The sequence below is a fragment of the Shewanella sp. ENK2 genome (assembly GCF_043568515.1).
Taxonomy (GTDB): domain Bacteria; phylum Pseudomonadota; class Gammaproteobacteria; order Enterobacterales; family Shewanellaceae; genus Shewanella; species Shewanella japonica.
Map to the genome: position 1 here is coordinate 4,375,285 of NZ_CP171406.1, position 57,671 is coordinate 4,432,955.

The 57,671-nt window shown below is 39.3% G+C and carries 46 protein-coding genes and 4 pseudogenes (1 of these 50 running past the window's edge); 14 read left to right on the forward strand and 36 right to left on the reverse strand.

Annotated elements, in window-relative coordinates:
- Positions 1-78: 78 nt before the first annotated feature.
- From ACGEDC_RS19100 to ACGEDC_RS19115, 4 genes and pseudogenes are all read right to left on the reverse strand, one after another.
- Complete coding sequence (locus ACGEDC_RS19100; protein ID WP_394495120.1) at positions 79-633, reverse strand: HEPN domain-containing protein; 555 nt, start codon at positions 631-633, stop codon at positions 79-81.
- A 59-nt stretch (positions 634-692) separates the two neighbouring features.
- Positions 693-1,013 (reverse strand): YkgJ family cysteine cluster protein, encoded by a 321-nt coding sequence (locus ACGEDC_RS19105; RefSeq protein WP_394495122.1) that lies wholly within the window; start codon positions 1,011-1,013, stop codon positions 693-695.
- Between the two features lie 109 nt (positions 1,014-1,122).
- A pseudogene (locus ACGEDC_RS19110) lies at positions 1,123-1,826 on the reverse strand (pseudouridine synthase).
- 96 nt (positions 1,827-1,922) lie between these two features.
- A complete protein-coding gene (locus ACGEDC_RS19115; protein WP_192022716.1) occupies positions 1,923-2,669 on the reverse strand; it encodes a hypothetical protein in 747 nt (248 codons plus the stop codon).
- 368 nt (positions 2,670-3,037) lie between these two features.
- Here ACGEDC_RS19115 and ACGEDC_RS19120 point away from each other — a divergent pair, with 368 nt between their 5' ends.
- On the forward strand, positions 3,038-3,466 hold the full coding sequence (locus tag ACGEDC_RS19120; protein ID WP_080915734.1) for a hypothetical protein: 429 nt from the start codon (positions 3,038-3,040) through the stop codon (positions 3,464-3,466).
- Between the two features lie 102 nt (positions 3,467-3,568).
- Here the strand turns inward: ACGEDC_RS19120 and ACGEDC_RS19125 are convergent, their stop codons facing one another.
- The 3 genes and pseudogenes from ACGEDC_RS19125 to ACGEDC_RS19135 form a co-directional block, all read right to left on the reverse strand.
- On the reverse strand, positions 3,569-4,327 hold the full coding sequence (locus tag ACGEDC_RS19125; RefSeq protein ID WP_394495125.1) for a SapC family protein: 759 nt from the start codon (positions 4,325-4,327) through the stop codon (positions 3,569-3,571).
- An 18-nt stretch (positions 4,328-4,345) separates the two neighbouring features.
- A pseudogene (locus tag ACGEDC_RS19130) lies at positions 4,346-5,946 on the reverse strand (tryptophan halogenase family protein).
- Positions 5,947-6,153: 207 nt separating this feature from the next.
- Entirely contained in the window at positions 6,154-8,928 is a 2,775-nt protein-coding gene (locus ACGEDC_RS19135; protein ID WP_055024536.1) for a TonB-dependent receptor, read from the reverse strand.
- Between the two features lie 465 nt (positions 8,929-9,393).
- Between ACGEDC_RS19135 and ACGEDC_RS19140 the strand changes: the two genes are divergently transcribed.
- Complete coding sequence (locus tag ACGEDC_RS19140; RefSeq protein ID WP_394495128.1) at positions 9,394-11,751, forward strand: CRTAC1 family protein; 2,358 nt, start codon at positions 9,394-9,396, stop codon at positions 11,749-11,751.
- Between the two features lie 84 nt (positions 11,752-11,835).
- Here the strand turns inward: ACGEDC_RS19140 and ACGEDC_RS19145 are convergent, their stop codons facing one another.
- The 6 genes from ACGEDC_RS19145 to ACGEDC_RS19170 form a co-directional block, all read right to left on the reverse strand.
- A complete protein-coding gene (locus ACGEDC_RS19145) occupies positions 11,836-12,471 on the reverse strand; it encodes an HAD family hydrolase (protein WP_394495130.1) in 636 nt (211 codons plus the stop codon).
- A gap of 331 nt (positions 12,472-12,802) precedes the next feature.
- The gene (gene aldA / locus ACGEDC_RS19150; protein ID WP_394495132.1) at positions 12,803-14,251 is read right to left on the reverse strand and encodes an aldehyde dehydrogenase; all 1,449 of its coding nucleotides are present in this window, start codon (positions 14,249-14,251) and stop codon (positions 12,803-12,805) included.
- 4 nt (positions 14,252-14,255) lie between these two features.
- Entirely contained in the window at positions 14,256-15,032 is a 777-nt protein-coding gene (locus ACGEDC_RS19155; protein ID WP_394495134.1) for an SDR family oxidoreductase, read from the reverse strand.
- 10 nt (positions 15,033-15,042) lie between these two features.
- Positions 15,043-16,065, reverse strand: coding sequence for a zinc-dependent alcohol dehydrogenase (locus tag ACGEDC_RS19160; RefSeq protein ID WP_394495136.1), 1,023 nt, complete (start codon positions 16,063-16,065; stop codon positions 15,043-15,045).
- Positions 16,066-16,075: 10 nt separating this feature from the next.
- Entirely contained in the window at positions 16,076-17,185 is a 1,110-nt protein-coding gene (locus ACGEDC_RS19165) for a mandelate racemase/muconate lactonizing enzyme family protein (RefSeq protein WP_055024542.1), read from the reverse strand.
- Positions 17,186-17,424: 239 nt separating this feature from the next.
- On the reverse strand, positions 17,425-18,294 hold the full coding sequence (locus tag ACGEDC_RS19170; RefSeq protein WP_394495139.1) for a helix-turn-helix domain-containing protein: 870 nt from the start codon (positions 18,292-18,294) through the stop codon (positions 17,425-17,427).
- Between the two features lie 151 nt (positions 18,295-18,445).
- Here ACGEDC_RS19170 and ACGEDC_RS19175 point away from each other — a divergent pair.
- Positions 18,446-19,527 (forward strand): annotated as a pseudogene (locus tag ACGEDC_RS19175) (6-bladed beta-propeller).
- Between the two features lie 178 nt (positions 19,528-19,705).
- Here the strand turns inward: ACGEDC_RS19175 and ACGEDC_RS19180 are convergent.
- Positions 19,706-20,620, reverse strand: coding sequence for a LysR family transcriptional regulator (locus ACGEDC_RS19180; protein ID WP_394495141.1), 915 nt, complete (start codon positions 20,618-20,620; stop codon positions 19,706-19,708).
- 268 nt (positions 20,621-20,888) lie between these two features.
- On the opposite strand from ACGEDC_RS19180, the gene ACGEDC_RS19185 reads away from it, so the two are divergent.
- Positions 20,889-21,737: an enoyl-CoA hydratase/isomerase family protein gene (locus tag ACGEDC_RS19185; RefSeq protein ID WP_065108054.1), complete on the forward strand. Its 849-nt coding sequence runs from the start codon at positions 20,889-20,891 to the stop codon at positions 21,735-21,737.
- 83 nt (positions 21,738-21,820) lie between these two features.
- Here ACGEDC_RS19185 and ACGEDC_RS19190 read toward each other — a convergent pair whose 3' ends face one another.
- Complete coding sequence (locus tag ACGEDC_RS19190) at positions 21,821-23,815, reverse strand: TonB-dependent copper receptor (RefSeq protein ID WP_394495144.1); 1,995 nt, start codon at positions 23,813-23,815, stop codon at positions 21,821-21,823.
- Positions 23,816-24,167: 352 nt separating this feature from the next.
- Between ACGEDC_RS19190 and ACGEDC_RS19195 the strand changes: the two genes are divergently transcribed.
- A complete protein-coding gene (locus ACGEDC_RS19195; protein WP_394495146.1) occupies positions 24,168-24,488 on the forward strand; it encodes a glutaredoxin family protein in 321 nt (106 codons plus the stop codon).
- Between the two features lie 125 nt (positions 24,489-24,613).
- On the opposite strand, the gene ACGEDC_RS19200 is transcribed toward ACGEDC_RS19195, so the two are convergent.
- Positions 24,614-25,033, reverse strand: a complete 420-nt coding sequence (locus ACGEDC_RS19200) for a hypothetical protein (protein ID WP_055024549.1) — start codon at positions 25,031-25,033, stop codon at positions 24,614-24,616.
- A gap of 432 nt (positions 25,034-25,465) precedes the next feature.
- Between ACGEDC_RS19200 and ACGEDC_RS19205 the strand changes: the two genes are divergently transcribed.
- The 3 genes from ACGEDC_RS19205 to ACGEDC_RS19215 all read left to right on the forward strand — a co-directional run bounded on the left by ACGEDC_RS19205 (position 25,466) and on the right by ACGEDC_RS19215 (position 27,999).
- A complete protein-coding gene (locus ACGEDC_RS19205; RefSeq protein ID WP_055024550.1) occupies positions 25,466-25,873 on the forward strand; it encodes a LexA family protein in 408 nt (135 codons plus the stop codon).
- 3 nt (positions 25,874-25,876) lie between these two features.
- On the forward strand, positions 25,877-27,133 hold the full coding sequence (locus ACGEDC_RS19210) for a Y-family DNA polymerase (protein WP_394495149.1): 1,257 nt from the start codon (positions 25,877-25,879) through the stop codon (positions 27,131-27,133).
- 284 nt (positions 27,134-27,417) lie between these two features.
- Positions 27,418-27,999 carry a YgjV family protein gene (locus ACGEDC_RS19215; RefSeq protein WP_394495151.1) on the forward strand — a complete coding sequence of 194 codons (582 nt, stop codon included), beginning with the start codon at positions 27,418-27,420 and terminating at the stop codon, positions 27,997-27,999.
- Between the two features lie 123 nt (positions 28,000-28,122).
- Here the strand turns inward: ACGEDC_RS19215 and ACGEDC_RS19220 are convergent, their stop codons facing one another.
- A complete protein-coding gene (locus ACGEDC_RS19220; protein WP_394495153.1) occupies positions 28,123-29,196 on the reverse strand; it encodes an HlyD family secretion protein in 1,074 nt (357 codons plus the stop codon).
- Positions 29,197-29,679 (reverse strand): magnesium transporter, encoded by a 483-nt coding sequence (locus ACGEDC_RS19225; RefSeq protein ID WP_394495155.1) that lies wholly within the window; start codon positions 29,677-29,679, stop codon positions 29,197-29,199.
- 167 nt (positions 29,680-29,846) lie between these two features.
- Between ACGEDC_RS19225 and ACGEDC_RS19230 the strand changes: the two genes are divergently transcribed.
- The gene (locus tag ACGEDC_RS19230) at positions 29,847-30,653 is read left to right on the forward strand and encodes a LysR family transcriptional regulator (protein ID WP_394495157.1); all 807 of its coding nucleotides are present in this window, start codon (positions 29,847-29,849) and stop codon (positions 30,651-30,653) included.
- Positions 30,654-30,713: 60 nt separating this feature from the next.
- Positions 30,714-33,422, forward strand: coding sequence for a bifunctional acetate--CoA ligase family protein/GNAT family N-acetyltransferase (locus tag ACGEDC_RS19235; RefSeq protein WP_394495159.1), 2,709 nt, complete (start codon positions 30,714-30,716; stop codon positions 33,420-33,422).
- A 175-nt stretch (positions 33,423-33,597) separates the two neighbouring features.
- Here the strand turns inward: ACGEDC_RS19235 and ACGEDC_RS19240 are convergent, their stop codons facing one another.
- Complete coding sequence (locus tag ACGEDC_RS19240; protein WP_394498408.1) at positions 33,598-34,572, reverse strand: GGDEF domain-containing protein; 975 nt, start codon at positions 34,570-34,572, stop codon at positions 33,598-33,600.
- A 349-nt stretch (positions 34,573-34,921) separates the two neighbouring features.
- Here ACGEDC_RS19240 and eco point away from each other — a divergent pair, with 349 nt between their 5' ends.
- Entirely contained in the window at positions 34,922-35,488 is a 567-nt protein-coding gene (eco, locus tag ACGEDC_RS19245) for a serine protease inhibitor ecotin (protein WP_394495162.1), read from the forward strand.
- A 92-nt stretch (positions 35,489-35,580) separates the two neighbouring features.
- Here the strand turns inward: eco and ACGEDC_RS19250 are convergent, their stop codons facing one another.
- The 5 genes from ACGEDC_RS19250 to pssA form a co-directional block, all read right to left on the reverse strand.
- Positions 35,581-35,859, reverse strand: a complete 279-nt coding sequence (locus tag ACGEDC_RS19250) for a hypothetical protein (RefSeq protein ID WP_192022725.1) — start codon at positions 35,857-35,859, stop codon at positions 35,581-35,583.
- Between the two features lie 17 nt (positions 35,860-35,876).
- Complete coding sequence (locus tag ACGEDC_RS19255) at positions 35,877-37,847, reverse strand: RecQ family ATP-dependent DNA helicase (RefSeq protein WP_394498410.1); 1,971 nt, start codon at positions 37,845-37,847, stop codon at positions 35,877-35,879.
- Between the two features lie 49 nt (positions 37,848-37,896).
- Complete coding sequence (locus tag ACGEDC_RS19260) at positions 37,897-38,220, reverse strand: hypothetical protein (protein ID WP_055024559.1); 324 nt, start codon at positions 38,218-38,220, stop codon at positions 37,897-37,899.
- Between the two features lie 68 nt (positions 38,221-38,288).
- The gene (locus tag ACGEDC_RS19265; RefSeq protein WP_394495165.1) at positions 38,289-39,104 is read right to left on the reverse strand and encodes a tRNA-uridine aminocarboxypropyltransferase; all 816 of its coding nucleotides are present in this window, start codon (positions 39,102-39,104) and stop codon (positions 38,289-38,291) included.
- A 171-nt stretch (positions 39,105-39,275) separates the two neighbouring features.
- On the reverse strand, positions 39,276-40,589 hold the full coding sequence (gene pssA, locus ACGEDC_RS19270) for a CDP-diacylglycerol--serine O-phosphatidyltransferase (RefSeq protein ID WP_394495167.1): 1,314 nt from the start codon (positions 40,587-40,589) through the stop codon (positions 39,276-39,278).
- 468 nt (positions 40,590-41,057) lie between these two features.
- Here pssA and dacB point away from each other — a divergent pair, with 468 nt between their 5' ends.
- Positions 41,058-42,482, forward strand: coding sequence for a D-alanyl-D-alanine carboxypeptidase/D-alanyl-D-alanine endopeptidase (dacB, locus tag ACGEDC_RS19275; RefSeq protein ID WP_394495169.1), 1,425 nt, complete (start codon positions 41,058-41,060; stop codon positions 42,480-42,482).
- Positions 42,483-42,618: 136 nt separating this feature from the next.
- On the opposite strand, the gene ACGEDC_RS19280 is transcribed toward dacB, so the two are convergent.
- The 11 genes and pseudogenes from ACGEDC_RS19280 to aroA form a co-directional block, all read right to left on the reverse strand.
- Entirely contained in the window at positions 42,619-44,376 is a 1,758-nt protein-coding gene (locus tag ACGEDC_RS19280; RefSeq protein ID WP_394495171.1) for an acyl-CoA dehydrogenase family protein, read from the reverse strand.
- 270 nt (positions 44,377-44,646) lie between these two features.
- Complete coding sequence (locus ACGEDC_RS19285) at positions 44,647-45,435, reverse strand: CLCA_X family protein (RefSeq protein WP_394495173.1); 789 nt, start codon at positions 45,433-45,435, stop codon at positions 44,647-44,649.
- 89 nt (positions 45,436-45,524) lie between these two features.
- Entirely contained in the window at positions 45,525-46,076 is a 552-nt protein-coding gene (locus ACGEDC_RS19290; RefSeq protein ID WP_065108039.1) for a DUF2058 domain-containing protein, read from the reverse strand.
- Between the two features lie 23 nt (positions 46,077-46,099).
- On the reverse strand, positions 46,100-46,927 hold the full coding sequence (locus tag ACGEDC_RS19295) for an SDR family oxidoreductase (protein ID WP_394495176.1): 828 nt from the start codon (positions 46,925-46,927) through the stop codon (positions 46,100-46,102).
- A 94-nt stretch (positions 46,928-47,021) separates the two neighbouring features.
- Entirely contained in the window at positions 47,022-47,717 is a 696-nt protein-coding gene (gene pyrF, locus ACGEDC_RS19300; RefSeq protein WP_065108037.1) for an orotidine-5'-phosphate decarboxylase, read from the reverse strand.
- A gap of 96 nt (positions 47,718-47,813) precedes the next feature.
- On the reverse strand, positions 47,814-48,974 hold the full coding sequence (lapB, locus tag ACGEDC_RS19305) for a lipopolysaccharide assembly protein LapB (protein WP_055024568.1): 1,161 nt from the start codon (positions 48,972-48,974) through the stop codon (positions 47,814-47,816).
- Between the two features lies 1 nt (position 48,975).
- Positions 48,976-49,275, reverse strand: coding sequence for a LapA family protein (locus tag ACGEDC_RS19310; protein WP_247663178.1), 300 nt, complete (start codon positions 49,273-49,275; stop codon positions 48,976-48,978).
- A 133-nt stretch (positions 49,276-49,408) separates the two neighbouring features.
- A pseudogene (gene ihfB, locus ACGEDC_RS19315) lies at positions 49,409-49,695 on the reverse strand (integration host factor subunit beta).
- A 78-nt stretch (positions 49,696-49,773) separates the two neighbouring features.
- Positions 49,774-51,462 carry a 30S ribosomal protein S1 gene (rpsA, locus tag ACGEDC_RS19320; protein WP_263863673.1) on the reverse strand — a complete coding sequence of 563 codons (1,689 nt, stop codon included), beginning with the start codon at positions 51,460-51,462 and terminating at the stop codon, positions 49,774-49,776.
- 92 nt (positions 51,463-51,554) lie between these two features.
- Positions 51,555-52,232 carry a (d)CMP kinase gene (gene cmk, locus ACGEDC_RS19325; RefSeq protein ID WP_055024572.1) on the reverse strand — a complete coding sequence of 226 codons (678 nt, stop codon included), beginning with the start codon at positions 52,230-52,232 and terminating at the stop codon, positions 51,555-51,557.
- Positions 52,233-52,411: 179 nt separating this feature from the next.
- A complete protein-coding gene (gene aroA / locus ACGEDC_RS19330) occupies positions 52,412-53,692 on the reverse strand; it encodes a 3-phosphoshikimate 1-carboxyvinyltransferase (protein WP_394495180.1) in 1,281 nt (426 codons plus the stop codon).
- Between the two features lie 393 nt (positions 53,693-54,085).
- Here aroA and ACGEDC_RS19335 point away from each other — a divergent pair, with 393 nt between their 5' ends.
- The gene (locus ACGEDC_RS19335) at positions 54,086-55,276 is read left to right on the forward strand and encodes an amino acid aminotransferase (RefSeq protein WP_394495182.1); all 1,191 of its coding nucleotides are present in this window, start codon (positions 54,086-54,088) and stop codon (positions 55,274-55,276) included.
- A 253-nt stretch (positions 55,277-55,529) separates the two neighbouring features.
- On the opposite strand, the gene serC is transcribed toward ACGEDC_RS19335, so the two are convergent.
- Positions 55,530-56,621, reverse strand: coding sequence for a 3-phosphoserine/phosphohydroxythreonine transaminase (gene serC / locus ACGEDC_RS19340; protein ID WP_394495184.1), 1,092 nt, complete (start codon positions 56,619-56,621; stop codon positions 55,530-55,532).
- Positions 56,622-56,997: 376 nt separating this feature from the next.
- Between serC and ACGEDC_RS19345 the strand changes: the two genes are divergently transcribed.
- Positions 56,998-57,671 carry the 5' portion of a serine hydrolase domain-containing protein gene (locus ACGEDC_RS19345; RefSeq protein WP_394495186.1) on the forward strand. Its footprint extends 478 nt past the window's final position, so 674 of the gene's 1,152 nt are visible here — the first part of the coding sequence; it begins with the start codon at positions 56,998-57,000; the stop codon falls past the right edge of the window.

Sequence of the window (57,671 nt, forward strand, 5' to 3'; positions counted from 1 at the left end):
TAGCGAAGTATGGGCGCTTTTAAATCATGAGTGTTAAGTGCCATTAATATAAAGTGTTTATTTAACATTATTATGAGCTCAGGATTCTTGGTTTAAAAGTTGATTAAAGTGATCAACCAATACAAAACACAGCTCGATATACTGTACCGCTTCTAACTTACCAACCTGATAATCTTTTGCATGGGCAACTTTGTTACGTAACTGGCGTAATTCATTAAATAGTTTAGCTTTTTTAGTATCAACTAAATGCTGTGAAATCAGGGTTTCTTCAATTAATTTGTAGCGAGTACTAGATTCAAGATCCACGTTATCTAGCTTTGCTACTATCAGGTTTTCAGCTGCATCATCAACCTCTCGCCAAGCTTCTAGAATTGAGGAGCTAGGTAAGTTATCTACAGAGGCAATCAAAATTGCTTTTTTATTTTGTTTAAGCTCAGGAAAAGCCCCTTGTGCATGTTTTGATACAGCCTTTAATTCTTGTCCAAATTCAACTTCAAAGTCTTTAAACTTTAGTTTTCTAGCCAAAGGGATTAAACGAACGATGGGTTTTTGTAACATCAAAACGCAAAATACAAACACTAATGGCCAAGCGAGTTTATCCAATAACTCTATAATAAATTGCATACCATTCATTAAGATACATATCCTTTGTTATTAAGTTTGGCGCAGCAAGAGAATAGCCTAAAACGCTTTTAATCTTCAACTGTTAACTGTTTTCGCTCTTCAACACATTCAAAAGAACCCATTTCAAATTCTCTGCATATCCAAGGCCTATTTTCATAAATCGTGCACATCAATGTGCCTCGATCAACAGCCGCGCACCAACCATCATCAAGACGCTTCATTACTTGCCCTCCCCAACTATCTTCACTGATGTAATCATCGGGTACGCCGGTATCAGAAATTATCATTACTTCTAATTTACAGCAGCAAGCCTTGCAAGTGATGCACGTTGCGTTAGGATCAATCTCATTTAGGGTTTGGCTCGGAATTTCGTTGATGTCTATTTTCATGTGCTCACTTGATATTGATTAGCATCAACACCTGGATAAGAAGAACACCATAATAACTGATTGGGTAGATATTAGATAACGGAGAGTTTAATAAACCCATATTGACGCATTATGCTTGTTGGCTATACATTCCGAAGGAACTAATTTCAGAGGCCGTTAAATGACGCCATTGCTTTGGTTCAAGATCCAATGATACGGCACCAATTTTTTCACGATGTAGTTGATTGACTCTGTTTCCTACAGCAAAAAACATTCGTTTAACTTGATGGTAGCGCCCTTCAGTAATCGTTAATAGCACGTGTAAGTTATCAATTTTAATTATCTTAGCGGGTCTTGTGCTAGTTGACTCCCCTGTAATAACAGTCCTTGTTCTAATTTAGTTATCGCATCTTCAGTGATCGGTTTTGCTAATGTAACCCGATACACTTTGGGGCAATCCATATCTGGACGAGTAATATTGAAGGACCAACGGCCATCGTCAGTAATTAATACCAAACCAGATGTGTCAGCATCCAAGCGACCCACAATGTGTAGCTCATCTTTATTTTCGATATCGATGTCATTAAATACAGACGGGTATTCACCATCAACATTTGAGCACAGTGTATCAGGGGTTTTGTGCAGTAAAAGATACCTAAAAGGCCGTGGCGTTAACCGTTTACCGTTGTAAGATATATGATTGTTTTCGTGTACTTGAATAGCACAGTCAGTAATGACTTGTTGATTAACCGAGACTAATCCCGACTCAATGAAATTTACTACCTGTTGTTTATTCAACTGTGTACTACGAAGCACAAACTTATCTAACCGCATCGGACTTATATAGCCTTATTTATTTTCGGGTATTGATGAAAATGAAAAACGGCCTTGCGGCCGCTTAAAATGATAAAAACAACTATGCTAACTAAGTTAATACCAAACTTGTTCAATTGCATCTGCAATTACTGGCGCGAAATTACCAAGTATATTCGAGTGACCACCAGTGTACATAGCGAAGCTAGTATCTTCCTCTTCGGTTTCACCATCAGCTGTTAACACATAGGTTAATGAAGGAAACTCTACGATACTGATATCATCCATAATCTCAGCACCAGCCACTAATTTATACTCATCATTACTTAACTCAGTATAGGCGATTTCTGATAGTTCAGAATTTGAGATGGCGTCGATTGTTGTCATGTTTGCTAACGCAATTGGATTCTCTGAATCACTACTGAGTACTAAGTTCGCTACGTCATAACCTTCAGGCTCTGACCAAGTGTAGCTGTAACCATCATCTTGTTTGTAAGTACGGCTATTTTCAAAAAAGACTTTCGAAGCACTGTCATCTGTTTCAAGGTGAAAAACAACACGACTGACATTATACGATTTAGCATTACCATTACTGATAACGGCTTCTTCCATGGTGTACTCAACTTTTACTTCTCTCACGTTATTCGCATTAACGACATTTATACAATGAGTTTCTATTTTTTTAGTTGCAGTACATAGGCGATTAATAACAGCTTCACTTAAACCGAGTTGTGCAGCTTGGTCTTTAAAGCCAGAATCAATTTTGGCTTCTGGATCTGTAGGCGATGGATGAACTAACTCTTCTAAAATATCACAACCGGATAAACTTAACCCAATGATACAAATAGCCACTGCTTTATACATTTAAACGCCCCACCCTTACAAAATAAGAGTACACCGTAGGCTAAATAAAAATCTTAGTCAATGGAGATTATTGGCTAATTATTAGGCCTTTGACCGTCGCTACATAATCATTAATCGGTAACTGTCAAATTAAAACCAGATACAAACCTATTTTTAAAAAACATGACTTTTATTGTAAAGTTGCTGTTCTCGTTTAACCTCGGTTAACAAATAAGACAACAGACGGCTAAACTATTTTAGTTGATTACATGTTGCTTTTTGATGGGTTCAATCCTACATAACCGATTCTGCTAAGCCCTTTATTGTTTGTAACATACCAGTATTCGAACTACAGCACTTTTGAAGCTGAATGACTAGGTATAAAAAAAATGATGAAGAAAACAATAATAGCGCTAACTATGATGACGTTAAGTGCAGGTGCGCAAGCAGAATCTAATCAAGTATCAACCGATAAACTTAATTCTGCTATGGAACAACTTACCGTTGTCGATGAGCAAACGGATATTTTTATTACGGTAGATGAAGATGCAAGTTTTGAAAGCGTTACTTATCAGGGATTTATTACTGACATCTACAGTGAAATCTACGTAACTAGCCACGAGGCCAAAGAACACGGTTTAGAAAAAGTTAAAAAATTCTATATCTATAATGAAGTAGATATTGATGCATTGAGTCATAAAATAGCGGCAAGGATAGATGCTGACAAACCAACCGCTTTTTCTGTTGATTTGTATCGTGATTATCGTAATGACTCTGGTAAATTTACCTTCATAGCCCGTGTTATAGAGTATAAATAATCATTACGCTTGTTAATGATAAGTTTGAATAGGAATTTACTACAGAGCTGACACAAGGTGTTCAGCTCTTTTTAATAGCCTTTTGTCAGCTGTTACTGAAAACTATCCTTCAGATTTAGCCTGTTGTAATTGTTGGTTTTTTAACTTTATCAACTTTTGTATATTTCCCATCGACGCAATCATTAAATAACATGCTTGCAAGTACCCTTGCTTAGTTAACTCAGTCAATGCTGCGGGTGTTAAGTTGATTAACTCAGTCTCATTAATGACATATAAGCCATTAAACGTATGCTGTTGTCCATCAATGAATGTTACAGAAACTTCAACAGCCTCAATTAAGTCGAGTTCAATCATGGTTGCAATAAACGCATCTGTTTTTATGATCCCTTGTGCCAATTGATACACTAGCTGATGCATGTCCTTTAAATAGGCACTGGCTGAACCATCATTTTCAAACAATCGCTTCGCATCGACATTAGAGTACGGTATTTCAACAACGCGTTTCGCGTTCATATCGATAGTTAATGCGGTATTGTCGGTGTTTAGTGACTCGTTGTCAGCGCCACGTAATCGGGCAAGCATGAAAGGCTGTCGTTTCACATGCATAGGGATCATAGTTGCATCCCAATTATCCTTAGTTAGAAACAGATTTTCACCTGGCTCAAACCCCAATAAAGCATGTAATCCAAATTGACCTGTTTGATTGTTTTTAAGTAAACAACAGGGGTATTCAATCACAAGCTTTCTTAATTCATCAGCAATAACTGGCACATAATGGACATTATCGCCAAATTGTTTGCCATATTGGGTTAGCACGGCGGTATTAAGATGTTGTTTAGGGTCGACTATTACATTATTCATTATGATCCCTCGGGTTTATTATATTTTTTGTAAACCATACTGATGAATTAAATTAAGCAGTGCCCGATTACTCGGTAATGTATTCATTAAGTGCTGCGTTTTTTGCTTTGTTAGGTTGAATTGAGTTCGCGCTAAGTCTTGTTGTTTTTCATTAAGTGCCCAGGGAGCACTGTGAGTATTAAAGCCCATTCCATAAAGCACATATTGATAACTCGCTGCAGGAAAAACCTCTGTAGCATGAATAAAATCATTATCAGACGGCACTTGTGTCTGCCATAACGTTAATAGGGTCTGTAAACTGTTTGGAATTGACGCAGCCTTTCGATTATCTATCCAAAAAGCACTGTCATTGCGCTGATTCAACATGTAATGCAATTTTAGAAAATCAATGATTCGTTCCCATCGATATAAAAATGTATCATTAAAACGTTGAGCAACAATTTCCATCGATTCACGGTTAGCAGGTAATTGTTCTGCAATCATTGCCGCTGATATTTCTACTAATAATAATGCTGACGCCTCTAACGGTTCTAAAAAACCAGCAGATAAACCCACAGCGACACAGTTTTTATGCCAGAACTTTTCCCTATGACCAGGGTTGATTGGAATTTTTCGAAACGATAATGACTCAACGTCATCTACTGAGTCAGCTAAATACCTTTTTAACTCATTTAAAGCTTCTTGCTCGCTAATGTACTGACTAGCATAAACATGGCCAACCCCCCGTCTATTTGACAGACCAATATCCCAAATCCAGCCACAAGACTGCGCAGTTGAAATCGTGTGTGAAGCAATAGACGATTGCTCACTTTCATAAGGAACTTGAACTGCTATAGCAGAATCCACAAACAAAATGTCTTTGCAGCTTTTAAATGGCACATCAAAATGCTTGCCCAGTAATAATGAGTTAAAACCTGTACAATCAATGAACAAATCACCATGAATATCACCTTCGTCTTCAGTGGTTAACGAATCAATATATCCATAATCATCATTATTTATGTCAACCACATCTGTTACGAGGTGACGTACATTCAGTTTATTCACACAATGGTTTTTTAAAAACTCAGAAAACCTACCAGCATCCAAATGATAGGCATAATTAGCTTCAGCATCATATTCAGCCGTTGTTATGTATTTAGGAGCAAGGCCGGCTTCGCACAGTGATTCTTGAGGACTCAAGGATGTAGAAAGTGAATGATTATAATCGGTAGTAAACCACTGACGAATCGAGGTTTCACTGTTATTCCCTTCTGGCAACATCAAGGGGTGATAATAATAGTCATCCTGTTTACCTGTCACCCATTTAGCAAACTTTGCTCCCTGTTTAAAAGATACATGACATTGTTTAATAAAGTCTGTTTCTCGGATCCCCATTTTTTTAACGTCGTTCTCATTGTTGGCCACGTTCCCTCGCCGACCCCAATTGGCGCAACGTTGGCAGATTCAACCAAGGTGACAGAGTACTGACCAGCAAAGGTATTGTTAAGTTTAGCTGCTATGGTTCCAGCGGTTATCCAACCAGCACTACCACCACCAACAACGACAATATGTTGAATATTTTTAGACTGTTCTTTGGCCGCATTCGCAGTGTTAACCGAGTCGATTGGATTAGGCATATTAACTCCAATTCTTGTTGTGAAAACTTTTAACTGTTATTTATAAATAAAAATGTGGTTACCATACATATGACAACCACATTAAGTTTTAGCGAACAATTTTAATCATCAGACTTAGAATATCAGCCCAAGTCAGCAAGATGTTATCTTGTTGATTTGGACTGATACCTTGCTTATATAAAATTGACATAAGCGTTGAGATACTGATTAAAACTTAGCACTGATGCCAACGGTATAACGTGGACCGTATTGCTCTGCAGCTAATAACTGCTCTTCAAAACGACCATAGCGTCTTACTGTTTCGTCAGTTAAGTTTAAGCCATCAAACGATACAGTGAATGTATCATTGATATCGTAGCTGAGACTTAAATCAAGTTGACCATACGCCTCAGTAAATGTTGGCTCATTACCCAAAGCGAGCAAGAACTCATCACGCCAGTTATAAGCGATACGTGCTTGGAAACTATCATTTTCATAAAATGCGACCAAGTTACCCGAGTCACTTAAACCTGTTAATGCAATGGTTTGATCAAAATTATAAGGGTCAAACGATTCATCACTGTTAACAATGGTGTAGTTAGCAACTGCGCCAAAACCACTATCCCAGAACATGTATTGAGCATTAAGCTCCCAACCGTCTACTTCACGATTTTGTAGGTTATCTGGTGTTGCCACTTCCCAAGTAATCACTGGATCGGTAGCCTGACCTAAACAGTTAGGGTTCGGCGTATCAGAGGCATCAGGACAACCCGCTCTTGGGTTAACACTTGGATCTGTTAACGCTTGACCGTTAACGTCATTGATCGATCTGTTTTCTGTGCCAGCACCGATGAAGTTTTCTACGTATTTTTTAAAGTAACCTGCAGAGGCAAAACTGCCATCATCAAAGTACCACTCCAACGACAAATCAAAGTTGTCAGAGGTAATTGGCAGCAAATTAGGGTTACCTTGTGAGGCATTAAATGGCCCACCAGGTCTTGCTGATACATTGGTCGCAGGGAACATTGCACTGATACCAGCACGAGATAAGGTTCGGCTATATGAGAAGCGTGTTACGAGTTCATCTGTGACTGACATATTAAAGTCAAAATTCGGCAAAATACGAGTATAGCTACCTGTTAGCTCTTCAGCCGTAGGCGTATCATCATATACAGGTCGCAACTCCTGTGCATGGCGATAATTCATTGCAATGATGCCATTTTGTACTGAGTACGCTGTAACGTCAGTATCTTCGTAACGTACACCCACATTCATTTTGACAGGCATATCATTAAATTCAGTATCAAAATCAAATGATAAATATGCTGCTAACGTTTCTTCATTAACCCCGTTTGTTTTGATATTCGGTTCAGCAAATAAACCTTCAGCTTTGACAATATCGATAAATTGGTGAACATCATATTGAGAGATATATGGGAAAAGGTTATTCGCCCCAGGGAATTGATCAGCAGTGTCACCTAAAGGAATGAAACCTAAATCAAGGTCGTCAAGAGGAACATCGACAAAAGAAAATACCTCACTTAAGCGTGTATCAATCGTATAGTCCGTATTCATGATACCAAAGTTGATTTTGGTTAACGCACTGTCAGACGCTTCGTTTTCCCATGTACCAGAAAAACGATATTGCTTAATGTTGTTATCCATTGAATAACCACGCTTTTGATATAAATCAGAGACAATATTGTCTTTGTTATATGCGCCGCCTGGTAAATTAGAATCATCAACAATGACTTCTGGAATATCACCAATGAAGTTTGCACCAATTAATGCAACTGAACCCGAAGGGTTTTTAAGGTTCGCAAGGGTTTCAGCTGTTTGACCATCAGGATTTGATTTAGATGTTGAATCATGAACATCAAGTTCAAACTTTAATGTATCTGTTGCTTGCCATTCTATGTTTAGACCTAACGAATCATTTTCTTTTTCTTCATAATATTCCCAAGCCCAGAAGTTTAATTCATCGTCTTGATCTCGAGGGTTCCAAAGTGTGCCATTTGCATTTGCTGCCCCACTTGGGTTATCAAACCAAAATGCTGAACGATTGGTATAACTGGTTTGCTCGAATCGAGAAATAGTGTAATCAACAGTCGCAATAACAGAATCTACAGGCTGAATTTGCAGCACAGCTTGTGCATTTTGGCGAGTTCGCTCTGTATCAAGTAATTCAGTTTTAGCTGTCCAAGGTGTCCAAATGGCTTGTTCTGGGTTTTTATTGGTATCAATTGCAGACAAATCAACATTATCTCTACTGCGGTTTCTTACCCAGCCATCTGTACCCACTATATCAGTATGACTGTCACGCTCAGCATGAGAGGCAGATAATAAAAAGCCAACCTTGTCATCTGCAAATGTTTGGCTAATCATGCCCGAAATTTCGGGCGTCACAGAATCACCAGTTTCAACACTAGTATCGTAAATACCTTTCGCACTCACAAATGCTTTAAAGCCATCATAATCAAACGGTCTTGCAGTGGTAATATCAATTGTTGCCCCAATACCACCTGACGTGATGTCAGCTTTACCTGTCTTATAAACATTCACTCCAGAAACGCTTTCAGCTGCGATTTCACGGAAGTTAAAGCTACGAGACACCCCTTCTGATTGTAATGCTGACGAGTTTGGCATTTGACGACCATTTAGCGTCACCAAATTAAATTCTGGACCAAAACCACGAACCGTAACCTTGTTACCTTCGTTGTTTGCTCGGTCAATAGATACACCCGCTATCCGTTGTAAAGATTCAGCTAAGTTAGTATCGGGTAACTTACCTATATCTTCTGCACTAATGGCATCTACAACACCATCTGAATAACGTTTAGTTGACGCGGATTTGGTCAACGAGCTTCTGATCCCTTTGACCTGAATGACTTCAGTTTCTTGTGCTTGTGTGTCAGCGGCTAGGTCATCAGCCTGTACGCCTGTACTGGTCGCAATGATCATTGCTGCAGATAACGCGTTGAGTTTGAACTTACACTGTTTCATCTTAAAACCTTCTTATTATTTGGTTTAAAAGGTGTCTTGCTCACAAGAACAATGTAAATGACATTGCCAACGGCATAGCGAAGCCTGACCCTGTTAACAATCTAGCTACTTTTTAAACATTGTGTCAACTGTTTTTTGGAGTTAGTTAATTGTTGACAATTGTCAATTGCGTGCAATATGGTGTTCGTAAGTGGTGAATTTACACACAAAAAAGTGAGTTGTTAATACAACGAATTATCTAATAACTTCTACTGAAATGAACTTTTTTAGACTTATATACAACTACTTACCAATGATTTTAGATGAAAAGGTTTAAATACCTGACAGTCAAGATAACAATTTTTTGTTTTTAAGTATTATTCTAATCAGAAAACTATCTTTAAGGTTTATTAGACTAATTGGTTACCTACTTTTTGCTGTGTTGAATCGTACTTTTTGATGACAAATAAACACTAAGGATGGAATATGTTTGCACAGAACAAAGAATACCTTATCGGTAATTCTTGGGAACAACTGAATATTATGAGCACGACAATTAAGCCTTATCTCTACCCTATGGCTTTAATTTTAATTACGGGATGTCAGCAAGTAACACAAACGGGTTCATTTAAAAACACTGATAATAATGTTGCACATCTTCCTGCTCAGACATCCTCCATCAATCAACTGGATAATCACTTAGGCATTATGAATAACAGAGACACTGACTTAGTCTCGGGCTTACCTGTTCCAATTACCTTAACCAAACCCAGATTCAGTAATGTCACCCAAGCAGTTAATTTACATACCACTGATGCTTGGAAATATGGCGGCCCCAGTATTGCTGATATCAATAACGATGGCTTTTACGACATGGTTTTGACTAACCATGATACGACGCCCATAGCAATTTTCACATCAAGCCTGACAACAACACCTGCTTATAAAGATCAGATGGCGCATGTTCAATATGCCAAACAGCCAAGTCCTTTTGCAAAAGCTGACGCCCATGGTGTTGCATTAGGTGATTATGATAATGATGGTGACAATGACCTGTTATTAGCTTTAGGGGGCGGTAATGGAACACAACCACAGCCGCAACGACTGCTTCGAAACGATAACGGCTTGTTTGTTGACGTCACTGAGCAATCAGGGTTAAGTAAAATGGGGGCTAGAGGCCGTTCAGTACGTTGGGTTGATCTGGATTTAGACGGTGATTTAGATTTTTTACAAATTAACGCGGCGCAAATGATGGGAGAAACTATCCCCAGAAACATTATTTTTGAAAACATTGGCAATGGCCAGTTTATCTATAAATCGAGCCCTACTTTTGAACAAGTTGATGCTGAACGAGTCATTGTTACTGACATCAACAAAGATCATATCGCTGATTTAATCGCATTTTCACCCTATTCTCCTGTAATAGTCCTTTTAGGACAAATAGATTTTTCGTTTAAAGATGTCACCAGCCAATACTTAGGGAAAGATCCAGATACAACACATGTAACGGCAATTGCACAAGCTGATATCGATAATGATGGCGATATGGATTACTACTTATCCAGAGGTAAAGTTCATTATCAAATTGCCAATAATGCGGTGTCTTTTAACGAACAAAAACAGCGATTAGATTTACGTGATGAAGGTAATAAAAGCCATGATGGATTTAGCTTTAAAGCAAGCAGTGATATCTTATTAACGGATTTTTATCACTTTCCCCGTGGCGCAGATAAAATCACTATTCCATTATTTTTAGGCGCAGATAAAACCCCATCAGAAAGACTCACAGCAGGGTTTCCTGACAAGAAAATTAGCGTTTCTCCTCAGCAAGCGTTAGGGTTTCCTTCATCTGTATCTCAAAGTGGCTGGTACTTAGGGTATTTAGGTGATGCTCAATGGCGACTAGAATGGTTATTAACTGATAATCTTGCTTGGGATTTACGAGCATCTATTATAGGTGTCGATAGTATTGAACTTGATTGGGTACCACAAGATTTAGGCGTCAGCGATATTTTACTTAGAAACGATGGCGATCACTTTACTTACCTAAGCCACCTCCTTCCTGCGCAGCACCATGACAACAATTGGGGCGTTATCACAGCTGATTTTAATAACGATAGCTACAATGATTTCTTTATTTATCGTTTTGGCGAGCTAACACAACGAGTCAATGATGTTATGTTGCTCAACACGCTTCATCTCAATGAACTGGATAACATCCCAAGCAGTAACCGTAGCGAAAACAATTTACCCACTCACCACAAGGCTCATATACAAGCTATAGACGATAACGCAACACCATCAAGGGGCTTTGTTGCTCACGAAAGTCACAACGCAACCATGGTAAACCGTCATGCTCATGGCGATATGGGGAGTGCATTTGATCACAATCAAGATGGTTATGTCGATATACTCAGTGGTGACGATGACAATGGCCGTTGGTACCTTTATCAAAACCGTTTAAAGGATCAACTCCTTACTGACAGCCACACCGAACAAACTACTCATTCTATTCATCATCAATATTTACTCATGCATGTTGGCTATTCAAAGTCTGGAATTGACCCGCATGCCGCTGAGGTAAGGATATTTACAAGCAACAAAGGCACGCCGCAGCGCTTTTCAAACAACAAAACCATGACGAACGCAAATACAGTTCAGTTTAAATGGATCGGTTCTGACAGTGCGAGTCATTCACAAAGTTTGAAAAATATTGTGCATTTTGGTTTAGGTAACCAAGATCGTATTGATAAGATACAAGTGCGCTGGCGAGATGGTTCGGAGCAAACAATGAATAACGTTAACGCAAACCAATTTATTACAATGGGTAAAATGAAACGTTAATGTGAAAGTTTAGGTTCAGGTGCAGTTTGGTTATATCAGTCCTGCTGCACACTCTATTTAAAAAATCTGTATGAATTATAAAAGCTATAAAATCAATTCTCTAAAGTCGCTTATCACTTTGCTTGCCACCAATAAATTATTGTTAATATTAAATTCATGTTGTATCGCGATAACATCACACCCACTGGCGATTCCAGCACTAATACCGGCGAATGAATCTTCAAATATCACGGTATTGTATGGCGACATTGATAATTTATTAAGGGCTAATAAATAAGCAGCTGGATCAGGTTTATGCTTGCTAACATCTTCTTTAGTAATAATAACTTCAAACATGGCAGTTAAATTGAGGGCTTGAAGAATATCATTAACCATCCACTTGGCAGCTGACGTCACTAGCCCACAAGTTCTACCTTGTAATTGTAGATAGGTTAAATATTGAAGTGCACCAGGAGTTAACTGCAACGCCTGCAGTAGCAAAGCTTGATAGTGTTTTTTAAATATCTGATTGAATTCATTAATATCTGGAGAAATATTCGCTTTATCGAAGAAGAACTGAGTCACAATCCCCCAGTTTTGTCCCATCACTTCTTGATAATGATGATAATCAACTTTTGCACCGTATACAGCACAGGCCTTCGCTATAGCTTGACCTTTGAGTGGCTCAGAGTTGACTAAGGTGCCATCCATATCAAATAGAAATAGTTGATAATCTTTCACGTTTTCTCCAGCGGTGACTGCTTTTGATTACTTTACTACGATTAATCCCTTATACGCACGTTGATATTGGGTTGATTTGGGGTTGATTTGGGCGCTAACTGTTGGTTTGATTTGATATTCAATAACTATTTAATCAGTTATTTTATTAATTATACTGCTTACGGTCTTAGGTTGCGGGTAAACACGACTAAATTTACGAAAACCAAGATAACGAGCTGTAACACCTTTACCTAGCCCCAAAAAAACCAACTGCTGGAGGGGATACAGTTGGCTTTGGTTAACACTATAATTTCTATTGAATTTAAATATTAGGACTGTGATATAGAAGATATTAGGCTTCGTTAAAATATACCGTCTTTTTCTCTACATATTGCTCAAGACCATATTTACCATCTTCACCGCCGACACCACTCATTTTCCAGCCATTGTGAAAACCCTGGTGCTGCTCACCCAAACCACGGTTTACATACACTTCGCCTACTTCCATTTCTGCAATAGATTGATGAATATAATCAAGGTTTTTGGTGTACAAGTAAGCTGATAATCCATACTCACTATCGTTAGTGTAGGTAATAGCATCTTCAATACTGTGAATTTTAATGATAGGAAGTACTGGTCCAAAGGTTTCTTCATGCACTAAAATGTTGTCTTGCTCTACATCCACTAACACAGTTGGCTCATACCAATTGCCACCTTCAAAACCTGCAACTGATGCGACTTGGCCACCTGTTACCAGTTTTGCTCCTTGTTCAATACTCTTCTCTACTAATGTATGAATATTTTTGATTTCACTCTGGTTAACTTTTGGGCCCATATCTGAATTTGAATCCATAGGATCACCAACTTTCAGCGCATTCACCTTTGGTACAAACTTTTCAATAAATGTATCGTACACATCCGCATGCACATATAAACGTTCAGCACACGTGCACACTTGACCACAATTAGCAAAGCGAGCAATTAGCGCATCATCTACCGCTTTATCTAAATCAGCATCTTCCATCACAATAAAGGGAGCTTTACCGCCGAGTTCTAACATCACTGGCGTTAAGTGCTTACCACTGGCTTGATAAATAATTTGCCCAGCTCGAGTACTGCCAGTCATTGTAATTAACTCTGTAATCGGGCTTTCACATAAATGCTGACCTACAATGGAACCACTCCCATTTATAATATTCAGTACGCCAGCGGGGATCCCTGCTTCGTTAGCAATACGGCCAAGTTCCATCGTAGCCAATGGTGTTTCTTGTGTAGGCTTAACAACAATGGCATTACCAGTTATTAATGCAGGACCGATTTTGCGACCCGCCAATGCTAACGGAAAATTCCACGCTGTAATTGCGACTACAACCCCTTTGGGAACTTTATGAATATAAATTTTTTCGTTTTCATTATCTGACGGTAAAATATCACCTTGTAGCGTCAAAGCATTATCGCAAGCATATTCAACGAATGTGGCTGTTGCTTCAACTTCCATGCGAGCAACATCAATTAATTTGCCTTGCTCTTTTACAAGCAACACCGCTAACGCTTCGGCACTTTGGCGAATACCACTGGCAAATTTTCTTAGGATGGTTGCCCGGGCTCTTGGCGTTTTTTTAGCCCAGCCTTTTTGTGCTTGCTGGGCAATTACTAATGCATCTTGTGCATCATCAACGCAGCCTTTGGGAATTACACCAACAAGCTCACCCGTACTCGGTGAAAACACTGAAATAGTGCCATCTGCTTTTGATGGCACATACTCACCGTTAATAAAGTTTACCTTATTTCTAATTTCCATTGGATTATCTCCCCATCCAACCGCCATCAACCAATAAAATACCGCCATTCATATAATCTGATGCAGCGGACGCTAAAAATACCGTTGGCCCTTTAAAGTCTTCAGGTGTACCCCAACGGCCTTGTGGAATACGCTCTAAGATTGATTTAGAACGAACGGGATCATCTCTGAGTGCTTCAGTATTATCAGTGGCAATATACCCAGGAGCTATTGCATTTACATTGACACCTTTGCCAGCCCATTCATTTGCAAGCGCCTTAGCCAGTTGCCCTATTGCGCCTTTACTCGCTGCGTAACCAGGAACAGTAATTCCACCCTGAAATGTGAGCAATGAAGCCGTGAAAATTATCTTCCCTGCACCACGTGCTACCATTTTTTTGCCGATTTCACGACTGAGGATAAACTGAGAGTTTAAGTTTATCTCCATGATTTTATCCCAGTATTCATCGCGATGTTCAATGGCTGGCTCACGCAATATCGAACCTGCATTATTCACAAGAATATCAATGGTGTCATGTTGGCCGTTAACGGTTTCTACAAATTGATACAGGCTTTTTCGGTCTGAAAAGTCACACTGGTAGGCATAGAATTGACGACCTAAAGCAGTAACTTCAGATTCAACTTCGGAACCTGACGCCGCTAAAGAAGCGGATACACCAATGATGTCAGCACCAGCTTCTGCTAAGGCTACCGCCATGGCTTTACCAATACCACGACTACAACCTGTCACTAAGGCCAGCTTGCCAGTTAAATCGAATTTACTTAGTACATTATTTTGCATGATGCTTCCTTTACTCTACTGCACATGACACAAGTGCTTTCATTCCTGTTGGGTTGTTATCCATATTCTCAAATGCATTACTGATATGGCTTAACTTGCTCACAGAGGTAATAAATGGCGCCAGATCTATGCTACCTGAAGCAACTAAATCAATTGCCATATCGAAATCTGCGTGTTCGTAAACTCTCGCACCGAGTAACTCGAGTTCTTTCCAGAAAAATTGAAACAAATCGACTTGTGGTTTTTGTGCATGTATTGCGACCATACATATACGGCCACGAACTGAGGCGATATCGACCATTGCATCAACTGCAGGTTGTACCCCAGAAACTTCAAACACCACATCAGCCCCTTTACCTTGCGTCCATGTATCTACAAAATCCTTAAGATCTTGCTCAATAGGGTTCACCGTTGGAATAGCAAACTTATTAGAAAAATCACGACGGCTTTCATTTGGCTCAGAAATAATCACTTCTGCCCCAACTGATTTTGCAACTAAAGCAACTAGCTGGCCAATTGGCCCGCCACCAATAACAACGGCTTTTTCACCCGCAGTTAAACGTGCACGTGCGACATCATGGCAGGCAACTGACAAAGGTTCTATCAAAGCACCTTGTTGTAAGCTAACGTTTGCGGGCAGTTTATGTAAAGTGCGAGACTTTACAGTCCACGAGTTTTGAAAGGCGCCTGGTGTATCAATCCCCATAAATTTAAGGTTTTGACAAACATGCGAATGCCCTGCATCACAGGCTGGACATTCTCCGCACCAGTCTAATGGTCTCACTACAACACGCTCGCCAACCTCATACCCCGTTACATTTTTGCCAATTTCAGCAATGGTGCCTGAAATTTCATGGCCTATCGTGTGCGGCGGATTCACTCGAGTGTCCATTACACCATGGTATATGTGCATATCTGTGCCACAAATACCAACATAGCCTACGTTTAAACGTACCTCATCATCACCAGGACTAATTGCTTGTGATTCAACAACTCTAAACGATTTATTACCTATATATTGAGCAGCTTGCATAATCTTGACCTTATGAGCTCATTTTTAAATGAGGAGTTAATAATGCATCATCAAAAACAACGCCAGTACCTGGAATATCAGGTGCGACCGCTTTGCCATTAATGATTTTTAAAGGGGTTGTGGTGTATTCATCAATTGGAAACGAATGTACTTCGAGGTAACCAGAATGTGGCTGCGAGGCAAGTAAACTAACGTGTAATTCATGCATACCATGGCTACACACTGGAATGTTATTAGCGTATGCCAGTTGCGCCACCATTAAAAAGCCCGTTATGCCGCCAATATTTGAGGCGTCAGGTTGCAAAAAACCTAACTTAGATTGCGAAATTGCATAGGTAAACTCATGAATGGTATGTAGGTTTTCACCCATAGCTAATGGAATATCAATAGCATCTGCGATATCTGCATAGCCTAAATAGTCATCTGGAATTGTTGGCTCTTCAAACCACTTAATATCGCAATGGGCAATAGCATTAGCAAAACGAATAGCTTGCTCTTTGGTCATCGAATAATTTGCATCAACCATGAAGATACGATCGGGTCCAATTAATTCCCGTACAGCTTCAACACGTCTGACGTCTTCTTTGTAATCGCTTTTACCGACTTTAATTTTTACCGCTTCAAAGCCACGATCTAAATAAGTTTGAATATTGCTCAGTAACTTTTGATGGTCAAAATTAAGATCAATGCCACCAGCGTAGCAATTAACTTGGTTACTCGCGCCACCAGCAACTTTCCAGAGAGGTAAACCTAGGTTTTTACATTTAATGTCCCACAGTGCAATATCTACAGCAGAAATAGCAAAGCTTAATAACCCACCTCGGCCAACATAATGAAAGTGCCATTGAAGCTCATCCCATATCGCCATAATATCTGACGCATCTTTACCTATGAGTAATGGCTTCATTTCATCATTTAGTAAAGAATAGATAGCTCTTCCGCCCTTGCCTCCTGTATAAGTGTATCCTACGCCCTCTATACCATTCGACGTTTTAATGCGTGTTAAAATCAACTCAAAATGAGTGTGATCACCATGCTTAGCATCAGACAAGACTTCAGCCAAAGGGACTTGATAGTACTCAACCTTAACCGACTCAATCTTATTGGCTTCCTTTGTCATTGACTCACCTTTAAATGAAGCTTACAAACAGTTTATTGTTAACAATCTACACAAGAGGTTTTTAAATGTAAAGTAATTGTTAGCGCTAATTTGATTATTGAGTCAAACTCAAGTTTGCAAAAATCGAGTGTTCTACCTGTTTAAATTATCTGACAATGACAGCGGTTACATGCCCTAATATCCAACACTTACCATTTAAGTGACAATTGACACTATGTTTAATTTTGTCTGTATCGCTGTTAACTAAGCTGTTTCCTGAGCGCTTTTCGATATTGATTTGGCGTCTTTGAGAAGTAGCGTTTAAACATAGAAATAAAATGAGATGGGTTTGAAAAGTTAAGATCGTAACTTATTTGGGTAATGCTTTTTTCACTTTGTCCTAACCAACGTGCGCTGGTATAAAGCTTATGCTGTACAACAAACTGTGAGTAGTTACAGTTAAAGGTGCGTTTAAACATTCTAGAAAAGTACGAGGTAGAAATGTGACACATTGCTGCGGCTTCAACTAAAGTAAGCTCTACCACATCTTGTTCTCTAAATAAGCTTAAAATAGGACTGAGTTTTTTGTACGAGGCGTCGGTCACTAAAGCACGCTCTGCATTGGGTAAGACCGCTTTACCTTGGGCGACAAGCCAAATAATGATTAATTTTAATAAAGTTGCACTTTTTACGCTGTGTGGGTCGTCTAAATAGCTTTGCTCTAGCCAATTAACTTGTTGTTGAATGCTTTGCCAATCTTGCTGACTAAACCGTAGTTGTAAACCACGCCTTAGTATCGCCTCTTCATACAACAGACCATTATCAATTAAAAATTGCGGCATAAACTGGATAATATACCAAGCTTTTGCATGTTCAGTTAACTCATAGTCATGGGTCTCGAGTGCTGGGGTAAATACCACATCACCTTTTTGGATCGCTGACTGGCCTTGTGAGTGATAGTACATTCCTTGTACATCTTCAAAAATAATAAATTCATGAACTTGATGAAAATGCATCATACATGCATACACTTCATTTCGTTGGTAAGCCACACGATGAACTTCAAATTGATATCCCGGTTTAATGGAAATTGGTTCGCAATGTATGCCTGCTTTATTACGCGTGTGCATTTGACTCCCTGTTTTATCTGGCTAAATAGATCGTACTATTCAACAAATGTCCTGCACACATAAGTGCAAATATCTAACAGTTTTTATCTTATACATATTTATCATTGTTAACAATTGACTAAAACTCGTTATGCAGATACAAGGATAAAATATGAATACAGCTATTCCAGCTTCCCGTGATAATGCAAGGTTTGACCCTCATGGGTTAATCATTGGACAAGGAGAGTTCACTTATCGAGTTAATAATCAATGGAATAAAATGACCGCTTCACAGTTACCTATTGAGAACTGCCATGACTTAGCGTTTGACTCACAAGGCAGAATTATTATGGTCAGCGATCATCCGCAAAATAATATTATTATTTACAATAAAGACGGCAAATTAATTGATGCTTGGGGCGGACAATTTCCGGGAGCTCATGCAATAAAGATAAACCATGAAAATGGTGAAGACTTTTTATATGTTGTTGATTGTGGCTGGGTCATTAACCGTCAATGGACGCCAACCAATGGTTTAGAAAGAGTGATCCCTCAGACTGGTTTTATTGCCAAACTGACGTTAACAGGCCAAGTCGTTTATACGATTAGCCATCCTCAAACCATTGGCGTTTATCAGCCTAACCAAGCCTTTCGTCCAACTGATATCGCGATCGCTGATAATGGCGATTTATATATTACTGACGGCTATGGCTCTGATTATGTACTGCAATATGACAGCAATGGTCAGTTTATTCGGTATTGGGGCGGACATGATAATCTTGATACACGTTTAAATTTACAAAACACCCATGGCATTGCCATTGATAAGCGGCTCGTATCAAGCTCTCCTACTGATGCTTATCCGACACTGCTGATAAGTTCTAGGGCTGAACATGCATTAAAACAATATTCTCTATCTGGAGATTACCTTAATACTATCAGTGTTCCAGGAGCCTATATAGGCGGACCCGTTTTTAAGGGAGAGCATTTTTTCGCGCCTGTATGTTGGTCACATATTAATGGTACAAATGCCGATAACTCAGGTTTCATCAGTGTATTTGATAAACACAATCAAGTCGTCGCTAATCTTGGGGGGCTCAGCCTGAGTATGTAAACGGTGAACTTCAACCTATGCATACCAGTTGGGATGTGTTTCGTCATTGTCATGGCTTATGTATCGACAATGATGACAATATTTATGTTGGACAATGGAATGCAAATCAAAGTTTTCCAATACAATTAGTCAGAATGTAATAACCGTTTTAAAGGTTTATTGAAAACATTTTTGATTTTATAAACACGATTAATGACACTTTCGTAAAAATAAGTCGGCACCGCTTTTACAAGCGGTGTACTGGTTTTGACTGAGTTTAACTGAGTTTAGGTTAGCGTTGACTTAGTCGCTAACATAATTGCAGAGATAGGATCTGTATTAACTATTATCCCAGTCCGCAGCTCCCAGTTTTTCAACTAAAAAGTCAATAAATACCCTCACCTTAGCGCTTAACGCATTGGCCTTAGGGTATACCAGCCATATAGCAGTATGATCATCGACGTTATAATCGGGCAATATTCTAATCAAGCTTCCTTGCTTTATATCTTCAGCCACGCTCCAATAAGAATTCATTGATATCCCAGCTCCTGCAACAGTCGCTAACCTCATGCTGGTACCGTCATCGCAATTCAATCTAATTCGGCCATTTACCGGCGGAAACACATATTCGTTCTGGTCGTCTTGTGCGGCACTAATCAGTTTACGGCCTTTAGCATCTTTAAATACAATTAATTGATGGTCTACTAAATCTTTGGGCGTGTCTAATGTGCCGTGCGCCACGATATAGTCGGGTGATGCACATAAAATACGTTGATCATCGGCTAATTTGCGTGCCCTTAAGCCACTGTCTTTCGCCTCTGTGTTTCTTAGCGCTAAGTCTATGCCATGCTGTATCAGGTTCACTTCAGTATCACTCAACCTCAGCTCTAAATCTAACTCCGGGTACTTAGCTAAAAACTCAGGTAGAACCGGTAAAATATACAATTGTGCAAAGGTATTTGATGCGGTAAATCTTAGTAGCCCTTTCACTTCATTAATTTCACTGCCAATGGCAGCCATGGCTGCATCTTGCTGTACTAAAATCTCTTTCGCATATGGCAAGAAGCCTTCGCCTTCTGTTGATAACGACACTTTCCTTGTAGAGCGATGTAATAGGTCTGTACCTAATTGATTCTCAAGTTTTGATAACCTTGCAGACGCAATGGCTGGGGATATTCCTAAGGTTCTGCCGGCAGCACTAATACTTAATGACTCTGCAACCTTAACAAATAGACGTAAGCTCTCTGTGTCCATATTTATTTGTTCCTATTTAACCTTCTTCTACAACTCGCCATATGACAGCTGCCCATCCCAAACTTTTATTCTTAAATGACCGATTAAGCAAATACAACACCAGATAGCCCTAATTTAGTTAATAGAAATACTAAATTCTCTTTATCAATAATTCGAATTCACTTAGCAGAGTCAATCGCCTACTTTTTATGAATGTGAACCAGATGATAACCAAGTGTTATTCAGCCACATAATTCATTCATGCTAGGACATTACAAGGACATCAACAATGGAATATAAGAACTTTACAACTTTTAATGTGAAAAAAGACAATGGAATTGCATGGGTTACTATCGATTTTCCCCCTGTGAATGTTCAAGGGCAAGAGATGCTAGCAGATTTAAACAGTTTAGCGCTGCGTCTTGAACGTGATAGAGAAATAAAAGTCGTGGTGTTTCAATCTGCTCATCCTGAAATTTGGGTATGTCATTACGATACCAACTTACTTAGAGATATGTCTAAGGATGCTGTATCGCGTGACGAAGCGAAATTACTCGATCTACAATCTGTATTAGAGCGTATCAGTCGTTTACCACAAGCAACCATCGCGAAATTAGAAGGCTTTGCTCGTGGTGGAGGACATGAGTTTGCATTAGCTTGTGATATGCGTTTTGCTGCCCGCGGCAAATACAAGTTTATGCAAATGGAAGTTGGCATGGGTATTTTGCCCTGTGGTGGTGGCGCTTCTCGAATGGCAAGACAAGCAGGACTTGGCAGAGCCCTTGAAATCATTCTTAGCGCACGTGATTTTACTGCAGATGAAGCAGAAGCATACGGCACTATCAATAAAGCGCTTGAGCCAGATGAGATAGGTGAATACGTAGAAAATCTTGCAAGACGTATTGCACAGTTTCCTGCTGAGTCTATCAATGCATGTAAGCAAACTGTGTATGAGTCTATTGATAAACCGATTGAAGACGCACTCAAGGCCGAAGCTTATTGGTTATATCAAGCAACCAGTAAAACTTCTGCAATTACACGATTTACTTGGGCTGATGAACAAGGCGCACAGTTTGACATTGATAACCAACGTAACTGGGAGCAACTTGTTATCAATGTCCAAGAAGTGAATGACTAAACAATGACTCAATAATAGATGTAGTAACAAAAAGGTTCAGCTTATGCTGAACCTTTTTTATCTTTGGTTAAGGCGACTTTCGTTTAAAAAATGTAATCCACTTTAACCCAAGCTGTCCGACCTGGTTCATTAACTTGAAACAATGGTTCACTGCCGGGAATATCATTGCCTGCACCTGAGCGACTAATATGTTCTGCGTAGGTTAGATCAAACAGGTTCTCAACACCAAAGCTGACTAATAGGTCATCATGCTTCCACGCTCCATTTACCGACAAGGTGCCAAAGCCACTACTTTCCCCCAAATCTTGGCCCGATATATTGCCTTGTCCTACTGCAACTCTATCTTGCGCTGCAACAAGACGCCAAAATAGTCCAGCAGTCCAATTATTCGATTCATAGTTAACTGATATACGCCCTTCTAATGGCGAGATTTGTCCAAGAGGTGTATCGGCGGTGTCATTGTCGCCATGGCTGTAGCTAACCGTCGTTTGTGCAGACCATTGTTCATTAAAGGGGTACATTACACCAAGTTCACCACCCCAAATGGTCGCATCAACATTGTAGGCAGATGTTTTAGCCCCATTTGAATCAATTAAAATATAATCGTCGACCTTGCCATAATAAAATGCCGTCGAGATTTCATAATCATTTTGATATATCCAACCGACATCAAGCTGGGTTGTTTTTTCAGGTTCTAAATCAAATGCCTTAATGGCCATATTGCTTTCATCAGCTTTCATAAACTCCCAGTAATCAGGAATGCGCTCAGCACGACCAACACCTGCATAGTACTGACTGTGACCAGACATGTGCTCGTAACGAATAAAACCACTGACAAGATCATCCTCTCGCTGACCTTTTTGTCCCACGTGTAACTCGGTATCCCATTGATCCAATCTTAACCCTGTTAAAATTTTCCCTTGGCTTGTCGCATAACTGATATGGTAATTGGCTTCAACAAACACGCCGATATTCTCATAGCTCATGTTTTTGTTAAAAGGCTTAGCCAATAGATCATCAAGGCCGTTATCCAACTCCTTGTCTATGCTTCTGCCTTCATGTGCACTGTCCATATAATCGATACCGATTTGGGTTTCCCACTTATCACTCAACGCTAGATCCAACCAAAGATGCCCTCCTGTAGTCTCACGGCGCACATTGGTACCAGCATTTACTCCTTGATCAAATTGATCCATGATGTGATCGTTTTCATTGGAATAAAATTGAAATTCGACGTTGTTTAACCATGATAAGTTAACGTCTCGTTTCGCTAAAAGTGTTAGGTTTTCATTGTCAATTTGGCGTGCTTTATTTGCTCTGTCTCCATATTCAGCTTCACCACTTGAACTGCCATAGGCCAATTCAACAACGGTATCTTCATCTGGTGTCCATCCAAGCGCCACATTGACATTACTGCGATCATAACTTGATTGTATTGTGTTTCCATCGCCATCTTCATAGTGATCGCTTTTGGATTTATTCATATCAAAGTCAATATAATGCGTCTCAGTGCCAGCTTTCATTTCAACCAAATAGTCTTCTCGGCCAAAGCTGCCGCCTGTCATACTCAATCGGCCTTCCATGTCTTTTTCTACAAAGCTATGGCGCTCTTTTTCAAATAAAACGGTTCCGGCTGAGCCCACTGGACCATATTTAACCGTTTGCGGTCCTTTAATGACAGTAATGGCGTCATAGGCTTCAGGATAAATATATGCGGTTGGAGGATCCATACGGCCACCGCAGGTACCGTAAACATGTTGGCCATCATCAACAATACTGACCCGTGAACCACCCATTCCTCGCAAAGAAGGGTCGCCACCAGCGCCGCCCTTACGACTAATGCTAAAGCCTGGTATCGTTTTCAAGAAACCTGCGCCATCGTATGCAGGTAAAGGTAAGCGAGGTTTTTTTGGATCGGTAGTAACCTTAGATGGCTCTTTCATTAATTCACCCGTGACAACGATATAATCATCGCATTGCTCACCATCACAGGTCTTTGTAGTATGATCTGCTATTGCCAAGTTTGGCGTTAAAGATGCCGCAATCAGCGCAGCTAAAATTGAAGTATTAAATTTCATTACAACGTCCATTTATTATTTATCTATGAACTTTTTCGCAGATTAATTCGCTTTGCTCAATCAGAAGCGTAGACAGTGCGACAATCTGTCACAGGCTAATTTGATGCGAATCACACTACTGATTTTAAAGTGCTTTTATTTGATATTGTTGCCGCAAAAAATATCCTTAAAAGAGATATGAATCTGGCATGATTTAATTGCTTACATTCACTAGATAAATACTGTCTTATCCCCACTTTATTCATTCGTAATCGCTTATTTAGTCATGTTGAAATAGCGGTTTAATTTTCATCCCGATATTTATATAATTACGATTATTTTTTAAGCCCATTGAGCCCATGGAAGGTATTCATTGAAAAAGCTATTTGTGTTGTTAGTCCTTTACGCCGCTTACCAACACTGGAATCAATCACCGGTCGAGCCTATCCGTGCCACCTATGCCGCCAGTAATGAAGTTATTATGTATGCAACAGCTTGGTGCAAGTACTGCCAAAAGGCACGTATCTTTTTTGACGATAATGGCATTGCTTATCAAGAGTTTGATATTGAGAAATCTTTCGGTGCTAATGAACGTTATCAAGCATTAAACGGCCAAGGGATCCCTTTATTGCAAGTTAATGGCACGCTTATCAGGGGCTTTAATCAGGATAAAATAGTCTCTTCACTGCATTAACGATTTACTTAGCACCTTGTTAAATAAGGGCATTGCTAAAAAATATACCCGGTCACCAATTGTGGTGACCGGGTATATTTTTATTCGTACGGTTATTACTACCGATATTGATAATAAACCGTTAACTAGTTATTACTAGCATAGTGAACACACTGGTTTTGCACTGCTGTGGTTTTTAATAACTGAGTGAATTGCGCCTTGTTGCCATCGGCTTTTTGCTCTTTTATTAAGGTTTCCATATGCGTAGCTTGGCTCACAACCTTTTCCATCGCAATTTGCCTTGCTTGTTGTTCTGTCTGACCTGTTAATACTAATTGCTCAACTAGGTTAGAATAGTTCTCGTAAACCATGCCTTTATAAAAGTCTGCTTCTGACGCTAACGGCGTATGCGAGTAAATTATTGAGCAGCTTACAGCGCTATCGATGTTGGCAATAGATTGGTCTATTTGAATGACCACAGATTGCTGAGTTGAAAAACTGGCATTAGCAGCCACTGAAAATAAACTGAATGCAATAAATGCAGTAATCGTTTTTAATTTTTTCATACTCACTCCGATTTAATCAATTATGTGCCCGGTTAATTGACACTATCTTATCCATCTCACTGACTCATTAGTTACCATTTCGCGCCTCATTGAGACAAAGAACAACTAGAAGGCACATATTTCATATTATTAAGCGACAGTAAATAATCATTATCTGACTGTTATAGTAATGAATTTTGCTAAACCTAAGCTGAACAGAAAGTTAACTTCTCAAGCTGGCAGTATTTTCTACAACTTGACCTGTTTATTTATCAAGTCGCTATACCTATTACTCACTTATCAATATGACCTCTGTCGCTCCTAGCTAAAATCCGTTCACAAAACGCACACTTCGTTCAAAAAGCCGCCAAAACTAGATAAATTATTGCCAATTGTACGGGGAGCACTATAATACTGTATAAATATACAGTTATTTTTTGTGATGTGAGATTTATGAATGTGATCCCTATTTTTGCCAGTGCTGGCATTACAGGTTTTGAGTCCCCTGCTGCTGAATATCGACAGCTACCACTCAGTTTAGATGAGCTATTGATTGAACACCCAAGCGCAACATTTATCGGTCAAGCCAGCGGCGACTCAATGGAAAAGATAGGGATTTTTGATAAAGACATTTTGATAGTCGATCGCCATGTTAATGTGGAAAATCACGATGTTATTGTGGCGAATTATAATGGCTGCTTCGTCTGCAAATTAATTGATACTCAGCGGCGATTATTATTATCAGCGAATGACAATCACCATAGTGTACTGATTCAAGAACATGACAGCTTTACTGTTGAAGGTGTAGTGATCCGTTCAATACGTTGTCACCGTCAAAGCCCAATATTGTCGGGTCGTTAACCCATGTATGCCTTAGTCGATGCCAACTCTTTTTATTGCAGCGCAGAGCAAGTGTTTAGGCCTGAATGGCGTGGACGCCCTATTGTTGTCCTATCCAATAATGACGGCTGTATTGTCGCGGCCAACCGTCAAGCTAAAGCATTAGGCATTGGTAAATTTGGCCCTTACTTTGAAGTTAAACATCAATGTGAAAAACTAGGGGTTATTGCACTTTCTTCTAATTATGAGCTTTATGCCTCTTTGTCTCATAACATGATGGATGTCATTGGTCGCTTCGCCCCCGAACAGCACATATACAGTATTGATGAATCTTTTCTCTCTTTTAAGCGTAGTTACCCAGCAATTCCATGTTTAAGCCATCACGCCTCTCTTATTCGCAGAGCAGTATGGAAAGAAACGCGTTTAGCGGTTTGTGTTGGCATTGGCGAAACCTTAACACTCGCTAAAGTGGCCAACCACGCAGCCAAAAAGCTTGCTGGGTATGACGGTGTTTGCTGCATCGAGTCCGATGAAGAACGCCGCGCTATTCTAACAAACATGAAAGCCACCGATGTCTGGGGGATCGGCTCAAGAATAGGTAAAAAACTCCAGGCAATGGGGGTTCATACAGCTTTAGCATTAGCGAACTTACAACCTGGGATCGCCCGTAAAAATTTTAGTATTGAAATAGAACGTACGGTGCGAGAGCTCAATGGCGAGCAATGTAAAGGATGGGATAGCGCAAGAGCTGATAAGCAGCAAATTTTTTCCACCCGCAGTGTTGGCCAGCGGATCACTGATAGAGAATCTTTGCTGCAAGCCCTGAGTAAACATGCAGCCATCGCTGCCGCCAAAGCAAGGCAGCAAGGTTCAGCAGCCAGTAGTCTACTTATTTTTGCCAAAAACTCTCCATACGATGAGCAGCCTTCCGGTTTTAAATACCATTATCGTTGTGCATTTCCGACCAATGACACATGCGAACTCATTAGTTATGCAACAGCCATAGGGAGTCAGTTATTTAATCCAAATACACGGTATTACAAAATTGGCATTGGTCTTATTGACCTTTCTCCGGTACAGCATTTACAGGGAGACTTATTTACTCCAGCCAAAGATCCGACACTCATGCAGGTTTGCGATAAGCTTAACCAGCGCTATGGCACTGACTCAATATTTGTTGCCGCCCAAGGGATTACTGGAAAATGGCATATGCGCAGAGAACTACTGACCCCACAATACACAACCTGTTGGCAAGATATCCCAAAGGTCAGTTGTCGTTAAGTGAGTGTTTGAATGAAATGTTGAAAAACGATTAAGAAGTGACGTGAGTAGTTATTAAAACGGGATAGTATACAGCGACCACAAACTTGACGGGTGCAACAAATAACAAACAAAGCCATTACCCATCAAAAACAAACCTTACACCTTTGAAGCACACTAAATCAGAAAATAACTATTTTTAGGCTGAATATTAAGGCTAAAGCTGAAAACCTCGTTCAGATCAAATTAATGCTGCTGAAAATATAGACAATACGCCCTTCGATTTTTTAGTGAGTATCATCTGCGTGTCTGAGTTTGCGTTTAATCAACTATTCTTTGTGCAATTACTAGGCTTCATTTCAATGGCTATCGGCTGGTGGGCAAATAGCCAAAAACAAGATTGCAAATTTATTCATGGCAATATGCTCGCATCCATTCTTACAGCCATTCACTTAGGCTTACTAGGCAGCTTTCTTGGGATGGCGAATCAACTTGTAAATGTGGTTCGATTCCGTTGTTGCCAGCAACTCGGCCATACAACGAAATCGGAATTCGTGCCATTAATGATGAGTGTTACCTTCTCTACTGTAGCGATTTTACAAGGAGTAATGTGGGCAGAACATTGGAGTGAATGGTGCGCAGTTTTTGCAGCAGTGGTAATGAGTATAAGTCTATTTTATTGTAAAGGAACGGCACTTCGCGCCGCTATGCTAGTGAGTAATGCATTGAACTTAATGCTTTCAATATATTTGATGTCATGGTCTGGAATTTTATATCAAGTGATGACAATAACGATTCTAGCTCAAAGTGTGTTTCAGCAATACAAGCAAATTAAATTGGCGACTAATAATAACACCATTTCCTCAAATCAAGCGTTAAGTCAATAAGGAGTTATTTGTTTTAACGCTCTAGAGAATCTTATTGTAAGCACGCTAGTGATACACATAAAACACATAAAAAAGGGAGCCAAAGCTCCCTTTTATATTTCCGCAACTATCTATTACTTCTTATTACAAAGCGCTTAGGTAAGCTTTAAGGGCTTTAAGTCTGACTGTTGCAGCGCCAATAATATCCATGAAGCCTAAGAAACTCGCTGGCTTTTCTGCCGATATCCAGCCTGAACCTGTCGCGCCAATCGGGATTGAATAGCCTTCTGGCTCTTCAAATTCAATAACCACTGTACGCCCATGACTTCCAGCGTTATTACCAACATGTTGCCTAACTTGCTGAGTTCCTGCTAATGGGCTGATCATCGACTCACCTGTACCTGAAGTCACACTGTGCACTCGACCTCGAAATATCTCACCAGGAAAAGCATCAACGTAAAACTCGGCAAATTGGCCAGGCTTAATATAACGATACGATTGATCTGCAATTCGCATTTCTAAAAACTTCTTAGAGGTATCATAAAGGTGCATGTTACCAATACGACTACCTACTGCTACATTCGTAATAGAAAGTTGACCGTCAAATTGAGCTCTAATTTCACGACGTTCATCATTCCACTGAGCAGAACCAATCTGTGCATCAAACGAGCGTAACTGCGCACGATGAGTTTCAAGCTCAGCAAACACTGATGCGATTTCAGCTTCGGTAGATTGTATTTTTGCTTCTAAGTCATCTCGTGTCATTTCACTGGCATAATCACGTAAGTCTGTGACACGAACAAAGTTACGTTTGTCATTGTTAAGCGTCACTTCTAGTGCTTCCATACGCAGTTTAAGTGCTTCTTTCTTAGCAAGCTCAGCAGCTTTTTGCGCTTTTAACGATCTGATTTCTTTTTCACTGTCGACTGACACCAATTTGTAAATCAAATCGCCTTTTTTAACCATTTGGTTATGAGTAACAAAAATCTCTTCGATTTCTTGACCAAACAAAGGGCTAAGCACCGCATGAGGAGCTTTAACCGTTGAGCTGTCAGTTAAGTCTGCTGGAGACCAAAAACGATGAGCCGTAAATAGCATGAAGGCAATAAAGAACCCTAAACCAACTGAGCGAACAGCATTCGCTAGATTCCACTGTATAACACCAAGTTTAACCAGTAACCAAATGATTAATACATAAGGGAGCATAATCTCTTTCATTTACTTATCTCCTTTAATGCCGTTGCTGATAATGCTTGAAAGTCTATTGGCAAGTACATCCCAACGACCAAATGCAATGATTATGGCAAGAACCCACCAGGCTTTATCAATGAATAATCCACACAGTGACAAAGCAAATACAATTTGCGTGTGTGCACTCGACATGGCTTCAGCCTTGTGTACTGCAACTTCATGCAATCGCCAAAATAAAAGTAATGTGTAGCAAATGATCGAGACGGTCACGACAAACACAAACCCCATAAATAACTCAGAATCCAGAAGCGCTAAAATGGATGGATAACCATTAACAAAGTAACTTTCGGGTAATGATTTCCCGTGAATAGCTGTTAATAATGAAAACAGATAACTCAACAAACCGATTGTTGTTACGGCGATAATGAACCACATACTTTTTTTGGCAATAACAAGCGCTATGCTTGATTTTTCTTCTGGGATGGTGGCAAGTTCGTGCTGTTCTGACATGTATTCTCCAAGGGGTAATAAGATAACTAAATGGAATATTAACAACCTCTATATGTAAATTTGGAATAAGGCATATTCCATATGTGCAAATTAGCGAATGCCATTACTGTGTTTGACGTTTTAATGATGTAATATGAAATTAAGATGTTCTTATTTATCGGTATATTATGGATCTTAATGCACTTAATGTGTTTATTACCCTGTATAAATCAGGTTCAACCCAACGTGCTGCCAAACTACTTGGACGATCACAGTCGTTTGTTTCAAAAGTACTTGCACAATTACGTGAAGAACTAAACGACCCTTTGTTTATCCGAACAGCAAACGGTCTGCAGCCCACCAGTTACGCCGATAAAATTGCGCCAAAGATTCAAAGCTCAATAGAACAAATCAATATTGCTTTAGAGCCTGAATATTTTGATCCCAAAAACCTGCAGTACATCACAGTCCATATCGGAGAGCCATTAGCCGTGATGATGGGTAAAGCGTTAATCGAAGCCATTCGCCGAGAAACCAACGCAGTAATTGAATTAAGGCAATGGCGTAAAACCAGTAATGATGGTTTGATTGAAGGCTCAATCGATATTGGTATACAAACACTGAAAGATCGCCCCCAGCAGCTATATCAGAAAAAAATAGCTTCAGGTTATGGATCATTAGGTGGAAATTTAGAGGGTGAGTTCGTTAAGTTAATCGTCGATGACTTAAACGAATACGTAGAGCTATATCGTGCCTTTGATGAGAAGCGCAACCCTACTATAATTGTAGATAACTATATGGTTCAGAAGGAATTATTGAAAAATAATTACTCGTATCAATTTAATTTAGAATCGAACGGCGCACATAAGAATTTGGCCGTTGACTTAGCTATCATTACCAGTGCAGCAAGAAGACATGAAGCAAAAATTGTCTGGCTGTCTGAGCTTTGTCAAAAAGTGATATTAGAAGCGATAAATAATAAAAACAAAATTTAACGCCTAATCGCCATTCAGCTTTAGGGTTACGTTAGTCAATAAATTCGATAGTGAGGCAATATGAGTCAACGAAGTATTCACACCTTGTTTAAGCCTAAATCAATCGCTGTCATAGGTGCCTCCAATACCGAAAAACGTGCTGGTCGAGTATTAATGAAAAACTTACTCGGAAGCGGTTTTTCTGGACCGATAATGCCTGTCACCCCAAAATATGACGCTGTTATGGGCGTTTTGGCTTACCCTAATATTGAATCCTTACCGATAAAACCTGATCTTGCCATTATCTGTACTAGGGCAAGCAGAGTACCTAATATTGTTGAAACCTTAGCCCAATTCGGCTGTAAAGTCGTCATCATCATGGCTTCTGGCATGGCTGATGAATATGATGAGAATGGCGAAAGCTTACTTTCAGTCACATTACAAAATGCGAAACGGTTTGGCATGCGTATATTAGGCTCAAATAGCCTAGGTATGATCATCCCTACAATAGGGTTAAATGCAAGTTTAGCCCACAGTGGTGCTAAAAAAGGTAAGATAGCCTTTGTCTCTCAGTCGGCTGCAATATGTACCACTGTACTGGATTGGGCCAACAATAAAGATATTGGCTTTTCATCATTTATCTCCCTTGGTGATGCGACAGATATTGATTTTGACGAATTACTTGATTATTTAGGACGAGATAGCCGTACCAGTGCCATCATGCTCTATATCGACTCTATCAGTGAAAAAAGACACTTTCTTTCCGCGGCGCGAGCCGCTGCACGTAATAAACCAATATTTGTGATTAAGTCAGGACGCAGCCAAGAAGGCATAAAAGCAGCCATGCTTCATACTGGAGGCATGGGAGGCAATGATGCTGTATATGAAGCCGCGTTTAGACGTGCGGGTATGTTAAGAGTAAATGACTTAATTGAATTATTTGCCGCAGTTGAAAGCTTGGCTCATTCAACCCCGCTTAAAGGTGAGCGTGTTGGGATCATCAGTAATGGCGGAGGACCTGCAGTCCTTGCTGCAGATGAGTTAATTATTAAAGGTGGCAAGCTTGCCAAGCTATCGCCTGAAACAGTCGATAAGCTGAACACATTATTACCCACAACATGGTCAGGCCAAAACCCCATAGATATTGTTGGCGATGCCAATAGCAAGCGGTACACTCAGGTGTTAGAAGTCTTGATGGATAGTCAAGAAATGGATGCTATTTTAGTACTACATTCGCCATCGGCATTAGAAGAAAGCGATGAAATAGCACAAAGTTTAGTAACAACAATCAGCAATCATACAAACCGCAATAAATTAAACATCTTAACTAACTGGAGTGGTGAAGACTCTGCCTATGTGGCAAGAAAGATCTTTAATAAAGCGGGAATTCCAACTTATCGAACACCTGAAGGCGCAGTGAAAGCCTTTATGCATATGGTTGAGTATCGTCGTAACCAACGATTACTCCAAGAGGTACCTCAATCTATTCCTGATAATATTCCTGCAAATGTTAATGTGGCTCGTGGATTACTGCAAAAGGCGCAGCAAGAACAAAGATTCATATTAGAAACCCATGAAACACGCGATATTTTAAAAGCTTATGGGCTTAACACCATTAAAACCTGTTTTGCTGACAATGCTGAATCAGCCGTCAAATTAGCCAATGACGTGGGTTATCCAGTGGCATTGAAAGTACAATCACCGGATCTCATGTATAAGTCAGATGTTCATGGTGTCATGCTAAACCTAACTAACGATGATGAGATCCGTCAAGCAGCGCAGTCTATTGTTAGCCGTGTTAAAGAAATCAATCCTGATGCCAAAATTGATGGCATGATAGTGCAGAAAATGGCACTGACAGCAGGCGCACAAGAAGTCAGAGTGTCAGTAATTAATGACCCCGTTTTTGGCCCTGCTATTTGTTTAGGTGAAGGAGGCTCCGAGTGGGATCCCACCCGTGATGCCGCAGTTGCCCTACCACCTTTAAATATGACACTCGCTCGTTATATGGTTATTCAGGCGTTAAAAACCAATAAACTGCGCGATCGGCATCTTCCACTCGGTCTAGATATGCATGCACTATGTGTCATGCTTACGCAAATTTCACATTTAATCATTGATTGCCCAGAAATCGCTTCACTGGATTTGAACCCTGTATTAGCGGCAGGTGAAACCATTACCTTACTTGATGTAAACATGAAGCTAAATAGTATGGATATTGATCCAAAAACACGTTTAGCCATCATGCCTTACCCTAAAGAGCTTGAACAAACCGCGATACTAAAAAATGGTCAAGAGGTCATGCTAAGACCAATATTACCAGAGGATGAACCAAAGCATTTAGCCTTTGATAACTCATTAAGTGACGAAGACCGCTATAAACGTTACTTTGGGGTGCGCTCACGTATGACCCATGAAGAAATGGCAGTGCTAACTCAAATCGATTACGCTCGAGAAATGGCCTTTATTGCAACCGCAATGGATGAAAATGGAGAATCAATAACCTTAGGGGCCGTTAGAGCATCAACAGATCCTGATAATACAGAAGCAGAGTTTGCTATGGCCGTCAGAGGCGACTATCAAGGTATTGGTCTTGGCAGGTTATTACTTGAAAAACTAGTGAATTATTACAAGGATTCAGATACCCCAGTCCTTGCTGGTTTTACAATGTTTGAAAATCGCAGTATGGCGAATTTAGCGAAAAACCTAGGCTTTACCGTGTCTTTTGATATGGAGGAGCATTTAATAAAAATGCATATGGCACTTAAGCCTGAAAATGATAAAACATAGAAGCCAATAAAACCTGGACGATGAACCAGTTAATGCTTTGCTCTTGTCTGTTTAACACCAATTAAAGGCCGGCTATCACTAGTTGATCGCAATAGATCGCAAGTGATAGCAAAATACCGCTTAGAAACTGCCGAAAGCCTACTAAAAAAATGCAGGCTTAAACGCGTGCATACAGTTAACCTTTTACACAATTCCTTCCTGATGACTTAGCTTGATAAAGCATGTCATCTGCACGTTTTAATAACGTTTCTGAGTCATCACCAGGTTGAATATTAGCAAGACCAATAGACACAGTAATATGGCCTAACTGTTGTTTGTTTTCTTTTCCTATGGTGAGCTGCCTCATAGCAATACGTTCACGGATACTCTCTGCTACTGTCATCGCATCTTTAAACTCAGTGTTAGGAAGCATGACCACAAACTCTTCTCCGCCGTAACGAGCAACAAAATCATTTCCTTTAACGGATTGCTTTAAAGCAAAGCCAACAAAAGCCAAAACCTTGTCACCAACTAAGTGTCCGTGCGTATCATTAAAAGACTTAAAGTGGTCAATATCCACCATTAACAAACAACATGGAATTTGGCTTTGAGTAAATAAGCTCACTTGCTCAGTTGAAAATATTTCATAAGCTCGACGGTTATTTAATGAGGTTAACTCATCAGTCATCGCCACTTTGCTTAAATTATCCATGTCCATTTTTAATTGAGTTAATTCATCACCTAAGGTTGCTAAGTCTTCTTTCATTGAATGATTTAAGCTAACGACCTTTTCGACTTCTACACTGATGTTATTCACTAATGAATTGAGTAATTGTGGTGTAGGTTCAGACTGTAATTCATGACTGAACTCAGATAAATGAGCAGAAAAGTCATCTGTGCCTGTTGAGATTTGGCCCATTTTATTCAGCAAGCTGTTAATTAAGATTTGAGTTTCTATCTGAACATTCTCAATCACCTCTGGAGATTGCTCTTGAATAAAATTATTGTAAAGACCTTGATTCACTGACGCAGTAAACTCAACTTCGTTAGCCAATAAACCGTCAATAGCACGTTTTAAACTGAGGTTGGTTTCAGCATAATATTGATACCAAATAGCATAGTTTTCAGGCGTAACAGGAATATTTAGCGCTGACATTTGTGGAACAGCCATGCGTAAAATTTGCGCTGAGTTTTCAAGGTTAGTATTCAATTTAACATCCTATGTCATTAGTGTCTTACATACATAAATGTGAACCGACATCCTAGCAAGTGCGCTTTATTATGACGCTATATGCTGCATATTAATAAAATTAATATCATACTTAACAGCCTAATCCAACATAAAAGATATTGAAAATTAAGACTATTTATTCAACCATAACATTATAAAAAGCAGAGAGTGAAACGTTATTGAAAAAAATTGAAAAAATAAAACCCTTTTTCAAAAAGCATCCGTTTATATCAATAACAGTCGAATCAATCTATCGTATTACATTAGCATTTTAGAGGTGAGAATCCATATGAAAAATATTCTGAATACTAAATTAAAAAGTCTAACTAAACTTTCTGCACTCAGTTTATTAACAGCCCTGACTTTCACGGCAGCTGCAACAAGTCCAGTACCAAATCAATTTGAGAAACCACAAATGATAACCACCTATAAATATAATCAGGACAATTACCAAGTGGTTGACGCCGCAAAAATGTTTCCTAAACCTTCAGCGAATCAAGTGCAACACATACTGTCTTTAGACACGCTTGAGAATGAAGTAGACTATAAAATTGAAATACAAATCGGCCAAAATAAGCTGGTGGATTGTAATCGCCATCATTTATCAGGCAAATTAGACAAAATTAGCTTACAAGGTTGGGGTTATCAATATTATAGCGTTGAGCAACTCACGGACGGCCCAACAACTATGATGATGTGCCCAGATCCTAAAACCATGAAATTCGTCACTATGGGCAAAAGTTTGATGATTGATTATGACAGCAGACTGCCAAAGGTATTCTATTTACCTGAAGGTGCTGAACTTCGTTATCGAGTTTGGCAAGTTAAAGACACTTATCAATTTTCAGGGCAATAATCGACTCTGTTATGGTTACTTTAATTTATATAAGCTTAGCGTCATATATGTTTTAAGTCAGGATCTGTATGACAGGCTACGATGTTATGTTGTTAAAATCGTTTGACACGAACAACTTGCATCACTTCAATCGAAAAGCCTGCAAGCATCTTTTCTTCTTTATAATATGTTAAACTAACGAATTGATCTTTTAGCGACTTATATTTTTTAGGTCGCTTAAAAGTAAAAGCCACATCATAGCCGTCAATCATTAAAGTATGTAACACCCATTCGTCTTTATCGCGTTGGGTGTGCGAAACAACTTTTACCCCCTCTAGGTGGTTTAATTGTTCGTGTTTTTTGAGCAAACTATCAACGGCTTTATTCTTCATATTGGCTTCTTTTAAGATTAACGACGCTCTTCAATAAGCTGAATGATTTCTTGATAACGATACTCGCCACAATAGCCAAATCCTGGTAATTGTTTCACTCGTATACGAGCGAATATTGGCAATGTCATACCAGCAAGAAATTTAGCTTTTACAGCAGTAGAGATACTTGAGTGCCCTTTTGCGTTCATATGCGACACAAATTCAGATAGATACTGCTCAACGTTCGCTAACTGATTTAACGCTATATGACGTTTTTGCGGCAGAATCGCGACTTCACCACGACAAACGCTACAATGTCCACACTGCTGCGGGGCTCTATTATCATCAAAATAATGGTTCAAACGAGCTGTGATACACGTCTTTGATTCGAAAAAATCTAACAACTGATTAAGACGTGAGATTTCTTTTACTTCATTGCTTTGAAAATATTGAGAGAGTTGAGCAACAAGATCTGCTTGAACTAGCCTACTGCTGTTAACTTCAAAAACTTGGGTAATTTTTTTAGTTTCAAGGAGAATCATCTGCTTGTCAGCCAAATAATCTAATGCAGCTACAACTCGTTGTCTTTCAGCACCAAACTCTTGATAAAGTGAGTCAAAGTTTAACTGGCCCCATATTTTTTTAAAGTGAGTATGGGCAAAGATTTGAGTTAAAAATGCTTGTCTTGATTCATCAAACTTCGCTAAGACAGCCGCTTTATCTTGAACAAATTGATATTTAAATTCAGCAAAGTAAGCAAAGCTAGGTTTTAACACATTCGCCAACTCAAGTTGTACAAGCAAGGTCTTTAACGGTAAAAGCTTTATATTGGTACTGGTTGAAATAGCAGACTCTTGCATTTCCCACTGACCATTATCAGTTTCTTGACTAATATGTTGGATAAGCTTTTGTATTGCACTAGCTTCAGGCGTGTCGCCATAAACAAAATTCTCTATGGTATTCAAACCATCTTTGTTGGCTAAAGTGACACAATGAGACAGCTGGCCATCTCGCCCTGCTCGCCCAATCTCTTGGCTGTAATTTTCAATAGACTTAGGCAAATCGTAGTGAATGACAAATCGAATATCGCTTTTGTCTATTCCCATACCAAATGCAATTGTCGCAACAATAATCGGGATTTGACCTGTCATAAACTGCTGTTGGATCCGATGGCGGATTTCAGCATCTAACCCTGCATGATATGCAGTACAATTAACTCCCTGTGAACGGAGATACTGCGCCACATCTTCTGCCGTTTTTTGCAACGTCACATAAATAATCCCAGCACCTTGATGATGGTGAATGGTATTCAATAATTCGATGTTTTTATCTTGTTCTAATGTTGCCTTAACACTGATATCAAGATTGGGTCGATAAAACCCCGTCTGTACAATTTGCTCTGCTGAAATAGCAAAGTGTTGAGCAATATCTTGTTTGACTTTAGCCGTTGCCGTAGCGGTAAGTAACAATACCTGAGGGATAGCAAAGGATTGACAGTAAACCGGTATTTTTAAATAGTCAGGTCGAAAGTTATGACCCCACTCAGAAATACAGTGTGCCTCATCGACCACTAATAAAGAAATCTGAATAGAAGCGAGAAATTGTCTAAAACGTTCATTTTTGAATCGTTCAACTGATACCATTAAAATTTTAGTGTGGCCACTTCGAACGTCTCGCATCACTTGTTGACTTTGATCGTAACTCTGACTCGAATCAATACTGGCGGCATTGATCCCTTTATCCTTGAGGAAAGCAATTTGATCTTTCATTAATGCTAATAAAGGTGAGATAACCAAAGTAACGTTAGCTAGCTGTAAGGCACTAAATTGATAACACAAAGATTTACCAGAGCCTGTAGGGAAAATAGCTAAAGAGGAACGTCCCAAAAGGATATGTTCAATAACAGCTTGTTGTCCTTCACGAAATCCATCAAACCCAAATTGTTGTTTAAGTTGCTGATGTAGAAATTCACTATCAGCGGCTTGTAAAACTTGAGTTGAGTCATGCATAGGATTCATTTGAATACCTTATGGAAAAAGAAGAAAAACAGTCAAACTGTTATGATTTTCGAGCAATATACTGGTTGATTAATAACGTTAATTTATCTTCAAACGTTTCCTGTACAAGCTCTAAATCTTGTCCAAAACGATGAAGATACTTTGCGGCTTGTGCACGAGTTAACATCTTATTGGCTAAACAATAAGCCATTTCATCGCGCTTTTTATCAAATCGCGGTTCAAGAAACCATTGGCATGTTTCTGTATCTAAATTCGCTAATGTTTGTTGTGCTAGTTGGCAGAACGTGTCGATGTGCTCTATTCCATCTGGCCCTAAGCATCCTGGCTCAAGGCGATACAGCACGATTAATTTATTATCAAACATGTTGAGCGTCGCATCCTATGCGTAAACAAGAATTCTTATAACATTTATGAAAAATAACAATCATAAATTTATAGCTGATTGGCGTTAATCATAGCCTGTTTAAAGTTATCAATATAGTGCTGAATTGGAACGATATCTTCTTTAAGTCGGCGATTACGCCCAAGCAATGATGATTCAACAAATAAATCAAACCATGCTGATAATGCCAAGCCTTGTAATGGTTCATCAATTGCGTGAAATGCTAATGCTGCTACTTCTGCAGTAGATAATTGAAAATCATGGCTGCCTTTTCTTAACTCATAAGTGGCTAACGTTTCCGGTGTGAAGGATAACAAAGGTAGTTTATGAAGGTACGGGCTTTTTTTGAACATTTTAATTGCTTGGCGCCAGCTACCATCCAATAAAATCAATAAAGGTATCTTTGGAGCAGATGAACAATAGTTAGCCTGCGGGATGATATGAGGATTCTTAGTCGAGCAGTTCAGTTGATTAATATGTTCAATCACTGGCTGACCCTCTTGGGCATACTGTTCTGGAAATATCAGCATAGGTTGATATTTAGGATCATTTATTATATCGACCATCTGCTTACTCGGCTCAGTACGAGACCACAGAAAAGCACTGGTATTAGGAACAAGATCAGCTATTAGCCTGCCACTATTGGTAGGTTTTAGTACTTCATCATCGTACATTATCAACATGAAGTTAGCAGACGTTTTAAGATACTCTCTATGCAAGCAAGTGCAAAAAAGTTCGCCTAATAAACACCATGGGCAGCGGACTAACTTTTTGCCTCTTGCTGCAAAAGGTTTAGTTGAAATGGATTTACGATATTGATAAAGACGATGAACAGCATGTTGCTGCTCTTTAGGTAACGCCAACATGCAAGGCTCTCTTTGAAAATGACTATAGCATCATGATGATGTCAGCTAGTATTTGGAAATGAATAACGGACAGCAATCACATAGCCATTATGGCTTAATTCAGATTATAACACGCGATTAATGCTGTTAAAATAATTCATCACCCGAAGGTGATGAATTATAAACTTAGAACTAAAGTATTCTGCGAAGCAAGAAATCCGCTTTAAGCCGCTTAATTCTAGTCATAATTTTTTTCACAGGAACAGGATACTTCTGTAACGTTTCAATTTGGCTATAATGGAACAGCTTTTCAGTATGCGTCAGAATATAGTCTTGTTCTTGCTCAAACTTATCTTTCCAAGCGCCAGATTCATCATGCAACAACAGACCGTTTTCTAAATCTAACGCCCAAGCTCTTGGGTTTAAATTTGAACCAGTAATCAGATGCTTTTTACCATCAGCGCTTATCCCTTTTAAATGGTAACTATTAATACCATTTTTCCAAAGGTGTATGCGTAGTTGGCCACTTTCAACTGCCCATTGTTGGCGTTTAACGAACTTTCGTAATGATTGCTCATACATATACGGAAGCGCACCAATGGTTGAAAATTCTTTTTCTGGCGGAATATAAAAGTCATTTGCCGTTTTATCACCGACAACAATATCAATACTTTTGCCATTTCTTAAATGGCGAGTAAGTGCCCTAACCAATGCATTCGGCGGATTAAAGTAAGGCGTACAAATGAATAGTGACTCTTGTGATTCGTCAACAAGCTTTACTACTACCTCATTTAACTTATTCTTTTTTCGGCCCAAGCCAACTAGCGGTGTAACCCGGTTACCAATACGTGTGCTTTCAAATTCATATTTAGAACGACCTAAACGCACTTTAAAAGTACGAATATCATTTTTCTCAGGACATTGCTCAACGTCTTTGTCTTGGGTTAATGAACATACAGCGGGATCGCTGACTAAGAACTGATGAATATATTGACGCATGCTTCGAGCTAACTCAGCAGACTCAATTAAGTGATAGCGATCGAAACGATATTTTTCAAACTGTTGGAAGTAAATATTATTGATACTGGCGCCACTAAAAATTACGGCATCATCGATAATAAAACCTTTAAGGTGCAGAACCCCCATAAATTCGCGAGATTTTACAGGTACCCCAAGGATATCGAACGGTACCTCAGCCTCTAACATAGCTTTTCGGTACATAATATAATTGCCACTATCACCTTTATGACCAATAAGTCCACGGCGAGCGCGGTGATAATCAACTAACACGACAATGTCTAAATCAGGGTTTGCTGCTTTGGCAGCAAGTAACGCAGTTAAAACTTCACGGCCAGCCTCATCATCTTCAAGATAGAGGGCTGCGATATAAATGGCATTCTTTGCCGTCGCAATACGTGATAATAACTCAGTTTTAAACTGAAGCGGTTCTAGCAACCATTTTAATGAATCCGCTTGTAATGCGATACCACCTAGCTTATCCAGCAAGGCAACCTCCTTAAATGTTCCTCAATGACGTCATTGAGCAAACGTACGCGCAATTTTACGAATACCTAATACAGAAAGTAGTTCTTTAAAGAAGTACTAAACGTATTGATGTGGTATTCATTCTGTTTGTAAATATAACGCGTCGTAAAAACTAATTAACAAAATATTTGGAAATAGAAATTACCTACTAATAGGCTGCGGGGCAAGGTTTTTCTGCATTCAAACAACTGTTTGGTTAGTTTATGAGAGGCAATTAATACAATTAAGAATAAAACCTAACGAATTTCTCACGAAATAACGCAAGTATTTACAGGTATCAAAGGTTAAAAAATCGAAATTTTAACTGATTATAGATTCATTAGGTGTAAACCTAAGCTAAATGGCGTATTTTATCGATAACACAACCTTCCTTAGCTGCTTATGTCTTTTATAAAAAAATCTTGGCTAACCTCCTTCAAGCCAACGCCAATGATACTCTTACTTGGCTTGAGTTTACCTGTCAAAGCTAATGAGTACATCGATAACATGATGAAAATCATTAGTCCTGCGCAATCTCAAATTGCCGTGAATATTTGGGATGTATCTAATGGTAAAACCGTGTATCGCATTAATGATCAAACATTAATGTTACCTGCCAGCATTCAAAAGGTAATCACTGCCGTTGCTGCAAGTAAGCAGTTAGGCAAAACTTTTCAATATGAAACAAGTCTTACCTACGACGGCGCTATCAATGATGGCACATTAAATGGGAATCTGTATCTGCACTTTCAAGGTGATCCTACCTTAAAACGCGCCCACTTAACGACGTTAATCAACCAACTCACTGAATTAAAAATCAGCCAAATCTCAGGTGATGTAACCTTGATTGCTCATGCATCAAATCAAACCAGAGCACCTGGTTGGGCGTGGGACGATTTAGGTATTTGTTATGCGGCGCCAGTATCAAATTTTATTATTGATAGAAACTGTGCCAAAGCGACATTAAGCCCAACTGAAGAACATTCAACTGTTAAAGTTAAATCGATTTACCCTATAAACATCAAAACGACAGCAGAGTTTGATCCAACAATTCCGGTAAAAGATGCGCAAATGCATTTTTGTGAATTACACATGCAACGCTTTGACGGCAACCATTATAAAATCGAGGGATGTTATCCAGGGAAGAAACCAATCAGACTCGCTATCGCAGTCAATGACCCTAAATTATATAGCAAACAGGTCATCAGTGATTTATTAACCCAAAAAGGCATCCAGTTTACTGAGGTCAAAACAGCCGAAAATGCCCCGAATACACAAACAGTAATCGCAACCCATTATTCAAAGCCTCTACCTGATTTACTTAAAATCATGTTGCAAAAATCAGATAATTTAATCGCTGATAGTTTATTAAAACAAATTGGCCTAAGCTATTTCCATCAAAAAAACCATAAAGTTAATCACCATGATGATATTACTCAATCTGCTCGCAGTGATAGCTTTACCCTAGGCGCGAAAGCGATTGAAAGTATCATGCTAGAGCTTGGTCTCCCGTTCATTGAAGCCAATATAACTGACGGATCGGGTTTGTCTCGCTATAACTTATTGACCGCACAACAAATGATGTCCTTATTGCAGTTCATTAAACAAGATAAAGACACTCAGTATATTGAGCAGTTATTACCTGTATCAGGTCGTTCTGGCACGTTAAAACACAAAGCTTATTATAATCAGCCACCACTTAAAAATGTGGTTCAAGCAAAAACAGGGACTATGATGGGGGTTGAGAATTTAGCGGGTTATATTACTGCAAGTAATGGTAAGCAATATGCTTTTGTCATCATCGAAAATGGCCTAAGTGCTAAGGCAAAAAAGCTCGCCTGGCGCCATTTAGTGCCCTTTTTCTGCAAACCTTAAATGACTTACCAAATTAACAATAAAGATTTAACCTTTTAAAACGACATAAAAAAGCACTTTGAATAACTCAAAGTGCTTTTAATTTTATTTTTTGCTCGCATACAAGCCAAACGGTTTTAGTAGACGAGATTGTTCCCTAAAATAACTCCGCTGGCATATCCATAATAGCGCTATCGCCTCGAGCAACCTGCGCTAGATGGAAGTCAGCTTTAGGTAATACTTTTTCCATATAAAACTTAGCGACGTAGCTTTTTTGGTCGGTAAAGTTTGCATCGTCATGCCCTACCGCTTTATCAGCTAGCAGTAATGAATAGTAACCATAAAGTATGTAGCCAAAGGCATCTAAGAAATCTACAGCGCTTGCATTGATTAATGCAGGCTGAGTTAGCTTATTATCATTGATATGACTCGCAATGCTAAGTAGGTTATCAAATCGAGTGCTAATAGCAGATTTATCTTCAGCTGAAACGTGTTGTAACTCATTTAGCTCAGCAGTAATTTCTGCAACAAATTGACTCAATGTTGCTAGGTTGTCACCTGTCACTTTACGGCCTAAGAAATCAATGGCTTGAATACCATTAGTCCCTTCATAAATTTGTGCGATCCGTGTGTCACGTACAAATTGCTCAATACCTGTTTCGCGAATATAACCATGACCGCCAAATACTTGCTGAGCCATAATTGTTGCATCTAAACCACGATCAGTTAAAAATGCTTTAGATACTGGCGTGAGTAGTCCAACGTATTTTGCAGCCTTTGTTTGAACGTCACCTTCGCCATGTTTAGCTAAGTCTAATTGCTTGCCAGTGAATACTGAAAGTGCTCTACCCGCATCTGTGATTGATTTAATAGTCAGTAACATTCTACGGACATCACCGTGAACGATAATTGGATCAGCTGCAGCGCCTGTAGGTGAACCGCCAGCAGCAACACCTTGAACACGTTCTTTGGCATAATCAGCAGCCATTTGATACGCCCCCTGAGCACTGCCTAAGCCTTGAATACCTATCGCTAGACGCTCATAGTTCATCATAGTGAACATACACACTAAACCACGGTCGACTCTACCAACTAAGTAGCCTTGTGCATTATCATAATTCATAACACAAGTCGCTGACGCTTTAAGTCCCATTTTGTGTTCAATTGAACCAACAGATACGCCGTTAGGCTCGCCCAAAGTCCCATCATCGTTAACTGAAATCTTTGGAACTAAAAATAACGAAATACCTTTAGAGTTCGGCAGTTTAGCAAGCACTAAATGAATAACGTTTTCAGTTAAATCATGATCGCCGCCAGTAATGAAAATTTTACTACCAGAAATTAAGTAACTGCCATCTTCTTGTGGTTCAGCTTTAGTACGAATATTACGAAGATCTGAACCTGCTTGCGGCTCTGTCATGTCCATGGCACCGGACCATTGGCCTGAATATAGATTTGGTAAATATTTCTCTTTTAATTCTTCTGTAGCATGGGCATTGATACATAAAGCAGCACCAGCAGTCAGTGAGCTGTATAAAGTGAAAGAGTTACATGCGCTGTAGTTCATTTCATCAACTAAAACGCCTAACATTTTTGGCATTCCCATACCGCCAAAGTCCGGCTCGCCACATAAGCCAACCCAGCCACCATCAGAAAATTGTTGATAAGCTTCTTTAAATCCATCTGGCGTAATAACCTTGCTACCTTCGTGCCTTACTTCTTGCTCGTCACCATTTCTGTTAATAGGTTGAATCAAGTCACGGCTAATCTTGCTAGCTTCATCTAGAATAGCGACTGCGGTGTCCATATCGACCATTTCAGCCATAGCTGGCATGTTTTGCCATGTGGTATTGGCATCAAAGACGTTTTCTAATAAGAATTGCATGTCTTTCAAAGGAGCTTGGTAAGGATTCATATCACACTCTTAAACAGATAATTAAAACAGTTGTTTCAATTTATACAAAAGGACTATGAAACACAAGCTGTATCTGTAGTAAAAAGCATAAATAATAAATAAATTTTACAAATAAACAAGCCACTCACTACTTGGTTATGAGTCGCATAAATACGCCTAAAAATAGCGGAAATTAGACAAGGTTTTGAATTCGAAGTGAGTATAAAAGAACAACTACCTACTAGCTAAAGAAACAAAAACGCAGTTGAGTTAAATAACGGCATAAACATGTTATTGAGCCGATGAACGTTCGAATGCTGCACCAAGTAGAGAAAAGTAATCTAAAATAGCAGCCATAATTTGCTCTCTATGGCCGACATTTGGGTATATTAACCGAGTTGCTTGATCTGATTTAGTCGTCCCTGACACAAGATAATTATTGCTTAAAGATCCAAACGATTCTATTGAAGATTCAAAAGCGCGCGCCATTAGTTCAGTAGGCTTAGAGAAATAATAACTACCTTGTCCCTTATCAACCTTAATTGCATTGGTTACAAACTCACTAGCAGACTGACCATCTTCACTTAATAAAACAAGTTTAAACAAGTGTGATAGCTTATCGTTAAGCGCATGTGGTTTTAATAGATGATCATTAAGCCATAAATCTGATGCACAAGCATACTTGCTGTGACGATCTTCAAAGGCTTTCGCCACTATATAATGATCAAATGCATGCCAAAACTCATGCGCTAGCGCACCTGCACCGGCATTTTTTGCTAATGCTAACTCTCTTGTGCTTGGGGAGTAATGTGCTTGCACACCTTTTTGGCCACCACGACCAAATAGCATATTTAATGTCTTTCTAAGACCAATAAGTTCAGTGGGAACATTCAGTATCTGAGAAAGATCTGCTAAAGAATCAAAAACTAAATTTGCTGCAATTTTTGACTCATCAGCAGTCACCCATTTACCCACACTGATATGCCTTAAGCCAAACGTTTGTTTGATATCATTAAAATTGGCTTGCTCGCCAAGGCGATAATCTATTCCATTGCGAAAATATTGTGTATGTTGCAACAAAACTGAATAACCTATTCGTGGCTAAATTTACAAACGATAAAACAGTCATAAAAAATGCCTCAATATGAGGCATTTTTTAAGATAATGAATTACCACATAAGGTCATCAGGGATAGCATAATCTGCATATGGATCATCTTCTTTAGTCACTTGCTCAGTTTGATTATCATCAGTATCAGTCCAAAGATAACCACACCATTCTGGTACCAATAAATTGACACGTTCAGCTAATTTATGCGGTACTAGATAGCTTTTATCTTCGTAACGGATAATACCAACTGCGCCAGAAAGTAACTGACCTTGTAATTTCTCATTCACATAAACTGATAAGATTTTATTATTAACCGTGAAGTTAAACTTAATTTCAGCATCAGTAGGAATTGAAATGGCGAACTTGGTAAACTCAGTGATGAGTCCACGCACTTGGCCTTTTTCTTCAGCTTCTGCAAAACGTTTTTCATTTAATGCACGATCTTTCTCAGCTTGCTCAAGTTTTTGCTGTGCAATTTGTTGCTTTAAATCTGCACTACCATCATCTATCTTGGCTTTCTTCTGCTTGCGTTTTTGAGTTTTAACATCACGCGCTTTTTGTTTGCTCGCTAATCCTGCTTTAAGCAATTGCTCTTGTAATGCGTTTGCCATTTAAATCACCTTAAAATTATTTACTATTCTGGCATGTATTTAGCTAGTGCATCCATTGCCGCGCCTGCACCACCTAATGACCAACCACCATCAACGGGTAAAATTGTTCCAGTGATGTAAGATGCCATATCCGATGCTAAAAATAATGCTGCGTTTGCAATATCTGATTTAACTCCATTGCGTTTCAATGGCACACTGTCGGCTATCATTGATTTTAATGCTTTACTTGGTGCTAAGCGATCAAAACCTTCTGTTTCTTCAATAGGTCCTGGTACTATCGAATTGACTCTAATCCCATCTACGCCCCATTCTATTGCTAACGTACGAGTTAGCATATCTACACCGGCTTTGGCTGCACAAACATGTACTTGCAGCGCCATTGGCACATAAGCCTGTGGCGCAGAAATCTGAATAACATTGGCACTGGTTTTACCGTCAGCTTGACTAATAGCTTTTGTCAGCAGTGGATAAGCTTGCTTAATAACTTGGAAACTTCCAAGCAGGTCAATGTCCATTACTGATTTAAATCCATTCGCTGATAGATCTTTAGCGCGCGAAGGAAAATTCCCTGCGGCGCCGCTTACCAGAACATCGATATGGCCAAATGCTTGTTCTATATTGGTAAAACCTTGACTAACAGCCTCAATGTCACGGACATCAAAACTGACCCCAAGATGCTTGCCATTTGGGTTTGCTAATTTAAGTTCATTTACAGCTGAGTTAACTTTTTCAACACTACGACTCGCTACAGCAACATTGGCTCCTTGCTTAGCAAAAGCGCATGCTATGCCAAGGTTAATTCCACTGGTGCCGCCTATAACAACAACATTCTTTCCTTGATAATCAAACATTAAACGCTCCTGATTTGTTGTGTTGTAAAGTAAACCGTATTGACACTAGTTAAACGCATCACAGGTTTACTTTTACTCTCAGCTTTAATCGACTCTATTTAAGTGAATCCACAATTTGGTGCAATGAAGCCAGTGGATCTGCCGCTTTAGTGATCGGTCTTCCAATCACTAAAAAGTCAGAGCCTGCCGCTACTGCTTTAGGTGGTGTCATCACTCGATGCTGATCGCCTACATCGGCGCCAACAGGCCTAATACCTGGAGTCACTAAATTAAACGATTGGCCAAAAGATGACTTTAACATCGTCGCTTCTTGCGCAGAACAAACAACCCCGTCAAGGCCAGCTCTATGCGTAAGCGCTGCTAAGCGTTTAACGTGCTCTTGTGCAGGCACATTAATGCCCAAAAGCGCTAAGTCTTCATCGCTCATTGATGTTAAAACGGTTACAGCAATAAGTAATGGCGCATCATTGCCGTAGTTAACAAGTGCTTTCTTGGCAGCTTCCATCATGGCTAGCCCACCACTTGCATGAACGTTGGTCATCCATACCCCTAAATCTGCAGCAGCTGACACTGCCTTAGCAACGGTATTTGGAATATCATGAAATTTTAAATCTAGAAATAAATCAAAGTCACGGTCATGTATGTCTTTAACCAATTGTGGCCCAAATAAAGTGAACATTTCTTTACCCACTTTTAAACGGCACATCGTTGGATCAAGCTTGTCGATTAATGATAACGCTTCATTTTTATTATCGTAATCTAAGGCTACTACAATTGGTTTATCAGTCATGTTTACTCCGTAAGATAATCATTAAGCATACTCACAATGAATATGTAATGACGTATGGGTGTTCGTTTAGTAACGCTAGATTGTTGATGTCTTGGTTTACTCACCATCAAGTCCTTTAACACGCTTAATGCTGCCCCACTCTTTGCAAGATGGGCAATGCCAATACAAGCTATGCGCTGGGAACCCACATGAACAACAGCGGTAACTTGGTCTAAATTTAATTTGTTGCTCTACTAACTTTTCAAGCATCGATAAGCTTTGTTTTGCTTGTCCATCTTCAGCCTGCTTGATATGTAACTGCATTAGATGTTGAAACCCCTTCATCGTAGGGTGACGATACAAGTGGTCTAGCACCATTTTTTCAGCATTCTTAGTATTTCCTTGCTCAATTTTGTGTTTAGCAAGGGCAATAATAACACTGGCTCCACCGCCGGACTCTAGTGCTTGCTGTAAGAGAGATTGATAGCCTTCTAAGTCATTACTGTCACGGTAAACTTGTCTAGCAACACCAATAGCGTCGGCAAACAATTCGATATCTGCAAGCTTTAATTCTAAGATGGCTTTTTTACATTGGGAGACTTGATTTGAATCAAGATAGATTTTTGCGAGGGTTAACCAAGCTCTGCCACAATGCTCATCAAGCTTAATGGCTTGTTGAAGTAATTTGATTTTCTCATCGCTTTCAGTCGCTTCATCAGATAACTGGCAATAAAAATGTGCAGTGATGGATTTGAGTGCTTGCTGACGTTTACGACTTAAGCCTTTAGTGATGTTAATGGCGTTTTGCCATTCTTTGGTCACTTGATAAATCGAGATTAATTCACTTTCTGCTTCTTCGCTATGTTCATCTTGACTAACGAGATTGAGAAAAATTTCTTCTGCACGATCATAAAAGCCCGCTGCTAAATAATCTTTTCCCAGTTCCATCATGGCAATGTCACGTTGTTCGGTGGTGAGACTGGGCCTTGCGATGAGGTTTTGATGGATACGGATTGAGCGATCGACTTCACCACGTTTACGAAATAATGAACCTAAAGATAGATGTGTGTCGATTGTTTCATCATCGACATCTAGCATAGTAATAAAGAGATCAACCGCTTTGTCTGATTCATTTGAAAGCAAAAAATTAAGCCCAGTGAAATAGTCTCTACTGAGTTTCTTACTTTGTTGCTTTTGATTCTGTCGTATACTTCTACGCCCCATATACCAACCGTAACCGGCTGCTATAGGTAACAACAGAAAGAGGATTTCTAGCATATTATGCAGTGGTATCCTGTGCTATTGGATCAGACACTTTATCAGTTAGCTGAGCAATGGTTTTATTTCGCTTACGAATGACCATTTTCATTTTGAGAATATAGTAACCGGCAAATAACCAGCTAATCAAAAAACCTGCTAAAAACACAATGGCCAAAACAACAGGTAAACGATATTGGCCTTCTGCAACAAAATAGCTGACCGTCACAATTTGTTCGTTTTTGGCACCAAACAATAAGGCGAGAACAAAAAATAATCCAACAATGATAATGGCAATAAACGATTTCACATGCAGCTCCATTCAATCTGTGAGTGATAAAAATTCAATCTTATCAATACAACTGATTATCCAAGATATTTAGCCAAGTAACCAGCTTTGAAAAGCAATAGATACAAAAAAGCCTCCAAAAGGAGGCTTTTTAATCAAGCGTTAATCAATGATTAACCGCATCGACACGTTCGCGCAGTTCTTTGCCAGGCTTAAAGTGCGGTACGTATTTGCCTTCCAATTCAACTGAGGTACCAGTTTTTGGATTACGGCCAACACGCGGTGCACGATAGTGAAGAGAAAACTACCAAATCCACGGATCTCAATACGATCACCGCCTTCTAATGTTGTTGCCATTTGCTCCAACATTTCTTTAATAGCACTTTCCACTTCTTTTGCCGACAACTGCGACTGCCTAGTGGCAAGTTTTTCGATCAGTTCGGATTTTGTCATCCTATACCCTCTATTATCAAGCCAAACACAGTCGCCTAAAGGGAAACACCAGGTGTTTCCCACACTACAGGCGATTTATTACTTACGAGCTGCTTTAAACGCTTCAGCCATAGCATTACTAATAACAGCATCATCTTGCTTGTTAATAGTTGCCATTGCTTCTTTCTCATCTGCTTCATCTTTCGCACGGATAGATAAGCTGATAGAACGGTTCTTACGATCAACGCCCATGAACTTAGATTCAACTTTGTCACCTACAGAGAATACTGTAGATGCGTCTTCGATACGCTCGCGAGAGATATCTGCAACGCGAAGGTAACCTTCAACAGTTTCAGCTAGTTCAATTGTAACGCCTTTAGCGTCAACAGCAGTAACTACACCATTTACAATAGTACCTTTCTTCTTGTCTGCCAAGTAAGCATTGAAAGGATCGTCTTCAGTTTGCTTAACGCCTAAGCTGATACGCTCACGCTCAGGGTCAACAGAAAGAACTACTGCGTGGATTTCGTCACCTTTCTTGTACTCAGATACAGCGTCTTCGCCAGTACCGTTCCAAGAAATGTCAGATAAGTGAACAAGACCGTCGATGCCACCGTCAAGACCAATGAAGATACCGAAGTCAGTGATAGACTTGATCTTACCAGAAACTTTATCGCCCTTGTTGAAACGAGTAGCGAAATCATCCCATGGGTTTGTCTTACATTGCTTAAGACCTAGAGAGATACGACGACGTTCTTCATCGATGTCTAGAACTAGAACTTCAACTTCATCACCTAAGTTAACAACTTTAGATGGGTGGATGTTCTTGTTAGTCCAATCCATTTCAGAAACGTGAACAAGACCTTCAACGCCTTCTTCGATTTCAACGAAACAACCGTAGTCAGTTAAGTTCGTTACGCGACCAGTTAAACGTGTGTTTTCTGGGTAGCGCTTGCTGATTTCTAACCATGGATCTTCGCCAAGTTGCTTAAGACCTAGTGATACGCGAGTACGCTCACGGTCATACTTAAGAACTTTAACGTTGATTTCGTCACCAACATTAACGATTTCAGATGGGTGCTTAACGCGCTTCCAAGCCATATCTGTGATATGTAGAAGACCGTCAACACCACCTAAGTCTACGAATGCACCGTAGTCAGTAAGGTTCTTAACGATACCTTTAACTGCTTGACCTTCTTGAAGGTTCTCAAGAAGAGCATCACGTTCTGCACTGCTTTCTGATTCGATAACAGCACGACGAGAAACAACAACGTTGTTACGCTTCTGGTCAAGTTTGATAACTTTGAATTCTAATTCTTTGTACTCTAGGTGAGCAGTATCGCGAACTGGGCGAACGTCTACTAGAGAACCTGGTAAGAAGGCACGGATACCGTTTAATTCAACAGTGAAACCACCTTTAACTTTACCATTGATGATACCGATTACAGTTTCAGCATCTTCATAAGCTTTTTCTAGAACAATCCAAGCTTCGTGACGTTTCGCTTTCTCACGAGATAATTGAGTTTCACCGAAACCGTCTTCAACAGAGTCAAGTGCAACATCAACTTCGTCGCCAACAGCGATTTCTAAAACACCTTGAGCGTTTTTGAATTCGTCAGCAGAAATTGGGCTTTCAGACTTAAGACCAGCGTCAACTAGTACAGTACCGTTTTCGATGCGAACAACTACACCACGTACGATAGAACCAGGACGGAACTCAAGTTCATTTAGGGATTGTTCAAATAGATCAGCAAAAGATTCAGTCATTTTATGATTACTTTCTTTTATAAACCACCATCCATCCTAGATGTGGAGTCAATTAATTTATTTACATCATCCGTGACATAAATGTTGTTTCATAACTTCTCAGAATTAAGAAATTACGTTAAGTTTTTATTGATGTGTTCAAGCACTAGCTCAAGCACTTCATTAATACCTATGCCACTAGTATCAATCACTAGCGCATCATCCGCAGGCACTAAAGGCGAGACTGAACGATTAATATCGCGGTCATCACGTTCAATGATTTCAGATAAAAGGCGATCGATATTAACATCGAACCCCTTGTCCTGCAACTGTTTATAGCGTCGCTGCGCCCTTTCCTCTGCTGATGCAGTAAGGAAGATTTTGGCTGGTGCATTAGGAAAAACGACGGTTCCCATGTCACGGCCATCAGCTACTAATCCAGGTTCAGCACTAAAAGCACGTTGGCGTCTAAGTAGTGCTTCTCTAACACGTGGAAAAGCGGCTATCTTAGAAGCTGCATTACCACATTCTTGAGTGCGAATACTGGTTGATACATCTTCACCTTCTAAAATGACTTTCACTAAATCATTTCCGGCTAAAAACTGCACGTCTAAATGAGAAGCTAACAAGGTAATGGCTTCTTCATTTTCTAATTCAACATCGTGATGAATGGCTGCAAGGGCTAAAACACGATAAATAGCGCCGCTATCTAGTAAATGCCAATCTAATCGTTCAGCAACGAGTTGGCATATTGTCCCTTTTCCTGCACCGCTTGGTCCGTCGATTGTGACTACTGGAGCACGTTCAGACATAAATTCCTCCGAAAAAAACAATCTTCCATGAATGTAAAAAAGGTTCATCAAAATGAGCGGGCGGCATTGTATAACAATTTGAACCAAAAAACTGGAGAATTTTGTAAGTTCATAAAGAAGATCATAACAACGGCAGTTAATTGACTGCCGTCATTATTTTTATGCTTGGTAAGATTAAATTAGCAAGCTAAACGTGCGAACTCACTGAAATAAGTCGGGAAGGTTTTAGAAGTACAATCAGGATCGTTAATGGTAATTCCACAAGGCGCAAAGGCCATCATTGAAAAACACATCGCCATACGATGGTCGTTATAGGTATCGATATCAGCAGTATTCAATACAGCAGGAGGCGTGACTGAAATATAATCATGGCCCTCTTCTACTGTTGCTCCAACCTTTCTAAGTTCTGTAGCCATAGCAGCTAAACGATCGGTTTCTTTAATACGCCAATTATAAATATTGGTTATTTTGGTTGTTCCTTTTGCAAATAATGCCGCTGTTGCAATTGTCATTGCAGCATCAGGAATATGATTCATATCTAAATCAACCGCAGTTAGTTTCGCTTGACGTGAAATAATATAATCATCACCCCACTCGATATCAGCGCCCATTTTCTCAAGGACATCTGCAAATTTGACATCACCTTGTATGCTTAATTTACCAACACCTGTTACTTTGACTTCACCGCCTTGAATCGCACCTGCAGCAAGAAAATAAGATGCCGATGAAGCGTCACCTTCAACTAACACTTTACCTGGTGATACATATTGCTGGCCGGATTTAATTTCAAATCTGCGGTAGTCGTGGTTTATGACTTCAACCCCAAATTGAGCCATTAAGGCTATAGTGATATCAATATACGGTTTAGAAACTAACTCACCTTTAATATTAATATTGACTGAGTCTTTAGTTAATGGCGCAACCATGAGTAATGCAGTTAAGAACTGGCTCGACAAATCGCCAGCTATCTCAACTTCTCCACCATTTAATCCATCAGCATTAATGGTTAAAGGTGGAAAACCATCATTTTTTAAATAAGTTACATTAGCGCCTAACTGACGCAGAGAATCAACCAAATCGCCAATTGGTCTTTCTTCCATTCTCGGTTCACCTGTTAATATAAATTCCCCTGAACCAAGTGTTAACGCAGCGCAAAGCGGTCTCATTGCTGTACCAGCATTACCTAAAAATAGCGTTTCAGCTTGCTTTGCAGTGATAGGGTTTCCTAAACCTTCAAGTTCGCAAACGGTATTATTATCTGATAACTCATATTGAACCCCTAGCTGTTTAAGCGAGGCTAACATGTATCGAATATCATCAGAGTCCAGTAAATTCGTTAAGGTTGTTTTACCTTTAGCAAGAGTAGCCAATAGTAAGGCTCTGTTAGAGATACTTTTTGAGCCTGGAATGTTAACAACACCACTGACTTTTTCTACGGGTTCAAGACGCAACTGTTTCATGAAAAATTCTTCTTAAATGAGTTCTAGCAAAATGCAAGAATGGATATGATTAAAGACAAAGCGACGTCTATGTCAATTTATCTATACGATTCTGATTGATAGTTAGATAATAATTATTCTTGACTACAAATTTACTCATTGCAGCCCACGATACAAGGGCTTTTAATAAAAAAAGACGGATTTATGTCGAACTTGAATAAAATGAATGAAAAAACCACTATTTTGCTTACTGATTTAGCTTAAATGACAAAAATTAATCTTGCACTGTAAACCTTCATTTATAAAAACAGTTAATTTTAAAATTAGTTATTTTTTTACATTTCAATCCGCAATTAAACCACGTTATCCTAAAGCGAATCCTACCATTATTTGATATTTATAAGGTCAATGACCATGTTCAAAACATTAACAGCCATGCCAGCAGATCCAATTCTTGGTTTGCTGACACAATATCGACAAGACTCTCACCCACAAAAAATCGACTTAGGTGTTGGCGTTTATAAAGATCCTGCTGGCCATACGCCCATTTTAGACTGCGTAAAAATAGCAGAGCAACAACGCACAGACACCGAAACAACCAAAGTCTATATCGGCCCTACAGGCTCTGAAAATTTTAATCAGTTAATGTCTGAACTTGCATTCGGACAAACCCACCCCGCTTTACTTGCTAATCGTGTAAAAACGGTTTCAACACCAGGTGGCACTGGCGCATTAAGAGTTGCAGCTGAGTTTATTAAAAGCTGTAAACCGAATGCTGTTATTTGGGTAAGTGATCCAACATGGGCAAATCATACTGGATTGTTTGAAGCTGCTGGCTTAACAGTTAACACTTATCCTTATTACGATTACGAAACTAAAACCTTAAAATTTGATGAAATGAAGGCAGCACTCAGTCAAATTGGTCCGGATGATGTCGTTTTACTTCATGCCTGTTGCCATAACCCTAGTGGTATGGATTTATCCACCGAGCAGTGGGATGAAGTCATTTCAATTACTGCAAAACAAGGATTTACTCCATTAATTGATATGGCATATCAAGGTTTTGGGGATGGCGTTGAAGAAGACGCTTATGGTGTACGCCAAATGGCTGCTGCAGTAGAGGAAATGATTTTATGTAGCTCTTGCTCTAAGAACTTTGGTCTTTACCGCGAAAGAATTGGGGCGTGTACGCTTGTTGCTGACAATAGCCAAACTGCAAACATCGCTTTTTCTGTGCTTTTGTATGTAGTTCGCTGTATATACTCAATGCCGCCTGCCCATGGTGCAGCGCTAGTTGAAACCATTCTCGGGACTGCAGAGCTTAAACAGCAATGGCTAAATGAACTGACCGTAATGCGTGATCGCATAAACGGTAATCGTCAAATGTTAGTGGATAAACTAATTGAAAATGGCGTAACACAGGACTTTAGCTTCATTGCCAAACAAAAAGGGATGTTTTCATTCTTGGGTATTAATCCTGCACAAGTGGAGCAATTGAAACAAGAGCACAGTATCTATATGGTCGATTCAAGCAGAATGAGTATCGCTGGTATTAGCGAATCAAATGTAGATTATCTGGCTAAATCTATTGCTAAAATTCTGTAAGCTTTCTCTTATTCAAAAATGTAAAAGCGAATTGTTTTCATCAATTCGCTTTTTTTAAGTTTAAACTTTTGGGTTTTACATTTGGTTAGCCTTACTTGTTAACTTAGCATTATGAGTCATGTTTTTAATCAGCTAGCGTAAGGTTAAATCTTACAACTTGATTGCATCTCAAACGAACTAACAATAATAAAAAAGCCACTCATAAAAGTGGCTTTTTTAAGGCAATGGTTTTATAGGGACGAAACCTGAGTCGTTATTTGTACTGACTCGCAAAAGCTTCCATAAATGTCACTAAGGCTTTTACGCCTTCTAATGGCATTGCATTGTAGATACTGGCGCGCATGCCGCCAACAATCCTATGACCTTTTAATGCCACTAAGCCTGCCTGTTCAGCTTGTTTTAAAAATTCACTATCGAGCGAGCTATCCACTAATTGAAAAGTCACATTCATTCGAGAGCGATTCTGAACTGCAACCCCATTAGTATAAAATGGATTATTATCAATGCATTGGTAAAGTAAGGCTGCTTTTTGCTTATTAAGGGCCTCCATAGCTTTAACGCCCCCTTGCGCAGATAACCAATCAAACACTTCAGCAGCAAGGTACCATGCAAATGTAGGTGGGGTATTAAACATTGAGTCATTCGCTTGTGCGACTGAGTAATCCATTATTGATGATTGAGTTAGACTCGGTAATTTCAACATATCATCTCGAACAATTACAATTGATAACCCTGATGGACCGATATTTTTTTGTGCACCAGCATAGATAACCGCGTATTTACTGACATCGATATCACGAGACATTATGGTTGATGATAAGTCGACAACTACAGGCCATGGACTGTCTAAGTCATCAAAAATTTCAATTCCATCTACGGTTTCATTGGCACAATAATGAACGTAACGATAATCATCATCCAGTTTATGTAAGTCAGGCAAGACCACTTGATTTAATCCATCTTGTTTTTCGACAATATTGATTTGATCAATGTTGTTTTCACCAACTATCTTGACGGCTTCTTTTACCGCAGCCGAAGACCATTGTCCATTAACTAGATAGAGCGCTTTACCGTTGTCACCAAGAAAATTGTTAACCACATTAGTAAATTGCCCTCTTCCACCGCCATGCATAAACAGAACATGATAGTTAGAAGGTATGTTCATTAGTTCACGTAATGTTTTTTCAGCATGCTGAGTCAGGGCAATAAATTCTTTACTTCGGTGGCTTATTTCCATCACGGAGACGCCAAGACCATTCCAATCGATTAATTCCTGCTGAGCTTTTTGCATCACAGCTTGAGGTAACATGGCAGGTCCGGCACAAAAATTGAAAATATCGCTCACAGCAGTATCCTTTATCGTTTGATGGTAAAACTTTCTTTTTATAGCAATTTGATATGCAGTATATAGCAACTGTTTGCTTGCTAAAATGAAAAAAAATCATTTAAATTTTGTATTAGAAACTTGTTTATATAAACTTGAACTGAATTAACTTTTTGTACACTTTTTTTGATAGAATTCACTGCTGTTTTTAATTTTTATGTACTTACTGAGCTGACCTTATAATCAAACTCAATGAATAAATAAAAATTGATAACGGGTAAACCACTTATGATTACACAAGCGTAATCACAAATAAGTCAGTAAAATATGGTCTTAGTACTAAACTGAGACTGTAACAATAATGAATAATCCGTTTTAACGGAAATTGGATCGATTGATGTATTTAAAACCCTTTTTGCTGTTTGGCACTGTAACAATTGCCAGTATCTGCTCACAAGCCAATGCAAAACAATCTGACTACATAACCGTCGCAGATCAGTTTAAACAACACTTTCACCAGCAATTGAAGCAAAGCAAGGTACCTGGTGGGGCCTTCGTTATTGTTGAGGGAAATGAAGTTTTATCACTAAGTACCTTCGGCAAACGTAAAAAAGGTGGCAAACTCAATGTAAATCAAGACACTGTTTTTCGTTTGGCATCTGTATCAAAAACCTTCGCCGGTACCTTAGCGAGTATGTTAGTCAATGAGCGAAAGCTAAGCTGGCAACAACCTATTGTTAAGTACTTACCAGAATTCACTCTCGCCAATAAAGCTAACGCTGAAGAAATAACCTTAGCGCATGTAATTGGTCAAAGTACCGGTTTGATGCCTAATAGTTACGATAATTTAATTAATGCCAATGTTAAAATGGACAAAATTATCAACAAGTTCTCTGAGCTAACCCCAATGTGTAGCCCCGGAGTTTGTTATGGCTATCAGAACGTAGCATTTTCATTTATTGAAACGGCCATAGAGCAGCAATCTGGAATGGCTTATGAAGATTTATTGCAACAAAAGATTTTTTCGCCTCTAGATATGAATACTGCAACAGTCGGCTATGATGCTTTCAT

Bases quoted from the DNA above. Each gene is read 5' to 3' on its own strand.
- ACGEDC_RS19100 (WP_394495120.1), bottom strand. From the start codon at position 633: ATGAATGGTATGCAATTTATTATAGAGTTATTGGATAAACTCGCTTGG.
- ACGEDC_RS19105 (WP_394495122.1), bottom strand. From the start codon at position 1,013: ATGAAAATAGACATCAACGAAATTCCGAGCCAAACCCTAAATGAGATT.
- ACGEDC_RS19115 (WP_192022716.1), bottom strand. From the start codon at position 2,669: ATGTATAAAGCAGTGGCTATTTGTATCATTGGGTTAAGTTTATCCGGT.
- ACGEDC_RS19120 (WP_080915734.1), top strand. From the start codon at position 3,038: ATGATGAAGAAAACAATAATAGCGCTAACTATGATGACGTTAAGTGCA.
- ACGEDC_RS19125 (WP_394495125.1), bottom strand. From the start codon at position 4,327: ATGAATAATGTAATAGTCGACCCTAAACAACATCTTAATACCGCCGTG.
- ACGEDC_RS19135 (WP_055024536.1), bottom strand. From the start codon at position 8,928: ATGAAACAGTGTAAGTTCAAACTCAACGCGTTATCTGCAGCAATGATC.
- ACGEDC_RS19140 (WP_394495128.1), top strand. From the start codon at position 9,394: ATGTTTGCACAGAACAAAGAATACCTTATCGGTAATTCTTGGGAACAA.
- aldA (WP_394495132.1), bottom strand. From the start codon at position 14,251: ATGGAAATTAGAAATAAGGTAAACTTTATTAACGGTGAGTATGTGCCA.
- ACGEDC_RS19155 (WP_394495134.1), bottom strand. From the start codon at position 15,032: ATGCAAAATAATGTACTAAGTAAATTCGATTTAACTGGCAAGCTGGCC.
- ACGEDC_RS19160 (WP_394495136.1), bottom strand. From the start codon at position 16,065: ATGCAAGCTGCTCAATATATAGGTAATAAATCGTTTAGAGTTGTTGAA.
- ACGEDC_RS19165 (WP_055024542.1), bottom strand. From the start codon at position 17,185: ATGACAAAGGAAGCCAATAAGATTGAGTCGGTTAAGGTTGAGTACTAT.
- ACGEDC_RS19170 (WP_394495139.1), bottom strand. From the start codon at position 18,294: ATGCACACGCGTAATAAAGCAGGCATACATTGCGAACCAATTTCCATT.
- ACGEDC_RS19180 (WP_394495141.1), bottom strand. From the start codon at position 20,620: ATGGACACAGAGAGCTTACGTCTATTTGTTAAGGTTGCAGAGTCATTA.
- ACGEDC_RS19185 (WP_065108054.1), top strand. From the start codon at position 20,889: ATGGAATATAAGAACTTTACAACTTTTAATGTGAAAAAAGACAATGGA.
- ACGEDC_RS19190 (WP_394495144.1), bottom strand. From the start codon at position 23,815: ATGAAATTTAATACTTCAATTTTAGCTGCGCTGATTGCGGCATCTTTA.
- ACGEDC_RS19200 (WP_055024549.1), bottom strand. From the start codon at position 25,033: ATGAAAAAATTAAAAACGATTACTGCATTTATTGCATTCAGTTTATTT.
- ACGEDC_RS19205 (WP_055024550.1), top strand. From the start codon at position 25,466: ATGAATGTGATCCCTATTTTTGCCAGTGCTGGCATTACAGGTTTTGAG.
- ACGEDC_RS19210 (WP_394495149.1), top strand. From the start codon at position 25,877: ATGTATGCCTTAGTCGATGCCAACTCTTTTTATTGCAGCGCAGAGCAA.
- ACGEDC_RS19220 (WP_394495153.1), bottom strand. From the start codon at position 29,196: ATGAAAGAGATTATGCTCCCTTATGTATTAATCATTTGGTTACTGGTT.
- ACGEDC_RS19225 (WP_394495155.1), bottom strand. From the start codon at position 29,679: ATGTCAGAACAGCACGAACTTGCCACCATCCCAGAAGAAAAATCAAGC.
- ACGEDC_RS19230 (WP_394495157.1), top strand. From the start codon at position 29,847: ATGGATCTTAATGCACTTAATGTGTTTATTACCCTGTATAAATCAGGT.
- ACGEDC_RS19235 (WP_394495159.1), top strand. From the start codon at position 30,714: ATGAGTCAACGAAGTATTCACACCTTGTTTAAGCCTAAATCAATCGCT.
- ACGEDC_RS19240 (WP_394498408.1), bottom strand. From the start codon at position 34,572: ATGGCTGTTCCACAAATGTCAGCGCTAAATATTCCTGTTACGCCTGAA.
- eco (WP_394495162.1), top strand. From the start codon at position 34,922: ATGAAAAATATTCTGAATACTAAATTAAAAAGTCTAACTAAACTTTCT.
- ACGEDC_RS19250 (WP_192022725.1), bottom strand. From the start codon at position 35,859: ATGAAGAATAAAGCCGTTGATAGTTTGCTCAAAAAACACGAACAATTA.
- ACGEDC_RS19255 (WP_394498410.1), bottom strand. From the start codon at position 37,847: ATGCATGACTCAACTCAAGTTTTACAAGCCGCTGATAGTGAATTTCTA.
- ACGEDC_RS19260 (WP_055024559.1), bottom strand. From the start codon at position 38,220: ATGTTTGATAATAAATTAATCGTGCTGTATCGCCTTGAGCCAGGATGC.
- ACGEDC_RS19265 (WP_394495165.1), bottom strand. From the start codon at position 39,104: ATGTTGGCGTTACCTAAAGAGCAGCAACATGCTGTTCATCGTCTTTAT.
- dacB (WP_394495169.1), top strand. From the start codon at position 41,058: ATGATACTCTTACTTGGCTTGAGTTTACCTGTCAAAGCTAATGAGTAC.
- ACGEDC_RS19280 (WP_394495171.1), bottom strand. From the start codon at position 44,376: ATGAATCCTTACCAAGCTCCTTTGAAAGACATGCAATTCTTATTAGAA.
- ACGEDC_RS19290 (WP_065108039.1), bottom strand. From the start codon at position 46,076: ATGGCAAACGCATTACAAGAGCAATTGCTTAAAGCAGGATTAGCGAGC.
- ACGEDC_RS19295 (WP_394495176.1), bottom strand. From the start codon at position 46,927: ATGTTTGATTATCAAGGAAAGAATGTTGTTGTTATAGGCGGCACCAGT.
- pyrF (WP_065108037.1), bottom strand. From the start codon at position 47,717: ATGACTGATAAACCAATTGTAGTAGCCTTAGATTACGATAATAAAAAT.
- lapB (WP_055024568.1), bottom strand. From the start codon at position 48,974: ATGCTAGAAATCCTCTTTCTGTTGTTACCTATAGCAGCCGGTTACGGT.
- ACGEDC_RS19310 (WP_247663178.1), bottom strand. From the start codon at position 49,275: ATGGAGCTGCATGTGAAATCGTTTATTGCCATTATCATTGTTGGATTA.
- cmk (WP_055024572.1), bottom strand. From the start codon at position 52,232: ATGTCTGAACGTGCTCCAGTAGTCACAATCGACGGACCAAGCGGTGCA.
- aroA (WP_394495180.1), bottom strand. From the start codon at position 53,692: ATGAAACAGTTGCGTCTTGAACCCGTAGAAAAAGTCAGTGGTGTTGTT.
- ACGEDC_RS19335 (WP_394495182.1), top strand. From the start codon at position 54,086: ATGTTCAAAACATTAACAGCCATGCCAGCAGATCCAATTCTTGGTTTG.